Here is a 56,929-nt window from a genome sequence, read left to right as displayed (position 1 = left end):
CAAGAAGACCGGCTGGCTCGGGTATTACTGGGCACCGACCGCCATTCTCGGCAAATACGAGATGGCAAAACTGTCCTTCGGCGTGCCGCATGACAAGGCGGACTGGGATGCCTGCACGGCGGTTCCCGATTGTCCGAACCCCAAGGTCAACTCCTACCCCACCTCGCAGGCCTATACCGTCATTACCAAGCGTTTTTCCGAAAAGGCGGGCGTTGCGCTGGATTACGTGAAGGCACGCAAGTGGGGCAATGCGATGGTGAATTCGATCCTGGCCTGGCAGGATGCCAACCAGGGCACCAACGAGGATGCCGCGCGCTATTTCCTCAAAAACAACCCCGACGTCTGGACGCCGTGGGTGAACCCCGAGGCCGCGACAAAGGTAAAGGCTGCCCTTTGAGGCGGTCCCAGCTTGATGGCAAAGCTGTTCCTACCGCAACGTCATCCTCGGCCTTGTGCCGAGGATCTACCAAGACCCAATAAAATCAAAACGTTGTAGATGCTCGGGACAAGCCCGAGCATGACGGAAGCAAGTTCAAGGCCCTTTGTCAGCAGTCTGAGGCCGCCCTTGCGGCGACCCTTCCGGTAAAATTGACCTCCCATCCCCGACCTTCTCATGAGGAGGCCGGGACGGGAGCTGGGGTATGACAGGCGATACGACCGGCAAACGGCACGCCTTTAAAAATCGAAGGGGAAACGATGGCGACCTGTTCTGTGCTGCCGGACGCGCTTTGCAACTTTCCGGCCATCAGCGATCAGACGATCCGCATGGCCCGCAAGACGATCGATGACGGGTTCAAGGGGTTGGTGCGCGAATACGCAGACGTGATCGATGTGCTGGTGCAGCCGCTGCAATGGTTTCTCAACTATCTCGAGCGGCTGTTCACCACCTCGCCGTGGATCCTCGTGCTCGCCGTAATGGTGGCCATCGTTTATCTCGCCAGCCGCTCGAAGGCCATCACGCTTGGGACGGCGCTCGCCATGAGCGTCATCGGTCTTGTCGGGCTCTGGGAGGATACGATGGTAACGCTCGCCATCGTCACCGTCTCCACCCTCATCGCCATCCTCATCGGCCTGCCGATCGGCATCGTCATGGCGCGCTCGAACCGAGTGCAGGGTGTGGTCAATCCGGTGCTCGACGTGATGCAGACCATGCCGAGCTTCGTTTATCTCATTCCCGTCGTGGTGATCTTCGGCATCGGCAAGGTGCCGGGGCTGATTGCCGTGGTGATTTACGCCGTGCCGCCGATGATCCGGCTGACCAATCTCGGCATACGCCTGGTGGACCGTGACGTGCTGGAGGCGGCCGATGCCTTCGGCTCATCGCCCGGCCAGAAACTGTGGAACGTGCAGATCCCGCTGGCGCTTCCCACCATCATGGCCGGCATCAACCAGACCATCATGATGTCGCTTGCCATGGTTGTCGTCGCCTCGATGGTCGGCGTCGGCGGGCTCGGCAAGAACACGCTGCAGGCAATCAACAACCAGTTTTTTACCTTCGGTTTCCTCAACGGCTTTGCGCTTGTGGCCATCGCCATCATCTTCGACCGCGCAAGCCAGGCCTTTGGCAAGCGGCTGCAGAAACATTCGGAGGTGGTGCATGGCTAGTCACGGCATCGAGATCCGCGGGCTCTACAAGATTTTCGGGCCTGACGGCGCAGGCTATGTCGAGGCCGTGAAGGCCGGCATGACCAAGGCAGACCTGAACGAGAACCATGGCCATGTGCTGGGCCTGCAGGATATCAACATCTCCATGCCCGCCGGCGGCATTACCGTGGTGATGGGGCTTTCCGGCTCCGGCAAATCCACGCTCATCCGCCACATCAACCGTTTGATCGAGCCAACGGCGGGCGAAGTGATCTATGACGGCGCCGACATCTGCCGGATGACGGTCAGCCAGCTTCGCGAATTCCGCCGTCACAAGACCGCGATGGTGTTTCAGAAATTTGCCCTATTGCCGCACCGCACGGTGCTGGAAAACACCGTCTACGGCCTCGATATCCAGGGCATCCCGCGCACCGACAGCCTGAAAAAGGCACGGTACTGGATCGACCGCGTCGGGCTTTCCGGCTTCGAGAGCCATTATCCGAACCAGTTGTCCGGCGGCATGCAGCAGCGGGTGGGGCTTGCCCGGGCGCTCACCAACGATGCCGACATCCTCCTGATGGACGAAGCCTATTCGGCCCTTGATCCGCTCATCCGCGTCGACATGCAGGGCGTGTTGCTGGACCTGCAGGCGGAGTTGAAAAAGACCGTTGTCTTCATCACCCATGATCTCGACGAAGCCTTGAGGCTTGGAGACCGCATCGCCATCCTGCGCGACGGACAGGTGGTGCAACAGGGCACCGGGCAGGACATCGTGCTCAACCCCGCCGATCACTACATCGCCTCCTTCGTGCGCGAGGTCAATCGCGGCCGGATCATCCAGGCAAGAACTGTCATGACGCCGCTTGGTGATTTGGGGCTATCTTCAGAAAGCATCGCCGTGCCCGCTTCGATGACGCTGGAAACGGCAGCACGGCAGATGACGCTTGCCAATGTCACCCAAGCCCGTGTGGTCGATGACAGCGGGCTGCCCGTCGGCCGGCTGGATTTTTCCGCGCTCGTTTCCGCCATGGTCACGCCGACCCCGCATGAGGCAGCGGGGTGAGTTTTCGGGGATGGAAACCTAGCGTCCGGGGGCCGTTGAAAGAACATTAGACAGTCTGTATATGGCATCATCCGATGCATCGCAGACTGAGCAGGACATGTCCATGACCGAGATTTCCTCCATCGCAAACCGCGAGACGGTGGCTGACGCACTTGCCACCTTCTCGGCCGACAACCAGTCTTTCCTGCAGCTGGCGATGGAAAATCCGAAATGCGACGATGCCCTGCTCGACGGACTGCATCTTTATCTCAACCGTGCGTCAACCGCGCGGTTTCTGAACTCGCTGAAACTGCAGAAATGCGGGGAATGGATCGGCAATGCCGCACCCGCGCGCTTGCAGGTGCGGCTAACAGAAGCGTCCAAGTCCAGCCAGCATCCGGCCTTTGCGGCTTTCAGGCAAGGCCTTGTGCGCTCCGGCGGGCTGGAACGGGCCTATCCGCCGTCTCCCGTGTGAAGACGGCATCGGGGGGCCCGGCTTCCTTTTGAAGCTGCATCAGCCTCTCAGGCAAAGCACTCTTCGGTCATGCCGTGGACGCGCCGGAAGGCCGATTCGGCGCCAGCGATAACGCGCTCTTCCGCTTCAGGCGACAGGGAAATGCCGTCGAGTGCTGCGGTAAACGTGCGCCAATGCAGCCCGCGCCCGGTTGGTGAACCGGCCAGATGGCGGGCGCCAAATGTTTCGTCGAGGCCAAGCTTTGCGGCATATTTCAACAGGAAGGCGGCGCCGAGGTTGGAGCCTTCGATGACATAGAGCCAGCCCAGTGCCTCTGCCATATCAACCGGCTGTCCGGCGGCAAACACCGGCGGTTCTGTCGTCTGCGGAAGCTCGAGCCCGAGATCGGCGAGGTCCTGCGCGATCAGGCCGAGGCGGTTGCGACCGGCCAGATCCGGCAAAAGCGCATCGAGTTCCGGATTGGAAAACAGCGCGTCGAGATCCCGGTGGAACCGGTACTGCATGACAAGAAAACATCCGTAGCGCTGACGATCGGCGAAGGGGTCCGCGCGCATGATCCGCTGGTCCAGGCGCTCATGCGTCGAATGCGTTGCAGCCTTCAGCCGTTTCGTGCGGCTTTCTTCGGCATTCACCGGCCTCTCCAGAACTTCGGTTGCGCTCATCTTTGCTCGATCCTTCAATACTTGCCCCGCGGATCATCGTCGCCAATTGTAGCGTCCAGACCCCGAGTTCCCTGCCTGACGCACCTGATATCAGCTTGGATTTCGGGCGGCAATAAAGTTGAATTATTTTATCACCATTTAAATGCTGAAATTCGACGGGCGGGGAAATGCAAAAAAGGCCGGTCAGCGAGACCGGCCTTGTCGAACATGTCTGTATCGCTGCCTTAACGGGCGGCGCGTTCCACGCTACGGCCAGCGTCCTGCGTCGCATTCACGGTGTTTGCAGTATCCCGCCCCATGCCACGGATCGTATTGCCGCAGGACGAGAGGGACATCGTGGTGGCGAGCAGTGCGGCAATGACGGTGATGGTCTTGGCGGTCATGTGAAAGTCTCCGATGGGAATGAACAGGATCGTGTCCGGAAAGTGAGTTTCCGCCTCTGGAACGTATGAGACGCGAAAAGGTTCACTGCCTTCCACTGCTCTTTTTGTGTCCTGCCGTTTTTGCCTTGGGGACGGACAAACCCCGCGAGAAGAAGGACTTCCCCTTAACGTTTTTTTCTGCGCAACTGCGCAACTATCTGCGGCACGGGGAAAAGACTGCAGAGAACAGGGCGGGGATGCAGGACAGGCGCGACGCAAACGTGGTGGTGATGACGGCTGGCGGGCTCAATCCGCAGGTTATGGTCAATGTTCTGGCACGATCGTTTCCGGGACTGCAGGTCCTGCAGGAGGAGAGCGAGAGCAAGCGCGAGATTTTCCGCCGCCGGGCAAGGCGGCTCGGCCGGCTGACGGCCGTCGGGCAGCTTGCAACCATGGCCCTGTCGCGGTTCGGCAAGCAGATTGCCATGCGGCGAACCGAGGAAATCCTGGAGGAATACCGGCTCTGGGCAGGCGCCGATGCCTCGATCAAGACCACACATGTGTCTTCGCTCAACAGCCGTGAGGCGCAGGCGGAAATCCTGCGCATGAAGCCGGATGTGGTGTTTCTCATTTCATGCCGTGCCCTGTCGCGCGGCACCCTTGCTGCCATCTCCTGCCCCATCATCAACTTCCATGCCGGCATCAATCCCACCTATCGCGGGCAAATGGGCGGATACTGGGCGTTGGTGGAACGGGACAAGTCGAATTTCGGAGCGACAGTGCATCTGGTCGATGCCGGCCTCGATACAGGCGACACGCTCTACGAAGTGCGCCCGACGCCATCGCCGCGGGACACGATCTCCACCTATCCGCTGCTGTTGACGGCCGCCGGCACGCAGATGTCCATCCGCGCCATCGAGGATGCCCTGCGCGGCGATTTGCAGCCGCGCCGGCCGGTCGGGCGATCGGTCCTGCGTTACCCGCCGCCGATCTGGACCTATCTTTACCACGGACTGACACGCGGCATCTGGTAAACCCTGCCCTTCGCACGCTGCGCATCATCTGCGGCAGCCGGGAACAGGTTCGCGCAGGATTGATCTTCTAATAAAGGGATCAGTGGAATGCCGATCCACCAAAAAAGTCCTGCCTGTTCATGAAGAAAGAGAGGCGGGAGGCAGAAAGCCAGCATAATGCACTATGATTGGACAGGCGTCGAACAGCGCCGCCGCATGGTCCTGCGGTCCAGCTTTGCCATCTTTTCCGTCCTGGTCGTGGCCATACTGACCGTGTTGGGACTGATGTAACGATGGCGGATACCGCCTGATGACCGAATGGCGGGCGGCAGACGGCCGTTCAGGCGTTTCCGGCCGACCCGATCCGGATCCGCTCAAAGCCGTCTATCGCCCCGTCAGCGCAATTTCCGGGGACCGGCACATCCTGCCCTTCAGGCGGCGGCACGCTGCATTTCGCTATAGGCTTCGCGAATGCTTTCGGCGACGGCCTTGCCCGGCACCGACAGGTTCGGCGCGGTCACGAGCCGAATGTCAAACGTGATCAGTTCCGGCAATCCCTCCCGCAGTCCAAGCACCGTCATGTCTTCCGTGATGTAGGAGCGCGGGAAAGGTGCGATGGCAAGATCGGAGACAACGGCGGCACGCTGCGCCATCGTGTTGGCGCTGAGATAGGCGATACGATAGGGCCGCTTCATCGCTTCAAGCCGGCTGATCGCCTCCTGACGCCAGATGCAGCCATCCTCCCAGATCGAAATCGGCAAGGGATCGCGCAGATGCGCCGTGCCGCATTTTGCACCGGCCCAGACCAGGTTTTCGCGATAAACCACCTCGCCCTCCGTCGGAAACGGTTTGGTCGCGCAGTTGATCAGCGCCAGATCCAGCCGCTGCTCCTCCATGCGCCGGCGCAGGTGCAAACTCATGTCCACGGTGACATCAACCATGATGCCGGGAAAGGTCGCGCCGAAATCCTTCAGGATCGCCGGCAAAAGACGTTCGGCAATGTCATCGGCAGCACCCAGCCGCACCACGCCGGATAGTTCCGGCATGACGAAACGCGACACCGCTTCGTTCGACAATGCGATCATGCGGCGTGCATAAGACAGCAGCATCTCTCCATGCTGGGTGAGGCTGACGGAGCGGGCATCGCGCAAGAACAGCGTTGTGCGCAACTGCTCTTCCAGTTTCTTGATCTGCATGGATACGGCAGACGGCGTGCGCAGCACGGCTTCTGCCGCCGTCGAAAAATTCCCCGTTTCGGCAATGGCCACAAAGGTGCGCAGCACGTCATTGTCGAGCAGCGGCAGCGAAGGGCGAAAGGGTGCGTTCATCGATCCATCTTTCAATTTAACTGAACTTAAGCACCATATCATTTCGTTTGATTGATCGTCAACCATGCCGCATCTTTGCAACATCAGACGGCATGAAATCACAGAAATCGATCAGTGATATAAATTTCATTCGTTTGATTGATCGATAAACCCGGCGCATGGCTATCAGCGGCGACCGGGCAGTCGCAGACCCGAAGGAGAATGACAATGACCATGATACTCGACCACCGCACGCACCCGTCACAGAGGCGCTGGCGCCTTCCATCCCTCCCCCTCTCATCGCTCTGGGCGATGATCGCGCCACACGTTTCGGCCTGGCAGGCAGCACGCACCCGGCGCCAGACGGAACGCCTGCTGGAATCGCTGCCCTTCGATGCCCGCAAGGACATCGGCTGGCCCACAAGCGACGCCGCGGCGACGGAGCGCCGCTGAATGCAAATTTGCGACATTCACCGAAACCCGCGTTCGAAGAGCACCGGACGCGGGTTTTACATTTCGGCTTTGGAAGGGCGGTAAATAGCCCAAATTTGCGCCAGTTGGCCCCTCAGAAGGCAGCGATTGCACCATGTCGCAAAAATGGTAGAGCGCGGCATTGCTGTTTTATGAGTTGGGCGCGAATACAACTTTGAATGTCGCATGAAGGACATTCATGCACCATAATTTCACGCGAGGAATGTCGATCCGCCACGGAGCCCCCTCGCCGATGAACAAGCCTCAGGTCACGAAGCGCACGCTCGTCTTTTTTCTCGTTCCCCATTTTACAATGCTGCCCTTTGCCGCCGCGGTTGAAACGCTGCGCATTGCCAACCGCATGCTGGGCTACCCGGCCTATGAATGGCGCCTGGCGTCTACGGACGGCGAAAAGGTGCATTCTTCGAGCGGCATTGCGCTTGAGGTCAACAGTTCGCTGGCCGATGAGCGGCGCCATCTCGGCGGCGAACGGCGCCCGAACATGGTGTTGATCTGTTCCGGCGTTTATGTCGAGGAATTCAACAACAAGTCGGTCAACGCCTTCTTGCGCGAAACGTATAATCGCGGCGTAGCCGTCGGCAGTCTCTGTACGGGCGCCCATGTGCTGGCGCAGGCAGGGCTTCTGAACGGCAAGCGCTGCGCCATCCACTGGGAAAACCTGCCGGGCTTCGCCGAGGCCTTTCCGCAGGCGGAGGTTTATGCCGATCTCTATGAGGTCGACGGCAATCTCTATACCTGCGCCGGCGGCACTGCATCGCTCGACATGATGCTGAACCTGATCGGCCAGGATTTTGGCGAAACGCTGGTCAACCGCGTCTGCGAGCAGCAGTTGACCGACCGGGTGCGCAACCCGCACGACCGCCAGCGCCTGCCTCTGCGTGCCCGCCTTGGCGTACAGAACGCAAAAGTGCTGCAGATCATCGAACTGATGGAAAGCAGTCTCGCCGAGCCGCTGTCGCTGATCGAGATCGCCGACGATGTCGGCCTGTCGCGCCGGCAGATCGAGCGGCTGTTTCGACAGGAAATGGGCCGCTCACCGGCGCGTTATTACCTGGAAATCCGCCTCGACCGCGCCCGCCATCTGCTGGTCCAATCCTCGATGCCGGTGGTGGAAGTGGCCGTTGCCTGCGGTTTCGTCTCCGCCTCGCATTTTTCCAAGTGTTACCGCGAGGTCTATAACCGCTCGCCGCAGCAGGAGCGGGCCGAGCGCAAGCTGACGATGAGCACGCTGCGCATGGGTGCGGTCGCCTAAATCACGCTGATGTACGCCGCCGCTGGTCGCCACGATCAGCGGCGCGACAGGCTGTCAGAGTTCTCATCAAAAAGGGGCCCAGCCTGTCACGCTTGGCCCCTGCCCTTTCCCCGGCAGCCTTAAACGTCACGTCGTCTCGTGCGCATCCTTTGACGATACGCGTTCCATCGTATCGAGCACCTCTTCCGGCGTGACGTCCTTTTGCAATTCCTCGATTTCCTCTTTCTGCTCGACGACGATGCCAAGCTTTTCGGCCATTGCCGCGACAATGGAGAGGATCTGCGTGGTCTCGTGTTCCGCCAGAAGCGAAATCTGCAGGTTGAGGTCCGCCCGCTTGTCATCTGCCTTGGCCATCCTGTTCTGACTGATCATCACGAAGGTGGAAATAAAGATGGCTTCCACCGATGCCACCATGGCGAGGATCACAAGCGAGGGATCAAAGGCCGGTATGAATGGCAGAAAACCGGTATTCACAAGAATCCAGCCGCCGAATACGAGGGCATGGAGATAAACAAACGTCATCGATCCCGCAAAACAGGTAATGGCGCCTGCGGCCTTGTCCTCCAGGGAGGCCTGCGCCTCGTCCCGGATACGCCGCTCCAGGAGCGTGTCAATATTTCGGTCAAGACGACCTGATGGGGTCATGGGCTGTTGATTGGATTTGGGCATCCGGGTTCTCCGTCTCAGACGAGGAACTTGCCCGACGCGATCAAGTTGCGGGTGTCCGGGCGCTGCCCGCTAAAAACACCGAGTGTTGCCGGTATGCCGCCCCCGCCTCAATGGCCGGGCAAAGGTCAGCCAGCTGGTCTACGGCCATCAGCAAAAACGCCGCGTCCCTTTCGGAACGCGGCGCAGGCAGATCAAGGGCGGTGGACATCAGGCCGGAACGGCAGCCTTGGCGGAGGCTTCGCGCCGCTGATAGGCCTGCATGGACTTGATCTGCAAGAGCGTGTCCAGGTTCTGGTTGACGCGGCAATAAAACTCCTCGTCGATGAAGGGGCGCAGCATGAAGTCATTGCCGCCGGCCTTCAGGAAACGCGCCGACAGAAGGCGGTCCGTCGAGGAGGAGACGCCGATGACGCGCAACTCGTGCGAGCCGCGCACCGAGCGGATGCGGCGCGTCAGTTCGAAACCGTCGATATCGGGCATGTTGTAATCGGTAACGACGAGGCCGATATCGGCGTTCTTCTTCAGGAGGTCGATGGCCTTGGCGCCGCTTTCGGCAACGCTCACACGGAAATTATAGCGCTTGAGGCGCGTTGACAGGAGCGCGCGCGCCGTCGGGCTGTCATCGACGATCAGCACGTGATGGCGGTGGTTGGTGAGGAAGCGGCAGACCGATTCCACCAGCATTTCCACGGCAAAGACGTTGTCCTTCAGGATGTAGTCGACGATATCCTTGGCCAGCAGCTTTTCGCGCGTCTGTTCCTGGAACGTGCCGGTAAAAACGATGGTCGGGATATTGAGGTCGAGCAGATATTCCAGCGCTTCACCATTTTCGGCGCCCGGCAGGTTGATGTTGGAGATCGCCAGCGTCACCGGCTCGTCCGACAACTCGTTTGCCATCATCAGATCTTCGTGCGTGCGGCAGATCTCTGCGTCAATACCAACGATTTCCTTCAGCCGCTGACGGATCATGGAGGTGAAGACGTTTGAGTCTTCCGCCACGATGATACGAGCCTCCGGAAACTGTTCGCCAGAGTATTGCATTCCGGAAATCCCGAGGTACGTCATGATCCGCCTTCTTTATATTCGTGATGCATTGAATATAAAAAAGCAGACTTGCAGAACCCTTAAGCGAATCGGGGACAAGTAGCACAATCAAGCGAAAAAGGCGGCCCCAGGGAGCCGCCTTCAAAACATGGTCAATCAATCCTTGATTGCGCCGATCAGCCGGCGCGGATCGCCGCATTATCAGGGTCGAACGGGCTTTCCGGCACCACCACCGCATCAAACAGCGTGCCGAGGATCTTGATCTTCAGCTTGGTGCCTGCGGCCGCATGGTCCGGCCGCACCATGGCAAGCGCCACGGACTTTCCGATACGCCAACCGTACGCACCGCTGGTGGCGCGCCCGACGAGGTCGCCGACCTCATTGTAGATCGCTTCAGAGCCACGGGCATCGACGTCCGTATTGCCCTCGACGATAAGCGTGACGAGGTTGGAGCGCAGACCCGCGTCACGCGCCGCCAGCATGGCATCGCGGCCGATGAACTGCTTTTCCGGACGGATGAAACGATCAAGGCCCGATTCGTAGGCGTTGTATTCGATCGACAGTTCGCGACCCATGTTGCGATAGGATTTTTCGACCGCCATCGACACCATGGCCCGGATACCGAAGGGCTTGATGCCAAACTCGGCGCCAGCTTCCATCAGCTGATCGAAGATGGTGGCCTGCATCTCGATCGGGTGATGCAGCTCCCAGCCGAGTTCGCCGATGAAGTTGACGCGCAGCGCATGGGCCGTTGCCACGCCCACCGCGATCTTCTTGCCCGTCAACCAAGGGAAATCCTTGTTGTCGAGACTGGTGCGGGTGAGTTTCTTCAAAAGCTGACGCGATTTCGGGCCGGCAAGAACCAGCACGCCGTATTTCTGCGTGATCGGCTGCAGGGTGACGGAGCCATCCTTCGGCGCCAGACGCTGCAACAGGTCGTGGTCATGGGCTTCGAGGAAACCGGCAGACACCATGTAGAACCGATCCGGCGCCCACTCATAGACGGTAAACTCCGCCTTCACGCCGCCAGCCGGTGTCGGCATGTGGCAGAGCGCGATGCGGCCGCGCTTCTTGGGGATCACGTTGGCGAAAATCGATTCGAGGAAAGCACGCGCGCCGGGGCCGGACACTTCCATCTTGGCGAAGGCCGACATGTCGAGCACGCCGACATTCTCGTTTACGTTCTTCACCTCGTTGCCGACATGCTCAAAATAGTTCGAGCGGCGGAACGACCATTTTTCCACGATACGGCCGTCTTCCGTCGGCGGCGCATGGTTGTGGCTGGTGAGGACATCGGCACCGACGCCGAGCTGATCGGCGGGCACTTCATATCCTTCCGGCGCAAACCAGTTGGCGCGCTCCCAGCCATAGACCGAACCGAACACGCCGCCCATCTTCTTCAGGCGATCATAGACCGGCGTCACCTTCAAGGGACGCGCGGCAGAGCGCTCCTCATCCGGGTAATGCATGGTGAAGACGTTGGCATAGGCTTCCTCGTTCTTGGCAATGAGGTAACCTTCGGTCGCGTAGGGGCCGAAACGACGGGGATCGACACCCATCATGTCGACGGTGGGCTCGCCATCGACGATCCATTCCGCCAGCTGCCAGCCGGCGCCGCCGGCCGCCGTGATGCCGAAGGAATGGCCCTCGTTCAGCCAGAAATTCTTCAAGCCCGGCGCAGGCCCAACGATGGGGTTACCATCGGGCGTATAGGCGATGGCGCCGTTATAGACCTTCTTGATGCCAACCTCACCAAAAGCCGGCACGCGGGCGATCGCCGCTTCGATATGCGGCATCAAGCGATCCAGCTCTTCCTGGAACAGCTCGTATTCGCTTTCGGCCGAGGGACCATCGACATAACAGACGGGCGCGCCGACCTCGTAAGGCCCGAGGATGAGGCCGCCGGCCTCCTCGCGCATGTACCAGGCGCTGTCGGATTCGCGCAGAACGCCCATTTCCGGCAGGCCCTGACGGCGACGCTCCAGGATCGCCGGATGTGGTTCGGTGACGATATACTGGTGCTCGACGGGAATGACCGGCACATCGAGGCCGACCATTTCGCCGGTCTTGCGGGCAAAGTTGCCGGTGCAGGAAATGATGTGCTCGGCGGTGATCTCGCCCTTGTCGGTCGTTACCTTCCAGAGCCCGTCCGCCTGCTGCTCGATGGCGGTGACGGTGGTGTTGCGGTAGATGGTGGCGCCAAAATCGCGCGCGCCCTTGGCCAGCGCCTGCGTCAGGTCCGCCGGCTGGATATAACCGTCATCGGGATGCTGGATGGCGCCGAGAATGCCGTCGGTCTCGCAGAGCGGCCAGATCTCCTTGACCTCTTCCGGCGTCAGCATGTTGACCTTGACGCCGATGGTTTCGGCGATGCCGGCATAATACATGTATTCGTCCCAGCGGTCTTTGGTGCGCGCGAGACGGATGTTGGACACCTTTGAAAAACCGACATTCATGCCGGTTTCCACTTGCAGCTCCTCGTAAAAGCGCACCGAATATTTGTGCAGCTGGCCGACCGAGTAGGACAGGTTGAACAGCGGCAGAAGGCCCGCCGCATGCCAGGTGGAACCTGACGTCAGCTCCTTGCGCTCGATGAGCACGGCATCGTTCCAGCCCTTTTTTGCCAGATGGTAGAGCGTGGAAACACCCACTACCCCGCCACCGATCACGACCGCCCGTGCATGTGTCTTCATCTGAGCATCCCCTCTGACCAGACGGGTGCCCGATGAACGGCACCCGCGCATAATTTCCGCGCCGACTATGCAATCACCAGCCGCCAGCCAAACGCCTGTTTACGACATGCGCCAAGCTTGCCGCGACGAGGGCAAAATTGACGGCTGCCAAATGCAGACGCGCCTTGGTCACGGTTCAGGCAGGCTCGGGAGATGCCCCCTCGCCTTCGCCATCCTTGTCTGTCTGCGACGCCTTCTCCTGAGGCTTCGGAGCCGAAGGCTCGAGACGCGTCAGCACGGTGCCGCGGATGTTCACATCCTGATGCGGATAGGGCATCTCGATGCCTTCCTCGCGGAACCGCTTCAGGATCTCGGCACGCAGATTGTTGCGCACGGTCAGGCCATCGTTCATGTCCGCCAGGTGAAAGCGCAGCTCAAAATCGAGCGACGAGGCCCCAAACCGCAGGAATTCCACATGCGGCTCGGGATTGCGCAGAACCTCTGGCACGGCATGCGCCAGCTCCAGCAGCAGCGCGATCACCCGCTTCGGATCCGAATCATACCCGACGCTAACAGGCACTTCCGAGCGCTGGATGCGGTTGCGATGCGTCCAGTTACCGACCGCGGCATTGATGAGATCGGAATTCGGCACGATGATCGACTGCTTGCGGAAGGTTTCGATCTCGGTTGCACGCACAGAGATACGCTTGACGATGCCCTCCGTTGTGCCCGTCACAACATGGTCACCCACTTTGAACGGCCGTTCCACCAGAAGGATGAGGCCGGAAACGAAATTGGACACGATGTTCTGCAGACCAAAACCGATACCGACGGAGAGCGCACTGGCAACCAGCGCAAGGCTCGAAAGATCGATGCCGGCCGCCGAAATGCCGATGACAGCCGCAAGGCCGATGCCGAGGTAACCGATGCCGGTCTTGACCGAATTGCGCACGCCGGCATCCACCTGGCTGCGGGCCATGACATTTCGGTCTATCCAGCGCTGCGCCCAATGGGTGCCGAGATACCCCAGCAGGAACAGCAGCACGCCGCCGAGGATACCGATGAGCGAGATATTGATGCTGCCGATGGAGATCTGCGTGAACAGACGATAGGCGGCGCTCTGGATGTCCTGGATCTGAAAACCCCAGGTGAGCAGGATCAGCGGCACGCCGAACAGAAGCGCCACCGCATAGATGCCAAGCCCAGCCGCAAGCCCGATCTGATCCAGCGCCACTTCACCGAGCTTGAAGCGCTCGGCAAAATGACGACCGACCACGGTATTGGCAAAACTACCCTGCTTGCCGACAGCCTTGCCCGATAGAAGCCCGATATACATGGTGACGATCATGGCACCGGTGAGCACGATCTGCGTGGAGGCAAACCGCGCCAGCCCGACATAACCGGTGAGCACCGCAAAGATCAGCCCAAGCCCCATCGCCCGCATCAGGAGCGGAACGCCGCGCGGCCAGGGCCGCCCCGCTTCCTCCGGGTCCTTGCTGTCTGCAAGTTCCGGGCGCAGGAACGACATGCCGATGAGGATCAGGCCGACCAGTACGGAGGCGACCAGGCTCTTGACGATGGTCAGCACCACCGGCGAATTCAAGGCTTCGCCGATGGCGCTCAGCACGTAATCAAGCCCGTTGATAACGGCCATGCCGAGCACGAGCCAATAGAGCCATCGCCCGCCCCGGTTCGACACATGGGCAAGGCGCCAGTTCGGATGCTCGGGCGCAAACAACAGCCCGCACAGCCGCGCCACGAAGAACACCAGCCAGACGAAACCGAAGAAGGAAGCGATCATCGGCGCCACATCCGAGCGCAGCACATTAAAGCTGACAAGGAAAAAGAACGTGGCAATGAGGAAGGCGGTCAGCGACGCCGTCTGCACGATCAGCGACCAGAAGGCAAAGGACAGCCGCGTGATATAGGGTGGATTTTCCACCGAAAGGTCGCGGTTGATCATCCGCCCGAACAGCCGGTAGCCGCCGGCCAGAAACAGCAGCGCCGCACAGATCGACAGGAAGATCGCCGACAGAAGCTGCAGCTTCTTAAACTTCCAGGCAAAGCTGATCCAGCCGGACATGGCGCCGTTGAACGCGCGCACCTCGGCGGTGAAGGCTTGGGCCGCGTCAGTGAACACGGCCGCCGACAGATCGGTATATTTGAGCAGCCTTTCGGAAAACAGCCGGCGACGCTGCTCGGTGATCTTGGCTGACAGCGACCGCGCGGCGGCCACCACCTGTCCGGCTTCGGCCGAAACGGCATTCAACTCGTTGCGCTCGGTCATCAGCCGTTTGCGCTCTTCGGTGACGACAAGCGCTTCTGGCGGCTGGCCCTCCTGCGGCGGTTCGCCAAGCTGGGTGACCCTTGTCTGGATCTGCTCCAGCCGCTGGCGGGTCTTCACCATCGTCTCGTCCACATGCGTGGCGAGATCATCGGCCTGTACCTTGAATTCGGCGAGGCGAAAATCCTCGACATCGGCGTCTGCCGTCTGCGCTGTTATCGTTTCCAGCGACTTGCGCGCATTGGCAAGAACCGCCTCGGTGTCAACGGTCAGCGCATCGTTGCCGGGAAGCGTAGCGCCCGGAGCGGCATTGGCTGCCGGTTCGGGGGCGGAGGATGTCGGGGCGGCCTGCGGATCCTGCGCGCGCGAAAAGCCGGCGCTGAGGCTGGTCGCGGCCAAAGCGAGACCTGTGACAAGCAGCGCCAGGCGCACAAAGCCGATGGACCGGTCGAAAGGCAATTTCATCACGTCGGGAACCCCAGGCAGGTGAAGCTTCAGTCCATAAGTTCAGTTGTTCCCGAAGGAAAGTGGATTGACGCAAAGAGTTGCCGCTTCGACACCGGCGAAGGGGCAGAACTAAGGCATGCCGAGACAGCGGCCTAGCGTAAAGCCGGGGCATGCCGGCGCTTCAACCGAATTTACCTCTGCTGGAACATTCGGCACGGATCGGCGTTGACGGCCCGACACCTATGAAACGAGAGGGTAAGGTCATGGAAAACGCAGGTATCGGCTGGATCGCAGCCATCATCATCGGCGGCATCGCCGGCTGGCTGGCAGAGCAGTTCATGAAGAGCAACATGGGTGTTCTCATGAACATCATCCTGGGCATCGTCGGCGCCATCGTCGCCAACGCCATCCTCAGTGTCTTCGGCGTCGTGCTGGGCGGCTGGATCGGTTATCTGATCGCAGGCTTTATCGGCGCCTGCATCCTGATTGCCGTCGCGCGCATGATCAGGCGCTAACACCTTTGCACAGGTGAACCGAAAAACCGGGTGCCCAGGCATCCGGTTTTTTTGTGCCTTCAAGAAAATCAGGCTAGCTGCATCGAATGCGAATTAATCCCGAGGTGACGGGCGAGCACCTCGACCACCAGATTATGATCGTCCCGCTGGGGAAGACCGGACACGGTGACCGTGCCGATACAGCCGACTCCGTTGACGAAAATGGGAAAGCAGCCGCCGTGGGCCGCATAGTCGGCGCTTGAAAGCCCCCACTTTTCTTCCATTGTGGCATTCTGTGCTTTCAGCTCTAGCCCGAGCCCATAGCTTGAGCGCAGGAACCGCTCGACCAGATTGCGCTTGCGGCGGATCCAATGCTCGAAATCCGGCCGTGCTTCCGGAAGAGCTGAGAAAAACGCTTGCATGCCGTTGATGCGAATATCGATGGATAAAACCAGACCTCGCTCGTCGGCACGCCGGCGCAGATTCTCGCCGACAGACCAGGCGCTGGTGAGATCGAAGCGATCAAACCGCAGCAGCCTCTCCTGTTCGCCAACCTTTGCAATATCGTCCTCGATAGCCATCGGTATTCCTCCCCTTGTCGCTCCCGTCCCGGGTAGCGAACCGCACTGCTACAGTAGCCCATAAAGCCGACCCGCAACCAGTTCGACAACCAGATTTAGCCCATCTTCACCGACTGCCTTCCGCAGGCGCTGGCCATCGATTGCGTCCGTCTGGGGAGTAAAAAATTTTCTCCGGCCAAAAGCCCGGCTTTGCAGGCGCTTTGGAACAAAACCCTGCGATCTCGGAAGGGGCTGTTGAAAAGAAACGAAAGTTTTTTTGAAAGGGCGCTAGACAAGCTGAAACATCCCCTTTATACGCCCTCTCACACCAGCGGCGCCGCTGAAACGCAGGGCCGCACGGATGGGTGATTAGCTCAGTTGGTAGAGCAGCTGACTCTTAATCAGCGGGTCGTAGGTTCGAGCCCTACATCACCCACCAGTCTTTTTCAAAGGTATTTTGAAGCTGCTGCGGTTCCTAAAGGAACCCGGCGGCTTCATTGCTTTTTGCCGGATTTTTCTTAGCCTTCCTTCAGCACCGATTCGAATCAATTGCGGCAGAGGCGTCTTCTTAAGGCGCATAAAAAAAGTGGCGCGAACGCCACTTTTTTGGAAGTCATCGGGAAAGCAGTGGCCGTGCGCCGCTCAGGCGCGAGCGTCGAGCGCCTGCTGTTCTTCCTCAGCAAACAGATGCTGCAATTCCATCTGCACGGCGTTCATGAACAAAGCCGCCTGATGGGAAATTTCTTCGCTCGAAGCGCCCTGCTGCATCAGCCCCTTGGCAAGAGCCGCCATCTCGGCACGCCAGAAGCGGTTGGCGTCCTCGCCATGGATATCGAGCAGTGCCTGCGCACAACGCTTGATGTCTGCCCTACGTCGATCGGCGGGGAAATGTGCAAGCGCCATGATGTCTCCTAATACGCACGCAATCGAATCAAATCACTAAGGTTGAACAATCGCTGGAAGTGGTTCCCAAATCCTAAACAGGATGGTGAGAAGGCCGATCTATTCCAGTTTCGGCGCAAAAAGGCGGCCTCATCCGCACCAGGGTTTGGCTGCGTCGGAAACGCCGTGCACAAGACCTTCGCGCACCAGCTGCTGGCCGATGGACTGGCCGTTGCGCATGACGACCCTCAGCCTACGGCCGCGCCCGTCTCCATCGGCGTTCGGCCAATCAACCAGATCGAAACCGCCCTGATTGAGGAGATCGCGGAGCCGAACCTTGGCGGCAAATCCCTTTTGCCGTTCGCTGTCGCAGCGGGCATTTTCGGTTTTTGGCGCAACGATGTCGGCAAGCCGGATTTCCTGCTTGTGAAACCAGAAGACGCCGCCATCGGCCACGCAATTGTCGAGGCCGGACGTGCCGCAGAAATAGAACGTGTTGCGGTAACCCCGCCCGACCAGCGTCTCGCCCATCTGTTTGTCGGCGCCAGCACCGGCTAGCGGCAAAGCGGGCTGTCGTGCCAGCACTTCCTCCACCGTTGCCGCCTCACGCCCACGCCCGACGGGAAGCGGCGGCACCGGCACCGTCGCCTGTGGCCTTGCGGGAGAGGAAGCCGTGCCCTGGCGCGCGACGGAAACCTGTCTGGAGGCGGGCGGTGGGGTCGACAGACTTGGAAAGTTACTCGCGACGAAGCGGCGCAGTTCCTTGGAATTATCGTAGGCGACAATACTGCCGAGCACCACGACAAGCGCCAGGAGCCAGAACCACAGGCGACCGCCCGTTGTCTTTCTGGTAGTTTTTCGCCGGCGTTTTGGCCGGCTGGATGCTGCTTTTGCCATGTCTGTCCCATCCTGATGCGGGCCATCATCATCATGGGTGGTTTCCAAAGAGTTTTCATGACGGCGTTAAGACGAAATTTACCGCAAGCGCCGGCGCAAATCCTGCGGCGTACGATGCGCTGCAGGTGCGGGAGAGGCCAAGGGAACCCGGGCCGCGGCCGGAAGTTAAGCCGGCATGCCTTCCACGCGAAGGCACACCCCATGGGAGGAAGACATGGAAAAAGCACATTGGCAGAACCCCGTCAGGATTGGCCGCGAGGTCATCACCGGCCCGCATGAGGCCATCCGCTTCATGGATTTTCGCTGGCCAGCCATCAAGGGCATGTGTTTTGCAAAAGCGCATCTCTCGTGTCTGGCAGCGCTTGACGGCCGGGAGGCGCCGGATGCCGCGCGTCAGCGTTTCGAAGCGGCGGTGGAAGAAGCAAAGCTGCACTGAGGTGCGCGCCGGCCTTGTTCCCTGATCCGAGCAAGCGGAGCCATGGGTGGAACAGGGAACAAGGCCGGCATGCCTGCGTTAGGTCCTTTGAAACCTCACGTCAGGCGGCCCCATGTCTTTGCTTCGATCTTCGATTTCCACCCCCGCATCCACGCTTTCGCCCACGTCCGGGCCAACGGGCAAGGCACCGCGCATCTATTATGTGCATCCGCTTGAATTGAGGGGGATCGAGGCCTGGAAGGCCCTTTTCGCACATGCCAAAAATCTTGGTTTCGACACGGTGCTGATCGCACCTCTCGGGGTTCGCGCGGCAGGCGCCAGCGTTTTCATCACGGCGGATTTCGACCGTCTCGACCCAGACCTGGGGCTTGGGGACGATGTGGCGGCAGGTCTTCGGCTGCTGGTTGAAAGCGCACAGGATGAGGGCCTTGCGCTGATGCTCGATCTGGTCATGGATCGCGAGGCGATGCCGCTTGAGGACGATCAGCGTGTGCTTGCCGATCCCCGTATCCATCCGCTGGCGGCCAGCAGCCGGCCGGTGGCGCTCCGTGACGAGCAGATGCTGGACGATCATGTGGCGCGCTGGAACGCACGCATCGAACTGATGCTGGAGGCCGGCATTTCCGGCTTTCGCTGCCTCGGTATCGATCATCTGCCTGTAGAAGCATGGTCACGCCTCATCACCTCGGCAAGAATGCTGAAGCCGGACACAAAATTCCTCGCCTGGACGCCGGGCACCGGCTTCGAATTTCGCCGTAACCTTGCAGATCTCGGCGCTGACGGTTTCGATGGCTGCTTTTCATCGCTGGCCTGGTGGGATCTTGAGGAACGCTGGTTTCTTGAGGAATACGAGATCCATCGCCGCTTCCCGTTCCAGATCGCTTTTCCGGAAGTGCCCTTCGGCAAGCGCATCGCCCATGGCATGGACAGCACCGAGATCCGCATCCGGCGCGCGCGCCAAGCCCTGCAGCTGGCTGGCGCGCTGGCCGAGGGCCTGATGGTGCCGATGGGATTTGAGGTTGGCGCAACGGCACCGCTCGATCCAACGCACGGCCATGGTACCGGCCTGCGGGGCCTTGCGGACGGTGGTGTCTATGACCTCTCCGCCGATATCCGCGCCCTCAACGACCAGCAGAAGGACGCGCGCCTGGCTTCGGGCGGACGCCCGCTGCGGCTGATTGCAGCCACCCAGACGCCGGCCATTGGCCTGATGATGCCCGATGCCGAGGATATGCGCAGTGCCGCCGGCGTGCGGCTTGTCGTCGTCAACCGAGACCTCAGACGCTCGGCCCCTGCCCCCCTCAACGCCGTGCGCGAGGCGGCCTCCGCCTTCCTGCCGCTCACCGACACCGTCACCCGTTCTCCGCTTGCGCTGACGGGGCCGCTGCGCCTCAAACCTGGCGAGTTACGCCTGTTCGACGGCACTGTCTCGCCGGCCATCGTTGATGCCGTTGCCGTGCCCGACGTGATGGAAGCCGCAGGCTCGCCGCGCCTTGCCATTGAAAAAATCACCCCGAGCGTCGATGACGGGCGTTTCCCGGTCAAACGCGTCGTGGGCTCCACCGTCGAGGTGGAAGCGGACGTGTTTGGCGATGGACATGACCCGATCAGCGCCAGCCTTTTTTATCGCGCCGCCGACGAGGCGACGTGGAACGAAGTGCCGATGCGCCATGTGGTGAACGACCGCTGGCGTGCGGAATTTCCGCTGCGGCGCATGGGACGCTACGAATTTGCCGTGGAAAGCTGGCGCAATCCCTTTGCCATCTTCCGCTATGAGCTATCGAAAAAACATGAGGCTCGGCTGGATCTGACGCTGGAAACCATCGAGGGCATCACGCTCATCGAGGAGGCGAAAAAAAGTGCGTCGGGCGATCTCGTTACCCGATTGACCTCTCTTCACGACAGGTTGCAGGCCCTTGGCCCGGCCGAGAAGGTAGAGACGCTTCTCTCCGCCGACACATTCCGGCTCATGGCCGAGGCAGACCGACGCCCGCACCGGGTGCGCTCGGCTCCCATGCCCGTTGATGCAGAACGCCGCGAAGCAGCCTTTGCCAGCTGGTTCCAGATCTTTCCGCGTTCGCAAAGTGGCGATCCGGACCGCCATGGCACATTCGATGATGTGATTGCCCGGCTGCCCGCCATCCGCGACATGGGCTTTGATGTTCTCTATTTTCCGCCGATCCACCCGATCGGCTCGACCAACCGCAAGGGCCGCAATAACAGCCTGACCGCCGCCCCCAACGATCCCGGCAGCCCCTACGGTATTGGTTCGCCCGACGGCGGCCATGATGCGATCCATCCTGAGCTTGGCACGTTCGAGGATTTCCGCCGTCTCGTTTCGGCAGCGGCGGACCATGGCCTTGAAATCGCACTCGACCTTGCCATCCAGGCCTCGCCGGATCACCCCTGGCTGAAGGAACATCCCGGCTGGTTCGACTGGCGCCCCGACGGCACCGTGCGTTACGCGGAAAATCCGCCGAAGAAATACGAGGACATCGTCAACGTCGATTTTTATGCCAAGGACGCCGTGCCCTCGCTCTGGACAGAACTGCGCGATGTGGTGCAGCTCTGGGTCGACAATGGCGTCAAACTGTTTCGCGTCGATAACCCACACACCAAGCCGTTCCCCTTCTGGGAGTGGTTGATTGCAGACATTCGCGGCCGCCACCCGGATGTGGTGTTCCTGTCGGAAGCCTTCACCCGGCCGAAGGTGATGTACCGCCTCGCCAAGGTCGGCTTCTCGCAGTCCTACACCTACTTCACCTGGCGCAACTCGAAGTCTGAGCTGGAAAGCTACATGCGCGAGCTGACGACGGAAGAACCGCGCGAGTTCTTCCGTCCGCATTTCTTCGTCAACACGCATGACATCAACCCGGACTTTTTGCAGAACGCGCCGCGCTCTGCGTACCTGATCCGCGCGGCACTGGCTGCCACGCTGTCAGGCCTCTGGGGCGTCTATAACGGCTTTGAGCTTTGCGAGGGCCGCCCCGATGCCAAGCGCAAGGAATATGCGGACTCGGAGAAATACGAGATCCGCGCCTGGGATTATGATCGACCCGGCAACATCAAAGGCGAGATCACGCTGCTGAACCGCATCCGCCGGGAAAATCCCGCGCTTCATTCGCATCTGGGGCTTCGCCAGCTCATCGCCTTCAACGACAATGTGATGTTTTTCGAGAAGGCGAGCCCGGGTCGCGAGAACGTCCTGCTGATCGGGGTGAGCCTCGATCCGCATCATGCGCAGGAAGCAGATGTAGAGATACCTCTCTGGTCATGGAACCTCCCGGACCATGGCGCGCTTAACATGGACGACCTGATCACGGGTCAAAAATTCACGCTGACGGGAAAATGGCAAAGGCTGCGGCTTGAGCCCGGCATGCCGTTTTCTGTCTGGCGCGTCCGATAAGGGAGGACTTTTATGGATATGATGCAGAACCAGCAGGCCGAACAGGACCTGTTGTGGTACAAGGATTCCATCATCTATCAGCTGCATGTGAAGTCCTTCTTCGATGCAAACGGCGATGGCATCGGCGATTTCGCAGGCCTTACGCAGAAGATCGACCACATTGCTTCGCTCGGTGCGACAGCCATCTGGCTCTTGCCCTTCTTCCCCTCGCCACGTCGCGATGACGGATATGACATCGCAGATTACGGCGCTGTTAGCCCCGACTACGGCACGATGGAGGATTTTCGCGCCTTTGTGGATGCGGCCCACAGCCGGGGCATTCGCGTCATCATCGAGCTTGTGATCAACCACACGTCCGACCAGCACCCCTGGTTCCAGCGCGCGCGCAATGCGCCCGCCGGTTCGCCGGAGCGGGACTTTTACGTCTGGTCTGATACGGATCAGAAATTCCCGGAAACCCGCATCATTTTCCTCGACACGGAAAAGTCCAACTGGACCTGGGATCCGGTTGCCGGCTCCTATTACTGGCACCGCTTCTATTCCCACCAGCCGGACCTTAATTTTGATAATCCGCAGGTGCTGGACGAGCTTTTGTCCGTCATGCGTTTCTGGCTGGAAACAGGCATCGACGGTTTCCGTCTCGACGCCATTCCCTACCTGATCGAGCGCGAAGGCACGAACAACGAGAACCTGCCCGAAACGCACGACATCCTGAAGAAGATCCGTGCCGCCCTTGACGCCACCCATCCGGGCAAGGTGTTGCTGGCCGAGGCCAACCAGTGGCCGGAGGATACGTCGGAATATTTCGGCGATGGCGACGAGTGCAACATGGCGTTCCACTTCCCGCTGATGCCACGCATGTATATGGCGATTGCCAAGGAAGATCGTTTCCCGATCACCGACATCATGCGCCAGACGCCGGAAATCCCCGAAAACTGCCAGTGGGCGATTTTCCTGCGAAACCATGACGAGTTGACGCTCGAAATGGTGACCGACGAGGAGCGCGATTACCTTTGGAGCATTTATGCCTCAGACCGGCGCGCCCGCATCAATCTCGGCATCCGCCGCCGTCTTGCGCCCCTGATGGAGCGCGACCGCCGCCGCGTCGAGCTGATGAATGGCCTGCTTCTCTCCATGCCCGGCACACCCGTTCTCTATTACGGGGATGAAATCGGCATGGGTGACAACATCTATCTCGGTGACCGCGATGGCGTTCGCACGCCCATGCAGTGGTCTAACGACCGCAATGGCGGTTTTTCCCGCGCCGACCCCGCCCGCCTCGTGCTGCCGCCGGTCATGGACCCGCTTTATGGCTTTGAGGCACTGAATGTCGAGGCCCAGAGCGTCGACAACCATTCGCTGCTCAACTGGACGCGCCGCATGCTGGCGCTTCGCGGCAAACACCCGGCCTTCGGGCGCGGCTCGCTGCGCTTCCTCACCCCCGGCAACCGCAAGATCCTCGCGTATTTGCGCGAATACCAGGGCGAGACGGTGCTCTGCGTCGCCAACCTTTCGCGCCTGCCGCAGGCAGTTGAGCTTGATCTCTCCGAGTTCAAGGGCCGCGTGCCGATCGAGCTGACGGGCATGTCGCCGTTCCCTCCGATCGGTGAGCTGACCTATCTGCTGACGCTGCCGCCCTTCTCCTTCTATTGGTTCCAACTGGTGGCGGAAGCCGATGGCCCGGCCTGGCGCACGGAACCGCCGGAGCAGTTGGCGGACATGGCGACGCTCGTCATGCGCCGCGACCTCACGGAGCTGATCGATTCGCCAAAACTTGCCGAAACCCTGTCGCGCGAGATCCTGCCGGCCTATCTCGACAAGCGCCGCTGGTTCGGCTCCAAGGGCGAGGTGATGAAGAAGGCAACGCTGGTTGCCGCGACCCCGATGGGCATCACCCACAACATTCTGCTCGGTGAGCTGGAAGTGGAGCTGGAAGATCACACGGAAACCTATCTCCTGCCGCTGACGGCTGCCTGGGACGATACGCTGCCGCCGGCGCTTGCCCAGCAGCTGGCGCTTGCCCGCATTCGCCAGGGACGCCGCGTCGGCTTCCTGACGGATGGCTTTGCTCTGGAGGGTATGGCCCGCGGCGTGATCCGTGGCCTTTGCGAACGCTCGGTCCTCTCCGGCCGCGGCGGAACGCTGGAATTCCTCGGCACGCACCAGCTGGACGGCATGAGCATTGCCGAGGATGTGCCCGTGCGCTGGCTGTCCGCGGAGCAGTCGAACAGCTCGCTGATCATCGCAGACCTCGCGATGGTGAAGCTCATCCGCCACATCTTTCCGGGCATCCACCCGGAAGTCGAGATGACGCGTTACCTGACGGATGTCGGTTACCAGAACACCGCACCGCTTCTGGGCGAGGTGGTGCGCACCGCACCGGAGGGCGAGCGCTTCACGCTGATGATCGTACAGGGCGCCGTGCGCAATCAGGGTGATGCCTGGATCTGGATGCTCGGCAACCTGCGCCGTGTGCTGGATGATATCGGCCTGTCCGATCACGATCCGGATGCCGTCAGCGACCTGATGCGGCCATTGGTCGATTTTGCCGGTACGATCGGCAAGCGATTGGGCGAACTGCATGTGGCGCTTGCCGCAGATACCGACAACGAGGATTTCAAGCCACTTCCGGCCCTCTCGGAAAATGTCGAACTGTGGCGCAAGGCTGCCGTCAGCCAGATCGAAGCCACACTTTCGATCCTTGGCGAGGCAAACAGCGATCTGGATGCGGAAACCATAGCCATGGTGGCGCCGCTTCTTGCCCGCCGTGACGATCTGCTTCGTATCGCAGGCGAGCTTGCCCAGTCAGCCGAGGGCGCGCTGATGATCCGCAACCATGGTGATTTCCACCTGGGCCAGATCCTGGTGGCCGAAGCCGATGCCTATATCATCGACTTCGAGGGCGAGCCCTCAAAGACGCTTGCCGAACGCCGGGCAAAGACCATTCCGCTCCGGGATGTGGCCGGCCTTCTGCGTTCGCTGAGTTATCTTGCCGCCACTGCGGAACTGGATACGGAAGCGGTTTCGGAAACGGACCATCCGGAACGAACCGCCATGATCCGCACCTTTGCCGATCAGGCCGAGCAGTCCTTCCTCGACGCCTATTTTGCAGAGACCGAACAGTCCGACGCCCTGCGCGTCGATCCGGTAGACCGCCAGCGCATGCTCGATCTCTACCTTCTACAGAAGGCCGCCTACGAGATCGGCTACGAAGCCCGTAACCGGCCGAAATGGCTGCCGATCCCGCTATCCGGCTTTTCTGCCATCGTTAAAAGGCTCTCGGAGACACAGAAATGAACATCGAACGCTCCGAACTCATGACCGGCATTTCCCCTGACGCCTTGACGGCGTTGGTGGAAGGCCGCCACGGCGATCCTTTTTCCATCCTCGGCCCGCACCCCTCCCAGGGCGTCACCATTATCCGCGCCTTCCTGCCGGGGGCTGAAAATGTTGAAATCATCGCGGCAGACAGCAACGCGGTGCTCTCGCGAATGCACACCGTCCATGCGGCGGGTGTGTTTGCGGCCGCCGTGGAAAGCGGCGGACGCTATCGTTACCGCATCACCTGGCCGGATGCCGTGCAGGAGACGGAAGACCCCTATTCCTTCGACCTGCTGCTCGGCGATCTCGACCTTCACCTGATCGGCCAAGGGACACATTACGATCTGGGCCGGACGCTCGGTGCCCGCGCCATGGACGTGGATGGCGTGCCCGGCGTGCGTTTTGCCGTCTGGGCGCCCAATGCACGGCGTGTCTCGGCGGTGGGGGATTTCAACGCCTGGGACGGACGGCGCCACCCGATGCGGCTTCGCCCGCAGGCTGGCATCTGGGAAATCTTTGTGCCGCGCCTTGGCCCCGGCGATCGCTACAAATTCGAGATCGTCGACCAGAACGGAACCGTACTGGCGCAGAAGGCAGATCCGGTGGCGCGAGCCAGCGAGGCAGCCCCTGCCACCGCCTCCATCGTTGCCTCCAGCACGCCGTTCCGCTGGACCGACGAGGACTGGATGCGCAAGGATACGCAAGTGCGTTCCGGCGAAACCGCCATGTCCGTCTACGAGGTGCATCTCGGCTCATGGCTCAGGATTGCCGAAGAGAACAATCGTTCGCTCGACTGGGTGGAACTCAGCCAGCGGCTGGTGCCCTACGCGGCAAAGCTCGGCTTTACCCATATCGAACTGATGCCGATCATGGAGCACCCGTTCGGAGGCTCCTGGGGTTACCAGCCACTTGGCCTGTTTGCGCCGACCGGACGTTACGGCACGCCGGAGGATTTTGCTTATTTCATTGACCGCTGCCATGCAGCCGGCATCGGCGTCATCCTTGACTGGGTGCCGGCGCATTTCCCGACCGATGTCTGGGGCCTTGCGCGCTTTGATGGAACCGCGCTCTACGAGCATGAAGACCTGCGCGAAGGGTTCCACAAGGACTGGAACACGCTCATCTACAATCTCGGCCGCAACGAGGTGAAGGGGTTCCTTATCGCGTCGGCGCTCGAATGGCTCGAGCATTTCCATATCGACGCGCTGCGCGTCGATGCGGTCGCCTCGATGCTCTACCGGGATTATTCCCGCAATGCCGGCGAATGGATCCCCAACAAACATGGCGGCCGCGAAAACCTTGAATCGGTGGAATTCTTCAAGCACCTGAACAGCATCGTCCACCAGCGCTGCGCCCACGCCTTCACGGTCGCCGAGGAATCGACCGCCTGGCCGGGCGTCACGAAGCCGGTGGAAGACGGCGGCCTTGGCTTCGACTTCAAGTGGAACATGGGCTGGATGAACGACACGCTCCACTACATGGAAGAGGAGCCGATCTATCGGAAATACCATCACGGCATGATGACCTTCGGCATGGTCTACGCCTATACCGAACGTTTCATGCTGCCGCTGTCGCATGACGAAGTCGTACACGGCAAGGGCTCGCTTGTCGGCAAGATGCCCGGCGATGTCTGGCAGAAAATGGCCAACCTTCGTGCCTATTACGGCTTCATGTGGGCTCATCCCGGCAAGAAGCTGCTGTTCATGGGCGGCGAAATTGCACAAGGCATCGAATGGAACCACGACGGCTCGCTCGTCTGGGATCTGCTCGATCGGCCCGACCACGCCGGCATGCAGCGCCTGATCGGGGATCTCAACCGGCTTTACGCGAACGAACCCGCTCTTCAATACGGAGACATTCATCCGGAAGGTTTTGAGTGGGTGATCGGTGACGACGCGGAAAATTCTGTGTTCGGCATGCTGCGCAAAAGCCGGGATGGAAGCTCGACGGTGCTTGCGATCTCCAACATGACGCCGGTGCCGCGGGAAGGTTACCGCGTCGGCGTGCCGCAGGCTGGCAAATGGAGCGAGGTGCTCAACACCGATGCCGGCGTTTATGGCGGTTCCAACCTTGGCAATGTCGAAGCCTGGAGCGAGGAACAGCCATCGCATGGCCAGCCGCAATCCATCCTTCTGACGCTGCCGCCCCTTGCGACCATCTACCTGCGTTGGCAACCATGACGCCGGCGACCTGAGCGGTCAGCAAGACATGAAAAAAGGGGAGGAAGCCGCACGCTTCCTCCCCTTTTTGCTTGGCCACACTGTGTCAGATGTCCTTTTCCAGCCATTCCGCCATAAAGGACAGGCTGCTCACGAAAACCGGCCGGCCGGTCTCATCGCGCACGTTGAGGAAGATCGACATGTGCCGGTCGCCCCGCATCTCGTCGCGTGCCATGTCAGCCAGAATTCGCCCGGCCTCCCGCACCACTTCATCTCGCGAGGATAGTTCCATCGGCACCGGCTCATGGTTGAAGCCGTCATTGTGTATATCGAACAGATAGCGGGCCATCATAACCACCGTGCATTGCACTGACACAATCGGTCGCTGCAAATAATGTTCCAGCAGAAGGCACAAACAGGCCACTCAGGCGTTGGAACTTTGACCTGCCCTACACCGACACCTGGAGACGGATCTTGATCGACGCACTGCTCTTGAACCTGGAGCAACGGGATATTCTCGATGAACGCGAGAAAACCAAGCTGAGAAGCCTTGTCACGCGGGATCGGCGGGTTGCGGCGCAGGAGGACGTCGTTAAGGAAGGCGATCAGCCGACGACAAGCTGCCTATTGCTGGAAGGCTTTGCCGCCCGTTACACGATCACCGGCGATGGCCAGAGGCAATTGACCTCTCTGCACGTTCCCGGTGAATTCATCGATCTGCATGCCTTTATGGTCAAGACGATGGACCATGGCATCGTGGCGTTATCGCCGTGCCGCATCGGGATTGCCGAGCATTCGGCCCTGAAGGAACTGACGGAAACGGAACCCCACCTGACGCGCCTCCTGTGGCTCGATACGCTGGTGCAGAGCGCCATCAGCCGCCAATGGCTGGTTGCCATGGGGAGAAGGACGCGGGCAGCGCATCTTGCCCACATCATCTGCGAGCTTTACCTGCGCCTGCAGGTTGTGAAGCGGGTGGACGCCAACAGCTTTCACTTCCCCTTGTCGCAGACGCAGATGGCCGATGTGATGGGCCTTTCACTCGTTCACATGAACCGGGTCATCCAGGAACTGCGCGGGGAAGAATTCCTCATTTGGTCGAAAGACCGCATCACGATTATCGACTGGGATCGGCTGCAACGGTTTGCCGGCTTCGACGCGATCTATCTCAGCTTGCAACGCCAACCACGCTGATTCAGCATCTGACTGATTCGGCAATGTTTTTTCGCAAATGCCATGGTTAAAAAATTATGAGCATTGGTCAATTTCACGCCTTGCTAGACCGAACCCGCGGCCCTAGGTAGCACGTGCTGGAAACAGGTGCAGACATGAATATTGAGTCTCTTCTCGAATGGCAGGAACGCGGATCAAAAGCCCGCATTCTCGGCGCAACGGCACAGGAAAACCCCTTCCTGCGCCCCATGGCAGCCCCCGCAGTCGCGGACTGTCTTGGGCGCGACGATGTGCAACTGATGTGTGATGCCTGGATGTTCGGCTGGTCCATCGAAGATGCCATGCGCAAGATCGATACCGGCTTTTACAGCGTCCTTCTCCAAGACGCGCATTTCTCGTCTGTCAGCAGCCGGGTTGCCTGACGACATCTGTGCACGTTCGCAACAGCCTTGGTGAAAACGTGACATCCCAGGGCCTGCCGGGCGGCGTTCGGCACGCAATGCACCATCCCCGCCTCTCCTTCCCGACGGCACCGCCTGCGAAGGCTCGCAAGGACGCTGACGCCACTCTGCCGGCCAAAGGCCGCAGATCGAGCGACCGGCTGGCCTGGAGCGCCAAGGCACCTAACACGCCTCAATCGACCAAGACCCTCATTCAAAACTCTGTGTAGCGTCAAAAATACCCGCAAGGGCCGCTTCCGGCTTCAATTGTCCGAGGGCGCAATTGGGCGTGGCGCACATCCATGCCGCCAGACGAGACGCCCCCTTCACCTGACGGCCCTGCCCCAAAGCAAAAACCCCCGGCGGTGACGCCAGGAGTTTTTGACAATGCGATTGGCTGGATCTGCCGAAGACGATTATTCAGCGTCGCCTTCAGCGGCCTTCTTCTTCGGAGCAGCCTTCTTCTTCGGTGCCGGGGCTTCTTCGCCTTCAGCGGCATCGGCTTCGGAAGCTTCGGCCTTGGCGGCCTTCTTCTTCGGAGCGGCCTTCTTCTTGTCAGCCTTTTCTTCGCCTTCGTTTTCGTCTTCGGCGAGAAGCTCTTCCTTCGTCACGGTCTTGTCCGTCACGTCGATTTCCGAGAGCAGCTGGTCAACGACCTTCTCTTCGAAGATCGGGGCGCGCAGCGAAGCGGAGGCACCGGGCGTGTTGCGGAAGAAATCGAGGATTTCCTTCTGCTGGCCAGGGAACTGCTGCAGCTGAGCGTAAAGCGCACGCTGCATTTCTTCTTCGGTCACTTCGACGCCGGCCTTTTCGCCGATTTCGGAGAGAACCAGGCCGAGGCGGACGCGGCGTTCGGCAAGCTTGCGATATTCGTCGCGGGCTTCTTCTTCCGTCGTGTCTTCGTCGGCAAAGGTTTTGCCGGATTGGGCAAGATCGGTGTTGATCTGGCGCCAGATGTTGTCGAACTCGGCGTTAACAAGGGTTTCCGGCGTGTCGAACTTGTACATCTCGTCGAGCTGGTCGAGGATCTGACGCTTGACCTTCTGGCGGGTGACGTTGCCGTACTGGCCTTCGATCTGGCCGCGCACGATTTCCTTCAGCTTGTCGAGCGATTCGACGCCAAGCGTGGTGGCCAGTTCGTCGTTCAGTTCAAGTGCTGCAGGACCGGCCACTTCCTTGACGGTGATGTCGAAGGTCGCGTCCTTGCCGGCAAGGTTTGCTGCCGGATATTCCGACGGGAAGGTGACGGTGATAACCTTGTCTTCGCCAGCCTTGACGCCGACCAGCTGGTCTTCGAAGCCCGGGATGAAACGGTTGGAACCGATGACCAGTTCGGCATCTTCAGCAGCGCCGCCATCAAAGGCAACGCCATCGACCTTGCCGAGGTAGTTCATCGTTACGCGGTCGCCGGTTTCGGCAGCAGCATCCTTGGCTTCAAAGGTGCGCGCGCTTTCGGCGATCTTCATGATCTGCTCGTTGACTTCCTCTTCCGGAACGTCAACCACTTCGCGCACGACCTTGATGCCGGCGGTCGGCTTCAGTTCGATGGCCGGGATGACTTCGTAGGAGAGCGTGAATTCGAAATCGACTTCGGCGTTGAGGATCTTGTCGGCTTCCGCCTCGTCCTCGGTCATGGCAACGGTCGGCTGCGTTGCCGACTTCTCGCCACGCTCGGAGAGGATGGCGCTCGGACGGTCGCGGACGATCTCGTTGACGAGTTCAGCCATGATCGACTTGCCGTACATCTTCTTCAGATGGCCGACCGGAACCTTGCCGGGACGGAAACCATTGATGCGCACCTTGTCCTTGGCTTCCGCCAGGCGCTCGTTCATGCGCTGTTCCATGTCCTTGGCCGGGATAACGACCTTGATTTCGCGCTTCAGCCCTTCAGCGAGCGTTTCGATAACCTGCATTGTCATACCTTCATATCATGCGGCGGTGCTCAGACAGCCGTGGTTTCGATGAGCACGACGCCGGAACCTGTCGCCGGTCGTGGCTTCGATGCAATCTCGTGCGCGCTGTGGCTCTGGGCCGACAGCTGGATCAGACCTGCGGCAGAATCTGCCGCGGAACTGGTGCGGGTAGAGAGACTTGAACTCCCACGCCTTGCGGCACCAGAACCTAAATCTGGCGTGTCTACCAATTTCACCATACCCGCGCCCCAAAACCGCGTGGAAATTCCTCGCGCAGAGGCCTTCCGGAGCGCGCGTCTCTATAACAACCGTTTTTTGTGCACGCAAAGGAAAAATGACAGTTGCCGCAGCCACGCACCGGAAACTCTGAAATGTTTCGATGGCGGCAGGATAACGCCATTGTTTACGCGTTCCTAATATTTATTCCCTATCATCACCAAGGACAAGAACAGCCATGCGACAGGCGAATGGCTCACCTGTCGATACTGCACTGCACAATGGCGCGGAAATGCGTATAGTCAAAACAACAGCACAGACATTCTGTGCAGCGACGTGGCGGTCGGCGGGCCTTCCCGCAAAAGGCCTCGGGGTTTCCCGATGACAAATTCGGCGGTTTGCACTCCTCCTCCCAGCGAACCCCGATAGACTGGCGAGATCCTCCTCCCGATCGCCAGTCATCCTCCCTGACGCCCACCGGTCCTCCCCCGGTGGGCGTTTTCGTTTCGGGCCTTGCCTCATTGAGGCGGCATGGAGCGGACAGATTAAGGCAACCGCTCATCTTTTCGCCACACCGCTTAACGGATTTTCACCAGCAATGCATTTGGCGCATGGGTGGCATACGGGATGAGCGCTGTTCTTATACGCAGTGCAGCATATAGTGGCATTCAATCGATTTGAGAGACGGATCGATCCCAAGCGATCCGCCTCTGCATCAACCCACGAAGGATATGACCCATGAACATCGCTCGCTCGCTCACCAACTGGCGCAAGTATCGTCAGACCGTTTCTGAACTCGGCCGCATGTCGGACCGCGAACTGACCGATCTCGGCATCGGCCGCTCGGAAATCCGTCGCGTTGCCCGCACCGCCGTTGGCATCTGAAGACAGTCCAGCGCGACCTTTACGGCCACGCTTTCCAAAACGCCTCCCATTCGGGGGGCGTTTTTTTGTGCCCTGCGGCCGGAGCCGACGCCGCTTTGGCAGCCGCTCATTTTTTGCCCAAAGATGCAAATTTGTTCATCACATTGCACAAACGCATGGCAGTCGCCTGCTTTTTGCACTGCACATTCTAATTATGCGGATGTATAAGACCCTCATCGCCGCTGACGGACGTGTCAACGGACAACAAAGTTTGAGGAAGATCCCATGAACCCGATTCGTCTCGCCAAGAGCTGGATCAGCTACCGCCGCACCATGAACGAACTGGGTGGCCTGTCCAACCAGGCCCTCAGCGACATCGGCCTGACCCGCTACGACATTCGTTCGATCGCTTCGCGCTCCTTCCGTTAATCGGAAAGGGTTGCCTTCGAACCGCCGACTGTATGAGGCAGTTGCGGAACAAAGGCTGAAGCACCACAGCAGAATGACGGCCCCCAGCCTCGGCTTCGGGGGCTTTTTGCTGTCTGCGGTTTTGCGCAGGTACCGACAGAACCGCAAAAGAAAACCCGCCGGTGAGGCGGGCGCTTTCTTCCATCCGAAGCTGAATGAAGCATGCAAGGGCAGCGAACCGCCCTTGCCGACAATCCTTAACCGTCCGACAGGGCGGTGCGGGAAACAAGCGTCAGGGTGTGGTCGGGCGTGACGCGATAGACTTCGCTGTAACGCGCGCCATTTTCATCGGACACCTGCTGCACGGTGCTGCCGATGGCGCCAATGCTGAGGCGACCTTCGCTGGCGTGATGCAGGTCCTGCGCGAAAGCAATTGTTCCAGCGCCCAACAGCGCGATAGTGCAAGCAACGATAATACGTTTCATGGCTCAAATCCTCTTCTACGGCGCGCCCGGAGCGATGACGGCCCGAACGCCGTTTCTGCGGCCTTATCGGTCACGCATCCTGAAGATGGGCTTCGTTTTTCGATCCGGCAACGGGCAAAGCTTGGACCGCATCGTCATCAATTCGTGAACGGCCTGGCAGATGGCGCTGCTGCACAGAAAAACGATTTTTTCTCAATCACTTGAAGGGAAGAAACGAAGCAGGAGCGCAGCAATTTCACCCTTCACAAGCGGTTGATCGCCCTTCCCGCCCGCGCCATAAATGGGTCTGCGACGGAAATTTCGATGGCGCTTGCATATTCGCGCACCAGCCGGTCGCAAAGTTCGGCGACAGTCGGGATATCATCGATGGCCGAAACGCCCTGCCCGGCCGACCACACCGTCTTCCAGGCTTTTGCCTCGGAGCCGAGATCCATCGGCCCATGCGCCACCAGATGATCCGGATCAAGCCCGGCCGCCACGATGCTCTGCTTGAGGAAGTTTGCGTTCACGCCGGAAATGGCATTGGTGTAGACGATGTCGCCCGCCTTCGCCTCCAGCGTCATGCGCTTCTGTTCGTCGCTGACAAGCGATTCGCGGGTCACCAGAAAGCGCGTGCCGAGATACGCAAGGTCTGCGCCCATCAGGCGGGCCGCGGCGATCTGCGCTCCGTTGCTGATGGCCCCCGACAACAGCAGCGTGCCGTCGAAGAAGGAGCGGATTTCCGGCAAAAGCGCAAAGGGGCTGAGCGTGCCCGCATGGCCGCCGGCGCCGGCGCAGACGGCAATGATGCCATCGACGCCGGCTTCAGCCGCCTTTTCCGCATGGCGCCGGCTGATGACATCGTGAAACACCAGTCCGCCATAGGATTGCACGGCCTTCACCACATCCGGCACGGCCCCCAGCGAGGTAATGACCAGCGGCACCTGATGATCGACCACCGCCTTCAGATCCGCCTCCAGCCGCGGGTTGGAGCGGTGAACGATGAGGTTGACCCCGAACGGAGCGGCATCCGGATAGGGCTGCAGGCGCGCCCGGATCTCGTCCATCCAGGCGACAAAACCTTGCGTGCTGCGCTGATTCAGGGCGGGAAAGGTGCCGAGAATGCCGGCGCGGCAGGTTTCCACCACCAGATCCGGCCCCGACGCCAGAAACATCGGCGCGGCCACCGCTGGCAGGCGCAAAGATGAGAGAGTTTTTGGCAATGGCATGATGTCCTCCCCAGGATGCAGTTCTTGATCAAACGCGCGCGCGCCGCGGCGGCCAACCAGCAAAGCCTAAGCCGTCAACCTTGGAACGCGCGAGTGCACGGGCCTTTCCCCGACGGGAGGTGACGGCCCGTGCCCTCGTCCCGGATATAAGACGCAGTTTACGTAAACGTCAAGGCAATGGCTGTGCCCGCGTCATCGCCGCAACGGAAACGGCGGGCGGATTGAGAACTGGCAAGGGAAGTGAGCGTTGGGGCTGGATCTTGGATCTTGGAGCTGGGCGTGAAGCGGGATTGGCAGCTTGAGCAGAGACAAGCCGCCGATGCAGTAACCGACGCAGCTTTTGGCACCCCTTCCTCAAATCAAAAGGCGCGGCCTGAACATCCGCGCCTTGCTGTTGTCTTTGCTATCTATCGAGACCACCGCCCTCCAAGGAAGCGATCAGTCGAAAGCGGTAAACCTCTCAGTGATGCCCTCGTGCAGCCGCCACCATATCGCGCAAAAGGTCTTCGCGGCGCACGCCCTGGCGATAAAGCTCCATGGTAATGGCAGCGAGCCGGTTGGTCTCCTCCTGGTCGTCATCAGGGCAGATTTCGGCTCGCAGCCGCTCGAACACCTGCTGGCACTTTGCCAGATCCTCAGAGTTCAAGGGGTCGTCGCTCGGCCTCTTCTCACTTCTGATCATTGGTACTCCTCATCATCGGCATTACGAATCACCGTTGGCGCCCATTGGGCGGGCAGCCTTACGCATCAACAACACGGCGATATTCTGTCTGGTTGGGGTGGTGGACGAACGACGGTGCCGCCTTGCGCAGTCCCCTGGTTCGTGATGTTCGCGATACGCTAGAGGGTGGGCCCGAGGCCACTGGCCGCAAAAAATCGCTCCCGTCGCGCAGGCCAACACGCGCCGCCCTGGCGGCTTACGACAACATCCACAGATGAAACATGCATGCCCCTACTCCCGTCGGCCCTCATAACGATCGGGCCGGCTTTCGGTTCCGCATCGAAACGTCAAAATCTGATCGTCATGCGAGATCGATCAGAGATGGAAGGTTCCGGACGCGACCTTCACAGCTTGCCCGCCAATGCGCGCCCGCGCAATTGAACTCTCCTTCACATCCATGTGCAGATGAATGAAGGACGGGCGCCCCATCTCGACGCCCTGTTCGATCAGCACCGGATGGTGGCCATCCGGAAGCGCGTCGAAATGATGGATGGCGCCGGCAAGGGCTGCGGCTGCCGCACCGGTTGCGGGATCTTCAGAAATTCCCATATCGGGGGAAAACATCCGCGCATGAAAACGGGCAGCATGATGCACGCCGCCGCGACAATAGGCATAGACGGAGGCAAGCCTGCCCTCGACCAGCGGGGCCGCGCGCTCCCACAACATGCCGTCGAACTCGATGCCTTCAACGGTCGCAAGATTGTGCAGCGGCACCATGAGGAACGGCACGCCGGCGCTCCACACCGACGGCACATGGTTCTCAAAACCGAGATCGCCGGGCTTGACGCCGAGCGCATCGGCAAGCCCCTGCCGGTCGAGACCGAGCTGGACGCGCTGGGGCATGCGCGGCAGATCGAATTCGGCAAAACTTGCCTCGCCGGAGATGAGCCGCACCGCGCAGCGCACGGGCCCGACATTTTCTTCCAGCACGCAGACGAGATCGAGATCCGGCCGCTCGTCCGCATGGTTTCGCTCGGCTATCGCGATGGCAGCGCCCACGGTCGGATGGCCGGCAAAGGGCAGTTCACGCGTCGGCGTAAAGATGCGTAGCTTGGCCGCATGGGCGGGGTTGCCGGCGGTCTGGACGAAGACGGTTTCCGACAGATTGGTTTCGCGCGCCAGCGCCTGCATCTCGCCATCCGTCATCGCATCGGCGCCGAACACAACCGCCAGAGGGTTTCCGGCAAGCCGGGTATCGGTGAACACGTCATAGACGGCGTAAGTGAGAGCCAAGGGAACCTCCTGTCCTTCGCAAACCGATGCAGCGCACCGGGAAGATGGGCGACAAACTGCCCGAGACAATACGGACCATCAACCGTTGAATTTTACCGTCCCGAGAAAATCGGGAAAAATACCGCCGACAGTTTCGTTTCCGTCAAAGCCGCCAGCCGCTGCGCAACACCACGCGCACCCGTTCTCCCGGCTTCAGAAGGCGGCGGCTGAAGGCGCGCAAGCCCTGTCCATCGCCCAGAAGCAACCGCAACGCATACCGTTCGCCCTCGAAGACGCACGTATCCACCACCGTATCGAGCCCCTCGTCGGAAATCACCACATCCTGCGGGCGCACCAGTATCTCGGCCTTAAGGCTTCCCGGTTGCGGATGAAAGCAGGCCTGTAGCGCCGCCCAGTCCATCTGGCGCGGCATCGGTTCGCGCCACGGCAGGGACAGGATCGCCCCCTGCCCGATCAAACCGCCGACCAACCGTCCTTGCGGCCGCGCATAGATTTCATCGGGCGATGCCAATTGCAGCAGCTTGCCGTCCGCCATCACCGCAACGTCTGTCGCCAGTGCCATGGCTTCCGCCTGATCATGCGTCACATAGATCATCGTGGCGCGCGAGCGGGCGTGAAACTCGCGAAAGGTTTCTTCCATCTCCTGGCGCAGGTGCCGGTCGAGATTGGCGAGCGGCTCGTCCAGCAGAACCACATCAGGCTCCGTGACGAGGCAGCGGGCCAGCGCCACACGCTGGCGCTGGCCGCCGGAGAGGTCGGCCGGACGACGGTCCGCATAGGTTTCGAGACGCACGGCAGCCAAAGCCTCGCGCACCTTGGCCGTGCGGCGCTCGCCGCTGATACCGCGCACCTTCAGCGGATAACCGACATTGTCAGCGACGCTCATATGCGGCCAGAGCGCGTAGGACTGGAAGACCATCGCCATGTTGCGCCGCTCCGGCGCCACCATGGAGGAAGCATCGGCCAGCACCCGTTCGCCGAGCAGGATCGCGCCATCCGTCGGCTGTTCGAAGCCGGCGATCATGCGCAGCACCGTCGTTTTGCCGCAGCCGGAGGGGCCGAGCAGCGCCAGAAACCCGCCTTCGCGGATGGTCAGCGACACATCGTCAACTGCGGCCCGCCCGGTGCCAAAATCCTTCGACAGGCGATTGAGGATCAGCTTCGCCATGGCACAACTCCCTTGGGCAGATGTTTGGCCAGAAGTTCGAGCAGCAGCATCATGGCGACCACAAGCGCGACGACCAGAACCGAAAGCGCAGAGGCGAGATTAAAGCTGCCGCTGTCATCGAGATTATAAATTGCAACACCCAGCGTCTGCGTGCCGGCAGACCAGAGCAGTGCCGAAACGGTCAGTTCGTTGCAGGCGATGAGGAACACAAGAATGACGGCGGCACCGGCGGCCGGCGCCACAAGCGGCACCAGAATATCGCGCATGCGCTGGTAAAAACCGGCGCCCGACAGGCGGGCCGCTTCTTCCAGTGAAGGATCGAGCTGGCGAAAGGCGCTGGCAATGGGGCGCAGGCTGACGGCAAGAAAACTGGAGAGATAGGCAAAGAACAGGATCCAGATCGTGCCGTAGATCGACACGCCGACAAGCGGCAGCGGGGCGGCAAAGAGAAGGATGCAGGCCACCGCCAGAACAATGCCCGGCAGCGCATAGGGAATATCGGCAAGGGCCGACACCAAGGCTGCCACACGCCGGCTGGCGCGGGCGACGAAATAGCCCATCAGCACCGTTACCAGCAGCAGGCCGAAGGCGGTTGCAAGCGACAGCACGATGGAATTGCGGAAGGCCGTGCGCGTCACCGACTGGCGCAGCAGCACTTCCTCATAGGCGTGCAGGGTAAATGTCTTCAGCGTCAGCGGCACGCCGTAAGCCGGCGACAGCGAACTTGCCACAAGCGCTGCGAAGGGCAGAACCAGAATGACCACCAGCACCAGCCAGAGCAGCGCCTCCGAGACCAGCCGCCACTTGCGCAGTTCAAACACCGCCGAGCGGCCGGACAGCCCGATGATGCGGTAATCCCTGCCCTTCAGCACCCGCTCCTCGACCAGCAGGCCCGCCACCGACAAAAGTGCGATGAACCCTGAAAGCAGCGAGATATCGCCAAAAGTGCTCGGACCAAAACTTGCAAACTTCGCATAGATCAGCGTTGGCAGCGTGTAGATCGAAGCGGGGATGCCGAGGATAGCGGGAATGCCGAAATTACCGACGCCTGACACGAAGGCCATGGCAGCACCTGCCGCAAAACCCGGAAGCGCTAAGGGCAGGATGATATGCGCCAGCACCTGCAAGGCCGAAGCGCCGGAAAGCCGTGCCGCCTCCACGCCATCGCGCGGCAGCGCCAAAAGGCCGGCCCTGAGCGCCAGATAGACCAGAGGCGCATTCTGCACCCCGAGCAGCAGCGCTATGCCGCCGATCGAATAGAGCGGCTGCGGCGTGCCGATCGGGGGCGCCATGCCGATCGCCTTCAGCAGCGTGCTGGACGGGCCGGTGAGCCCCAACCAGGAAAGCGCCGTCACCTGCGGCGGGATCATCATCGGCAGCATGAACAGGAAGCCCAGCAGCGTGCGGGCGCGGATATCAAACAGCGTCAGCAGCAGCGCAAAGCCGCCGCCGAGCAGCACCGCCACCAGCATGCCGAGGAAGGAGGTGGTGAGCGTATTCCACAGCGCCTGCCAGAGAGCAGGATCGGCAAGCAGCCCATCGCCGCCGCCGCGCACAAGCGACAGGATGCCGGTCACGGCAAGCCGGCCGAGCGGGAGCACACTCAACAGGAACAAGGTGGCAAGGACGAACGCAAACAGCCAGCGGGGCTGGCTGTTTGACGTGTTACGCAAAAGGGGCATTGGGAACCTGGAAATCAGCCGTTACCGCCAAAGATCTCGGAAAAGGTCTTGAGGTCCTTGTCTGTATTTTTAAGCGCGTCCGAGGCTTTCAGCGGCATGACCTTGATCGTGTCACGGGCCGGAAAGCCTGCGGGAACGGCCATGCCATTGCGCGCCGGGATATAACCGAGCTTCAGGAAACCATCCTGGCCCTTTTCCGACAGCACGTAATCGACAAACTTTTTCGCCGCATCCGCATGTTTGGTGGCGCTCATGATGGCAACCGGTTCGGTGACGGCCGAGACGCCTTCCGAGGGGAAAACGAATTCGATGGGCGCACCCTTGGCCTTCTCGCGGATCGGCATGTAATCGACGACGACGCCATAGGCCTTTTCGCCGGTCGCGACGGATTTCAGCACCGCCCCATTGCCGCCGGCGGCAGTCGCGCCATTGTCCTTCAGCGCGCGGTAATAATCCCAGCCCAGCGCCGGATTGGCAGTCAACGTCTGGGCGTGAATGAGGGCAGCACCCGAGGTCAGCGGGCTCGGCATGGCCACAAGCCCCTTGGCCTCCGGCTTTGCCAGATCCTTCCAGCTTGTCGGTTTCATCGCGGCCTGCGTGTTGTACATGATGCCGGTGGTGATGAGCTTGGTGGAATAATAATAGCCATCGGCATCGTAGAGCGAGGCATCATAAGCCTTGGCTTCCGGCGATACATACGCCATCAGCCGCTTGTCCTGCTTCAGGCGCTCGAGCGTCACCGTGTCGGCAATCAGCAGAACGTCAGCCACCGGATTTCCGGCCTCGATCTCGGCCATCAGCTTGGCCATGATCTTCGTCGTTCCGTCGCGCACCCATTCGACTTCGACGCCGGGATTTGCCGCCTTGAAACCATCCACGGTTGCCTGGGCATCCTCGTTCGGCTGGCTGGTATAGATGACGAGATCGGCGGCATTGGCGGAAACGGCCAGCGCACCAAAGGCAACAAGGGCGGAAACAGCAGAGACAAATCTCTTCATGGCAGCAATCCTTCTCTATGACGATTGCTGTCGCTAGACCACGTGTGTCTAACAGAGGTGTGACAAAGTCAGACCTCGCGCAAAAGACACAGGAGATCAGTCGATCAATTTCGCCAGCAGGACGGTTTGCTGCGTATCCCTGACGTGCTGCCAACCCTGCTTTTGATAGAACGGAACCGCGTCCGGCGCGGCGTAGACCTCCAGCCGCCTGATGCCCCGCGCACTGGCAAAAGTCTCCACCGCGCGCATCATCGTCCTGCCGAAACCTTGGCCCTGGAGTTGAGGGATGATCGCGACGAGCCGTACGATGCCGACACCCTCTGCATCATCTGAAACATCAAGGCGCGCTGTTCCCGTGGGAACGCCGTCAACGCTGAACAGCAGTGGGAAGTGTCCTTCCCTATGCTCGTCCGGATGCTCTTCGTCGTAGAAGTCAAAGCCCCGCAGCTCAAAAAGCACATGCCGGCGGATGCCGTGATAGGCTTTCCAACCCTCTTCGTCTTCCGCCTGTAATACGCGCATGGTCGTTGTCATGGGCAACACCGGACCGAAATGCCGTCACAGACGGGCAAGAAGCTCGGTCTTCTTGGCGGAAAACTCTTCGTCGGTCAGGATGCCGGCCTCACGAAGGCTTGCAAGTTTTTCGATGAGGCCGATGATTTCAGCGGCATCCTTGGGGCCTGTGGCGGCGACGGGTGCAGACGCCGGCTGAGCTTGCCAAGCGCTGTCGCCAGCCGGGGCCGGAGCGAACGGGGACGCAGGCTGCTGCTGGAGCGGCTGAACCGGCGGGGCGGCTGACGGCTGCACGACAGATGGCGACCACTCAACCTGCTGCTGAAGAGGCTCGGGGGGGTCGTCAGCGCGTCTCAGGCTCGACACCGAAAACGAGCCATACTGGCTGGAAAAGGTAAGCCCGGTATTGCTGCCCTGCTGCTGGCCGACGCCGGAGATAAAATGATCGCCGGTATCATAGAGAGTCACGACGCCCAGATCCTTGATTGCCAGGCGGCGGTGGGCGGGAAAGATCGCATAGGCGCTGTCGTTCTGCGCGCCGGCGCTTGAGGGCGAGCCGAGGTCCTGCGGCCACCAGACACTGGTACCAACGGCCTCTGCCGGCAGAGCGATACGGCCGGCTGCAAGTGCCTGCGACAGCGCGTTGCAAAGACTGTCGACGGTGTTCTTCAGGCCATAGTTGAACATGTCGCCGACCATGGTCATGCCGCCCATCATCCACTGGCCGCCGCCGCCGAGTTCACTGATATTGAACTGCGCCATGGTGCCCTGCCCGCGCTGAACCGCCATCAGCATGGCAAGAACCGCATCTTCGCTGAGGCCATACTGGCGGGCAAGATCCGCAATCACGCGACGCGTCTGGTCTGTCAGGCCCTGCATGCGATGATGTCTCCGCCAAATGCCTCGGCCGCCGATCCGGCCATGCTCCTGGCCTTCATGGCACAGCAGAGGCTGGAAAGCGACGGCAATCAGGAGATCATGGCGATCTTGCCGCATGATGACATGTTTGGCGAGAAGGCCGGCAGCACCAGACAATGGCAGGGGCGCAAGACACAGCCACCCTGTCGGCAAAAAAACGCCGCACCCCTGTAGCCAAGAGGGCGGCGCTTTCGAAAATGACAGACGGCTGAAATCAGGCGGCCTTGGCTTCGGCGTTGCGGATCAGGCGGCCGAGGCGCTGGATGCCTTCCTCGATCATCGTCTCGTTGGCGCAGGAGAAGGAGAGACGCAGCGTATTGGCGCCCGAGCGATCGGCAAAAAACGCCTGCCCCGGCACGAAGGCCACCTTTTCCGTTTCGATGGAGCGCGCCAGAAGTTCGGCGCCATCAAGTCCCGCCGGCAGCGTCACCCAGACGAACATGCCGCCTTCCGGCTTCGTCCAGCTGGTGCTGGCCGGCATGAAACGGGCAAGCGCCGAGAGCATGGCATCGCGCCGCGCGCTGTAGGCAGCCCCGATCTTTGCCACCTGAGCGTCGAAGATGCGCTCGGCAACATTGGCAATGGCGATCTGGTTGATGGTGGAGGAATGCAGGTCGGCTGCCTGCTTCATCAACACCAGCTTGCGGATGACCGACATGTTGGCGACGACAAATCCGACGCGCAGGCCCGGCGCCAGCGTTTTCGAAAAGCTGCCGGAATAGATGGTGCGGGTGTTTTCAATGCCGCCCTTGGCCGCGATATCGAGCGCCAGGATCGGCGGGATGGGCTCGCCATTGTAGCGCAGCGACTGGTAGGCACCGTCTTCGATGACGGCAATATCCAGCTCTTCGGCGAGTTCCAGAACCTTTCTACGACCTTCGAGATCCACCGTTTCGCCGGTGGGGTTAGAGAAATCCGCCGACAGATAGGCAAATTTCACCGCCCCGCCGAGGCTTGCCGCCGTTTCGCGGTAGGCATCGGGCGTGCGATTGCCGCCCGGCGTCAGCTGGTCATAGTTCGGTTCATAGGCGTTGAACGCCTGCAGCGCGCCAAGATAGGTCGGCCACGTCACGAGCGCCGTATCCTTCGGCGACAGGAACAGCTTGCCGAGATAATCCAGCGCCTGCTGCGATCCCGACGTGATGAAGACGTTATCCACCGTGCAGTCGATGCCGATCTTTTGCATCTCACCGACCAGCCATTCGCGCAGCGGCTTGTAGCCTTCGCTGACCGAATACTGCAGCGCTGCGTTCACCTGCGGGCTCGAAAAGATCTCCGCATAGGCATCCTTGAACGCCACATCCGGAAACAGCGCCGGGTCGGGAATGCCGCCGGCAAACGAAATGATGTCCGGCCGTTCCAGCAGTTTCAGCAGTTCGCGGATTTCGGACGCACGCATGCGCGAGGAGCGCGTCGCAAAGATATGATCCCAATCAAGCACGGATGTTTCCTCTTATTACGTTTCTTCTGGCATCTGCATTACACAAGTTCCGATAGGTCAGCAATACTGACTTATCGAATTTTGGTACGGTGATGGCAGTTTCGCCATGCCATTGCGGGTTTTTGAAGGTGCCGCCGCCAGAGTTCGACAAAATGCAAATCCCCCGGAGCCAACCGGATCCGAGGGATTAAAAACAATGCCGGAACCGAAGGTCCAGCCGGGACAACCGTCAGGCTCTCAGAAACGCAGCGACCATCCAGCCTTGACGCCATGGGCCGCATCTCCATCACCGAACTGGCCGTCATAACTGACCGAGATGGTGCTGCCCGGGGTTGGTGCGAAGGAAACGCCGAGGCCGACGACAGCACTGTCACGCGCAGGCTTTGCACCGGCGATATTGAAACCGTCGCCACCGGCCACGAACGCCATCTCGCTGTTGGCATTGCTGGCACCGAATGCATGGCGCCAACCGGCATGAGCATTGAGCGCGCCCTCCACCGTTCCCACCGTCGGTAGCGCCCAAGCCAGGCGCACACCGAGCGTCGAATACAGGGTATCGTCCGTCAGGTCATTGCTGGACAAAGCCGAGGCACCGCCCTGTTCGGTAAACCCGTCGCGATCGTAATGCACGAAGGTCAGATTTCCAAACGGCTGCCAGCGAACATCGCCCTGCGAGACAAGCGTGCTGACTTCACCGAATGCCTGAAGCGACTGCGCGTCATAATCGGCCGTCAGCCGATCGTTCACCGTGCCGAGTGCGACGGTGCGGGCGGTATCGATGGTCCGAAGCGTATAGGCGCCACCAAAACTGAAGCGAAGGGCATCAACCGTCGTGGCTGCCGAAAGGCCGAGGTAATAGCTGTCGGCCTCGGAAGATCCGGTATCGGCATTGCCACTGACGCGGTCGCGGCCGATGGCGGCTGCAAGCCCCACATCCCAGGTATCAGCAAAGGCGCCATTGACGCCGAACGCAAGGCCGCGGCCGGTATCGGTCGTGCCCGGTCCGAGATCGCGTCCGTCCCGCTCGCCACGCCGTCCGAAACCGCCCATCCAGACGCTGCCGTCCCCGGATGCCTTGCGAACTTCGCCCGAAGCCGGCGACAGCGGCCCCGAACCAGCCAGATTGGACATCATGAGATAGCTGAACAGCAGATCGGATTCAATATGCCCACCGACCTCAGCGGAATGGATGGCACCGGACAGCTGATCGAATGCCGAAGCGGTCGTTGCCCCCGTGCTCCAGAGGAGATCATTATAAAGCGTGGAAGAGGAACCGAGGCTGTCGATTGCACGGGCAACCGAGCGCGCATTGGCGTTTTCGGCGATCGCAGCAAAGTTTGCCCCGCCATTGCTCAGTTCATAGCCGAGCGTAACGCTTGATGTATTATAGTTGACGTCAAGATCGATGAAGGTCCAGGGGTCGCGAAGACTGGTAAAGGATCCGGTGACGGTACCGCTGCCGGTCAAGGTGATAAGCTCGTAGACCGTGGTCAAAGGATTGGCCACGCGCAGGTTCGCCACAGACAGGGTCGTATCCGCAGCAATGCTGACATCGCCGCTGACGACGATATTGTCGCTGAGGCCTGATGTGGTGAGATCCGCCACATAGGTGGAACCGCTGAGGAAATTCAGGTCGCCATAAACATACAGGGTGCCGGGCGAATGGCCAGGCGCAACGGAGCCGCCATCACCAATCGTCAGATCACCGACACTGCCGGTGCCGCTTAACTGCACACCAGTTCCGACAAGAAATTCCGCAGAGCGCAAGTCGCCATCCACGATCACATTGCCGCCCGTCAGCGAGACGAGGCCGGAGTAAAGGCTGGTGCCATCAAGGGTCAGCACGCCGGTCCCGGTTGCCGCAACCGTGTCAAAACCCTGGTATTGGGCGGTGTCGCCGATATCCGAGGCATCCAGCGTCGTGGCGTTTGCAAAGTCCAGCTGCAGGGTGGCATCGCCGGACGCCACGACATTGCCGGTAATGCTGGAGCCGTCCTTGAGGATCAGGCGGCTGGTATCGGCAGTGAACGAGACGGCATTGCCGCCGCTCGCGGTGATGGTGCCGCTGTTGGTCAGGGTTACCGAATCGCCGGTGAGGGCCACACCTGTCCCGGCTGTGGATGTGACGGTGCCGGTGTTATCGACAGAGACGTCGCCGAGATTCGTTCTGGCATACACGCCATTGGCGCCAGAAATGCCACCTGCATTCTCAACGGTTATATCGCCGGCAACGGCGGACATCTGCAGGCCGATCGTCGCCCCGATGATCTGGCCAGTCGCGGTGTTTTCGACAGTGAGCGTGCCATCATCGGTGTAGAGATCCGCCCCGAAATCAGCGCCCTGCAGCAACCCCGAGTTGGTGAGGCTGGCATTTCCGATTGTTGCCGCAAGAATTGTCCCTGCCCTGGCCGATGAGATGGCAGAGCCGGAGTTGATGATCTCGATATTGCCGACCGCCGCAGACCACGCGTAGAGCGCTCTTTGCGTCTGGGAGGTCAGTGCGCCGGAATTCTCGGCATAGATATTGCCGTTCCATTGCACCATGCGAATGCCTTCCTGATAGGCATCGATATCCCCGCTGTTGATGACGGAAACCAGCGTCTGTCCGGTCGAATTGTAGCCGCCGTCGGCATAGATGCCGCGTTCGCTGCTCGAGGACAAATCGCCTGTATTGGTAATGGAGACGCTGCCGTCATTCGTCGTTGCCGAAATCGCCGAACTGCCGGTGGAGGTGATCTCCGCTCCGCTGTTGATGGTGATGTCGCCACCCGTCTGCGCACGCACCCATAACCCGCCGAAGCCGCCCGTATTGACTATGGTGACGGTCGGATCAAGCGTGACATTGATGCTCTCAACCCGCATGACCGGCGCGACATTGATGCCGCCATAGTCCGGCGTGTTGATGCTGGTATTGCTGACGGAGAGCGTCAGTACTCCAAAGACATCCGTGTCGGCGTCGAGCGGAAAGAAGTCGATCTTGTTGTCGCTGCCTGAAATCGTCAGCCCATCGACGCTGAGCGACACATCGCCCTGATTCGGCTTCACAACAACACCGGTGTTGTCGCACTTGATTTCGGCCGCATCCCCCGTCACGGTGCATGCGGCAAAAGCCGGATCGGCCAGACCAACCATTCCCAGAACCGTTGTTGCTCCCAGGAGCCCGGCAAAGGCCGTATGGCCCAGCAAACAGTTCCTGCGGCGCTGCAACCTGAAATTCCCCCTCATGTCTCCGCCCCTCCCTTTGAGTCTTTGTGCTGATTTGAAATCACCATACAAATATCGGTAGGTCGCGCATTACCAGAAACGCGTCATGTTTTGTTTTTTCGGGAAATCTCAGTAGCTGTCACCTCAGCGCAACTAGAAATATGACGTTTACCCAATTTCTGGGATATCCTGCCATCGCGAAAGCCTCTGATGCTTCGATCGATACTGTCAATTCTGCCCCGATGATCGGGGAACACAGGACAATATCAGCGGGATCTCTTTTCGATACTGCACCGCAGCACAAAAATCCAAAACGATACCATGCCGACACTGCGACACCCGCATCGACTACATCCGCTCCGCCTGGAGCTTCCCCTTCGACTAACTGCACGACTTTCGTGTGCCCATCGGTGAACGCACGAAGGCCGGACGTTTTCACGTCCGGCCCCGAAGTCACGCAAAGATGTGGTGTGGCCCTGCCGCAAGGCAAGGCGCGGCGTACAAAGCTTAGTTGACGGCCTTGTCGACCAGCTTGTTCTTGCCGATCCAGGGCATCATGGCGCGAAGCTTCGTGCCGACTTCCTCGATCTGGTGGCTGTCGTTCAAGCGGCGGATGCCCTTGAAGCGGGCGCCGCCGGCGCGGTATTCCTGCATCCAGTCGGAGGTGAACTTGCCGGTCTGGATGTCGGTGAGGACGCGCTTCATTTCGGCCTTGGTTTCTGCCGTGATGATGCGCGGGCCGGTGACGTATTCGCCCCACTCGGCCGTGTTGGAGATCGAGTAGTTCATGTTGGCGATGCCGCCTTCATAGATCAGGTCAACGATGAGCTTTACTTCGTGCAGGCACTCGAAATAGGCCATTTCCGGCGCATAACCGCCTTCGACCAGGGTTTCGAAGCCGGCGCGGATCAGTTCGACGAGACCGCCGCAGAGAACGACCTGCTCACCGAAGAGGTCGGTTTCGCACTCTTCCTTGAAGGAGGTTTCGATGATGCCCGAACGGCCGCCGCCAACGCCGCAGGCGTAGGAGAGTGCCAGTTCCAGCGCATTGCCCGAACCGTTCTGGTGAACGGCCACGAGGCAAGGCACGCCGCCGCCCTTCTGGTATTCGCCGCGAACCGTGTGGCCCGGGCCCTTCGGCGCGATCATGACGACGTCGACCGAAGCCTTCGGCTCGATGAGGCCGAAGTGAACGTTGAGGCCGTGGGCAAACGCGATGGCTGCGCCGTCGCGGATGTTGCCAGCGATGTCAGCCTTGTAGATGTCGGCCTGCAGTTCGTCAGGGGTCGCCATCATCAGAAGGTCTGCCCAGGCAGCAGCTTCGGCAACCGTCATCACCTTGAAGCCATCAGCTTCAGCCTTCTTGATGGTCGGCGAGCCGGCCTTCAGCGCGATGACGACGCCAGTTGCGCCCGAATCCTTCAGGTTCAGCGCGTGCGCGCGACCCTGAGAACCGTAGCCGACGATGACGACGTTCTTGGACTTGATGAGGTTGAGATCAGCATCCCGATCGTAATAGACGCGCATTGTAGTGTCCTTCCCTATGCGGTGTTGTTGTGCGGTTAAGTCATCAGCCGAACGCGCCGGTCAGGCATGTTCGGTATCCGGTGCCACGCCGTAAAGCTGCAGGAAGGCGTCCACCGCCCGTGCTGCCTGGCGTGCATTGTCCTTGAGCCCCGGTTCGCCGAGCAGCATGCGCACATGCAGGTCCGAAACAACGAGGCCATAAAGTGTGTGATAGGCGCTGTCGGCATCGGCAAAACGCAACAGCCCTGCCCGGCGTCCAGCTTCCATCAGGCCGATAGCGCGCCGGTCGATCTGGCGCCGGCCGTGCTCGATCAGAAGACGACCGAGCTTGGAGCCCTCGCGGCTTGCCTGACCAATGGCCAGACGGTTGAGCGCCAGCGACACGTCGCCCGACAGAACCTCCAGAAGATCGCGGCCAAAGGTTTCGAGATTCTCGCGCAGGAGATCGACCGTCAGGCGGGCCGCCCCGCGCTCGAAGGTGCGCACCTTGGCGGCCTGAAATGCAATCATCGCGGCCAGCAGGCCGTCGCGATCGCCGAACCATTTGTAGAGGCTTTCCTTGGAGCAATTGGCCGCGCGCGCGAGGCCCGATGTGGTCAACGCCTTTTCGCCGCCTTCCACGAGAAGCTTCAACGCCTGTTCCAGAACAGCGTTCTGGCGCGGTGAAAACTCCGGGATTTCTGGCAGTTCAGCGGACACGATCAGACCCTCCAACAAGTACCGTACGGTACGGTTCTGGGTTCTAGCGTGCAGCCGCATCAAGGTCAAGAGGCCGATGCAAGGGCTCTTTAAAAAATCTGCGGAAGGGTTCGGTGACCGAGAATACGCAGCAAACGGGGCCACCGCGTCCATAACTTCCAGCGTCAGCCGGCGAGATCCGAAGCATCGAAGCGGCGGCGGGCATCGCGCACGGCGGAATGGTTCTGGGCGGCCCAGTTCATCATTTTCGACAGCGGATCAAACATCGATCGGCCAAGCTGGGTCATGGCATATTCGACACTTGGGGGCTTCGTCGGATAAACGGTGCGATCAATATAGCCGTCGCGCTGCAGGTCGCGCAGCGTCTGGGTCAACATGCGCTGGGAAATATCGGGCACCAGGCGGCGCAACTCCCCAAACCGGTAAGGCTTTTCCGAAAGCGCCAGCAAAAGCAGGCTCGACCATTTTCCGGAAATCTGGCTCATCACGTCGCGCACCGGGCAGTTGGTGGCGTCCCACCGCGAAATCTGGCTTTCCGCATCCGATGGCAGCAGGTTGGCCGGCGTTCTCTGGTCCATGCGAGGTGGTTCCCTTCAGGTAACGATCACCCGGAAAAATGCCTTCTTTACACCAGCGCGTCAATTCCTATTCTATAGCTACTCTCAATTTGAGAGCAACAATTGCGGTGGCTAAACCGTCACCAAGGGGCAAGGAATATCCCATGACGAAAATCCTCGTAACCGGCGCATCGGGTCATCTCGGCGGCGCCGTCATCGCTCACCTTCTGAAGGATGGCAAGGTTGCCGCCTCAGACATCATTGCAGCCAGCCGCAGCCCGGCCAAGCTTTCCGCCCTCGCCGATCAGGGCGTCGAAACGCGGGCGGCGGATTTTGACGATGCGGCAAGCCTCGAAGCCGCCTTTGCCGGCGTCGACCGCGTGCTGCTGATCTCCACCGACGAACTGGCCTCGCCCGGCAAGCGGCTGGCGCAGCACAAGGCAGCCGTTGATGCCGCCGCAAAGGCTGGCGTCGGCCACATCCTCTACACCTCGATGCCGAACCCGGACAAATCACTGGTGTCCTTCGCACCCGATCATCTCGGCACCGAAGAGGCGATCAAGGCCAGCGGCCTCGCCTACACGATCATCCGCAATTCCTGGTACATCGACAATTATTTCATGGGCATGCCGCACAATCTGCAGGCGGGAATGTGGTTCACCTCCACCGGCGAAGGCCGCGTGCCCAACATCTCCCGCGATGACTGCGCAGCCGCTGCGGCCGCTGCCGTTGCCAACCCGCCGGCCGGCAATGTGACGCTGACACTGACCGGCGCCGAACTTTTGAACGCCGAAGAGATCGCCGCTGCCGTTTCCAAGGCCGCCGGCAAACCGCTGAAAGTGGTGCAGGTGACTGATGAGCAGCTGGCCGAAGGCGTCGCCGGTGCCGGCATGCCGCCTTTCGTGGTGGATCTCGTGGTCTCCACGGACGCCAATATCCGTGCCGGCAATTTCGAAGTGCTGACGGATGTGTTTGAAACGCTAACCGGGCGCAAGCCGCAGTCGGTTGCTGATTTCTTCGAGGAGAACAAGGCAGCACTCGGCTGAGTGCCGACCCCATTTTTCCGGTCGTCAATCCGAACGCCGGCGAACCTTCGCCGGCGTTTTTACGCGACGCCGGAGAAATTACTTGACTCCGTCAACTAATAATTGACTGAATGCTCAAAAGAGGTTCAGCCATGATCGATCTTCTCGACAGCATCCGTGATTTCAACCGCTTCTACACACACCAGCTCGGCATTCTCGGCCGCGACTACCTCGGCGCCGGTTATACGCTGGCGGAAGCGCGCATTTTGCATGATATCGGCGCGACCCCTGGCATTTGCGCAAGCACGCTGACCCGGACACTTTCGCTCGATCCCGCCTATCTCAGCCGAATTCTCAAGGCGTTTCGGGCCAGCGGACTGGTTGCAGCCGAGCAGGACCCAAACGACAAGCGCAGCCAGACCCTCACGCTCACACCGGCGGGCGACACTGAGCGGGCGCGGCTTGCCGATCTGTCGTGCCAGCAGATCGCGCTGGCCCTTGAGAGACTTCCCGGCGATGGCCGCCAGCTGCTTGCCGATGCCATCGCCGTTGTTCGCGACAGTTTCGGCGGCAGCCAGCCATCGGCACCGGTGAATTTCAGGGATCACCGGCCGGGAGACATGGGCTGGGTGATTGCCGCACAGGCGCAATTCTACACAAGTACCTTTGGCTGGAACGACCAGTTCGAGGCCCTTGTGGCCGAGGTCGCCGGCCGTTTCCTGAAAAACTTCAATCCGAAGCGCGAAAAAGCCTGGATTGCCGAGCGCCAGGGCCAGCGGCTCGGCTCGATCTTCATCACGGATGGGGGAGCGGATGTGGCAAAGCTGCGCCTTCTTTATGTGGATCCTGCCGCCCGCGGGCTTGGCCTTGGCAAGGCGCTGGTCAGCGAAGCCATCGGGTTTTCACGCCGCAGCGGTTACCGCACGCTCTCGCTCTGGACCAATGATAACCTGGCAACAGCGCTTGCCATCTACCAGAAGGCCGGGTTCCGGCTGGTCTCTGAAGAACGGCACACGATGTTCGGGCCTGAACTCAACGGCCAGACATGGGTGCTCGATCTCTGATCGCGATCTCAGATGGTTTCGCCGCAGGCGCGGCGGAAGCGGCGAACCGTTTCTGCCATGCCATATTCCAGCGCATCTGCCGTCAGGCCATGGCCGATGGAGACTTCGGCAAGATGGGGAATGCGGGCGGCAAGGGCCGGAAGGTTGGCAACCGTCAGGTCATGGCCGGCATTCACGCCAAGACCTTCGGCATGGGCTGCATCGGCCGTGCGTCCCAAGAGGTCGAGCATCTCACGCGCCTTTTCCGGCTGATCGTAACAGCCGCCGTAAGGGCCGGTATAAAGCTCGATGCGGTCGGCACCCGTCGCCTTGGCCAGCTTCACCGCCTCGACATCACCATCGCCATCGGCAAACAGCGACACTCGCATGCCCGATGCCTTGAGGCGGGCGATGATCGGCTTCAGCATCTCGCCCTGACGGCGGAAATCAAACCCGTGATCGGAGGTCGCCTGGGCCGGATCATCCGGCACCAGCGTGACCTGTTCCGGCTGCGTCTTCTCGCACAGCGCGAGAAAATCCTCCGAAGGATAACCTTCTATGTTGAACTCGGCCTTTGGAAACACATCGTCGATCAGCGCGCGCAACACCGGCAGATCGGAAAAACGGATGTGGCGCTGGTCGGGACGCGGATGCACCGTCAGCCCATAGGCGCCGGCTTGAAGCGCCACATGGCCGAGATGCTCGACGCTTGGCCACGGAAGATCGCGACGATTGCGCAGCATGGCAACGGCATTCAGATTGACGGAAAGCTTCGCGGGCATCGCATCGGTCCTCGGCAGGCAATGCCTGCATGTCTAAAGCAAAGGCTGGCGCATCGGCAACGGAATAATCCGCCCGTTTCCACGCAAAATACTGACGGATCTATCAATTCTTGTGGCCACAGAATCGCAGTTTCGCATCCGGAATAAACTGTTAACTTTAGAATTGCATAAAATAGGTGCAGCAGCCGCCGCACTTTGCACTTTCGGCAGGCAGTAGGCGGGCAGCAGGCATATGGGCTGGCGGAGCCTGTGTGCCCTGCATGAAGGAGGAGACAGCCATGCGGGTACAGACATCGAGTGAGACCATGGGGCGTCCGGCCCCGGCTTTCCTGCCCCGGATCGGACAGCACGTTTGCAATGACGGACAGCCCATCGGCATTTCAGACATGGCCGAGCTGTTTGGCGTTACCCACCGGACCTTACATTTTTACGAGGAAAAGGGCCTGATCACTGCCGAGCGGCTCGGCATGATGCGGGTCTACGATCAGCGAATGATCCGCAAGATGGCGGTGATCAACGCCTGCCGCGAGGTGGGCATGCCACTCTCTGCCATTCAGGACCTGATGCAGGATCTTTCCGATGCGGCAAGCCAGCTGGAGGCGGATGCGATTTTCTGCCGGGTGCTCGATAGCCGCAAGCGCGAACTGACCTCCGATATTTCCTCGATCCACCGGCAGATCCAGCAGATCCGCTCGCTGGTCAGCGAGATCGATATTGCGCCGGAGGTGACATCGGGCGTGCATGTGGAGCCGCTGGTGTTTTCAGACCGGGACCGGCGCTGCCTCGTGCTGATGACCGAAGGTTTTAAAGGCGGAGATCTCGCGCGGCAGCTGAACCTGACGGAAGAGGAACTGGCCGTTCTGGAGGAAAGCCTGATCGTGCGGCTTGGCGTGTCCAACCGTTTTCAGGCTGCCGCCAAGGCCATCGTTCTCGGCCTTCTGCCGCACTGAGCGGACTTACCGTACGATGGTAATGGTTTCGGCAGCGCGGGTGATGGCCGTATAGAGCCAGCGCTCGCGGCTGTCGCGAAAGGCCCAGCTTTCGTCGAACAGCACGACATTGTTCCACTGCGAGCCTTGCGCCTTATGGACGGTCAGCGCGTAGCCGAAATCGAACTCGTCGTAGCGTTTGCGGGTCGTCCAGGGGATCTCGCCCTCTTCCTCGAAGGCCTGTTTCAAAAGCTTGATCTTGGAGGCGCCGCGGTTCATGTCGTCGTCTTCCGGGCGGATCATCAGGTTGATGCCGGGCTTGACCGTCTCGCGCGATGAACTCATCACCTGCCAGAGCGAGCCGTTGAGCAGGCCCTTGGTCGGATCATTGCGCAGGCACACCAGCTTGTCGCCGGATTGCGGATAAGGCTGGTTAAAACCCTTCAGCTCGCGAAGTCGTTGGTTATAGCGCCGGCGCGTCTTGTTGGTGCCGACCAGAACCTGATCAGCCTCCAGAACCAATGTCTGGTTGACATCGTTACGCGAAATCACCTGGGCCGTGCCATAGTCGCCATGCATGATCTCGCGCCCCTCGCGCACCTGCATGGCCAGCTGGATGATCGGGTTGTCCCGCGCCTGGCGATGGATGTCGGTCAGCAGGTAATCCGGCTCCTGCTCGGTAAAGAAACCACCGCCGGAGACGGGTGGCAACTGGCCGGGATCGCCAAGCACCAGGATCGGCGTGCCAAAACTCATCAGGTCCTTGCCCAGTTGCTCATCCACCATCGAGCATTCGTCGATGACGATGAGAGCGGCCTTGGCAAGCGGGCTCTGGCGGTTGATGGAAAACATCGGCGAAACGGAGGTTTTTCCCGTCTCCTCGTTTTCCACCGCCTCCTCGCCGCGCGGGCGATAGATCAGCGAATGGATGGTGCGGGCGTTGGTCGCGCCGCGCGAGCGCAGCACTTGCGCTGCCTTGCCGGTAAAGGCTGCAAACAGCACCTCGCCATCGACATTTTCGGCAAAATGTTTTGCAAGCGTGGTCTTGCCCGTACCGGCATAACCGAACAGACGGAAAACCGGGCTGCGGCCTTCCTTCAGCCACTTCGAAACGGCCTTCAGGGCCTCGTCCTGTTGAGGTGCAAACTGCATGCCTCTTCCTTCACGGATTCGGAACAGAATAGCAACCTGAAACAGGAAAGCAGAGGCTGCAAACGCATGCTTTCACGAAGCCGATCATTCTTTACGCAGGGGATCATTGGCAAGCTCGATCGGTTGCCCGTGCGGCGTTGCCTCTGCTGCCCTTTGCCAGCTGTGTTGCAGGGCGAGAACCGTGTCCCGATCCGCAACGCCTTTTTCGGCAAGCAGATGCGACAGGGCAGCAACCCAGGCGTCGAAATAATCCGAACCGTCTTGCGCCCGCTCCGGCCGGTGAACCTCGCGCGACAGGTTTTCGGCCCATTCGCTCCAGGAAAATATGCCGCGCTCATGCAGATGCACGGTCAACGCAAACGCCTGCGCCTGCCATGGCTCGGCAAAGGCCGGCGCGCCCTCGGGAGAGAGGGGAAGGCCGGGCGATTGAGCAAGCGGCGAAAGGGGTTCACACTGGCTCAAGATAGCTCTCCCACGCATCGATGGACACGGTGAGCGTCGGATCGCTCCCCTCGCCCCAGATCTCCGGACCATCAAACACGACCGTATAGACCCATTGCGGATTTTCGCCGCGGCCATGGGCGTTGTCGTCGGGAAAAACGAATGCGCCCTGCACGGCCTCGATTGCGCCGGTCTTTGACCTTGCATAACGCGGCAATCTGGTATGGCCGAGCGGGTTGATGTTTTTCGTGCGCACCGTCTGGCCAACAACAAAGCGGGGAGCCGAACCAACCGGACGGTCGCAGGGGGCGCCCTTTGCCAGCACCGCCGGCACCATATCTGCCGTCAGCACGCGCTTCGGCTCAGCACTCGGCGTGAGGGCCTTTGCCATAAGAATCTCGTCTGCGGTCACAAAGCCATGACGCTCCAGAAGAACCTCCAGCGCGCGGATCCAGATTTCATAATAGCTCGCCGAGAGATAGGCGGCAGGCGCGATGTTTTCCCGCGCATGCCGGCTTTCATCGATCGTCCAGGCGCCAAACGCGCCGCAGGAGAGCGTGATGCCCAGCGCCCGCTTTTCCCACTCGCCATGAAAATACGGTTCGTCCTTTTCCGGCGCGACAGGCCCGAACCCCATCTGGCCGCCGAGATCATGCGGGCCGTTCATGCCGCCACCTCCACTGTCGGTCGGGCAAGGCCGGTGCCGATCATGCTGTCGCGCGTGACGAGGTCGGCCAACAGCTCCTCGCTCCAGCCTTCGGTGCCCTCGGGACGTTCGGGCACCACGAGATAACGCAGTTCCGCCGTCGAATCCCAGACGCGGATTTTTTGCGCCTGCGGCAGCACCACGCCGAATTCCAGGAGCACGCCGCGCGGATCGATGACCGCCTTGGCGCGATAGGCCGGCGCCTTGTACCAGACGGGCGGCAGGCCAAGCACGGCCCAGGGGTAACAGGAGCAGAGCGTACAGACGACGAGATTGTGCATCTCCTTGGAGTTGAACACCGCACGCATGTGCTCGCCCTGACGTCCGGTAAAGCCAAGGCTTGCAATGGCCGCCGTCGCATCTGCCGCAAGCCACTGCGCAAAGGCAGCGTCAACCCAAGCCTTCGCCACCACACGCGCGCCGTTGCGCGGCCCGATCTTCGTCTCGTAAGTATCCACGATTGCATCGAGCGCCTGCGGATCGATCAGGCCCTTCTGCGTCAGCACCGTTTCGAGAGCCCGCACCCGCGCCTGCATGTCGCTGTAGTGGTTGTCGTGGTGGTGATCATGGTGATCATGATCGTGATGGTGGTCGCTGCTCATCGCTGTGGTGCCTCTCGCATCCGTCTAGCGGCGACCATGGAACAGATCGACGCAACCAATCAAGGCCTTCGATAGGCAATCAACGACGTCGCGCCACCGCGCCACACGCCAAGGAGCGGGGGGCGCCCACCGAAAGCGGATCCATGGACGCGAGATAGGCAGTCTCTGCCGCAGCTTGCCGTCATTTCAGCATGGGCAGAAGGCTGATCACGAGCAGCACCGCCATGGTGATGTTGAACCATTTCAACCGCACCGGAACGGCGAGCCAATTGCGCAACACGGAGCCGAAACCGGCCCACAGCGAAACGCTCGGCAGATTGACAAGGGCAAAGACAATTCCGATCAGCCAGACGCTGCGCAGATAGTTTTCCGGGTCTGCATAGATCGCCATGGCGGTGACGGCCATCACCCAGGCCTTCGGGTTCACCCACTGAAACGCGGCAGCGCCGAAAAATGTCATCGGCCGCCCGCCGCTGCGGCCTTCAGCCAGCACCCGCGAGGAACCGATCTTCCAGGCGATATAAAGAAGATAAAGCCCACCGGCGATTTTCAGCGCGAGGTACAGCTGCGGCAACGCGTGAAGCAAGGCGCCAAGCCCAAACCCTACCCCCAGCAGCAGACTGAAGAAGCCGGCACCAATGCCCAGCATGTGCGGAATGGTGCGGCGGAAACCGAAATTCACGCCCGAAGCAAACAGCATCATGTTGTTCGGCCCCGGCGTGATGGAGGTTGTCAGGCCGAACAGAACCAGGGCGAAAAGCGCGTCGAATGTCATGGCGTTTCCTTTTCTCACCCTCAGGCGAGACTGTCTTAAAAGATCCAATAGCGGCTTGTGATGCAGATACCATCTGATTTGATGGATGGTGGTTGACCGGCCTTCTCGACAGCCTATCTGCCGGTTTCATACTGTCTGTTTTAGCGCCGCACGCCGCGACGAACGGCCCCCATTTTCAAAGGAGATTGCCATGCACCAGGATATGCCAACAGTGACGCTGAAGTCCGGCCGCACGGTGCCGGCCCTTGGCATCGGAACCTGGAAGATGGGCGATGACACGCACCACCGCGCCTCGGAAATCAAAAGCCTGCAGGCCGCCATCGATCTCGGCATGACGCTGATCGATACCGCCGAAATGTATGGCGAGGGCGCCTCGGAAGAGCTTGTCGGCGAAGCGATTGTCGGGCGCCGCGACGCGGTATTTCTCGTCAGCAAGGTCTATCCGCACAATGCCAGCCGACAGGGCGTGATCGATGCCTGCGCGCGCAGCCTGCACCGTCTCGGGACGGAGAAACTCGACCTCTATCTTCTGCATTGGCGCGGCCAGCATCCGCTCGCGGACACCGTTGCCGGCCTTCAGGTTTTGAAAGCGGAAGGTCGTATCGGCGCATGGGGCGTTTCCAATTTCGACGTCGACGACATGGAG

General features: G+C 60.5%; 52 protein-coding genes and 2 tRNA genes (2 of these 54 cut by a window edge). 21 read left to right on the top strand and 33 right to left on the bottom strand.

Annotation, left to right across the window (positions count from 1 at the left end; translation table 11 throughout):
• The 4 genes from AC4CWF_RS07995 to AC4CWF_RS07980 form a co-directional block, all read left to right on the top strand.
• Positions 1-397, top strand: the 3' portion of a protein-coding gene (locus AC4CWF_RS07995) for an ABC transporter substrate-binding protein (protein WP_491284708.1). 602 nt of this gene lie to the left of the window's left edge; the window shows 397 of its 999 coding nt (coding positions 603-999); its start codon lies beyond the left edge, outside the window; its stop codon occupies positions 395-397.
• A gap of 299 nt (positions 398-696) precedes the next feature.
• A complete protein-coding gene (locus tag AC4CWF_RS07990) occupies positions 697-1,605 on the top strand; it encodes an ABC transporter permease (RefSeq protein ID WP_491284706.1) in 909 nt (302 codons plus the stop codon).
• On the top strand, positions 1,598-2,647 hold the full coding sequence (locus tag AC4CWF_RS07985; RefSeq protein WP_491284704.1) for a quaternary amine ABC transporter ATP-binding protein: 1,050 nt from the start codon (positions 1,598-1,600) through the stop codon (positions 2,645-2,647). Before AC4CWF_RS07990 ends, AC4CWF_RS07985 begins: the two co-directional genes overlap by 8 nt.
• A gap of 103 nt (positions 2,648-2,750) precedes the next feature.
• Positions 2,751-3,101: a hypothetical protein gene (locus AC4CWF_RS07980; protein WP_491284702.1), complete on the top strand. Its 351-nt coding sequence runs from the start codon at positions 2,751-2,753 to the stop codon at positions 3,099-3,101.
• Positions 3,102-3,148: 47 nt separating this feature from the next.
• On the opposite strand, the gene AC4CWF_RS07975 is transcribed toward AC4CWF_RS07980, so the two are convergent.
• Both AC4CWF_RS07975 and AC4CWF_RS07970 read right to left on the bottom strand, forming a co-directional pair.
• Positions 3,149-3,763, bottom strand: a complete 615-nt coding sequence (locus tag AC4CWF_RS07975; RefSeq protein ID WP_491284700.1) for a biliverdin-producing heme oxygenase — start codon at positions 3,761-3,763, stop codon at positions 3,149-3,151.
• 224 nt (positions 3,764-3,987) lie between these two features.
• Positions 3,988-4,146, bottom strand: coding sequence for an entericidin domain-containing protein (locus AC4CWF_RS07970; RefSeq protein WP_491284698.1), 159 nt, complete (start codon positions 4,144-4,146; stop codon positions 3,988-3,990).
• 236 nt (positions 4,147-4,382) lie between these two features.
• Between AC4CWF_RS07970 and AC4CWF_RS07965 the strand changes: the two genes are divergently transcribed.
• Positions 4,383-5,159, top strand: a complete 777-nt coding sequence (locus AC4CWF_RS07965; protein ID WP_491284696.1) for a formyl transferase — start codon at positions 4,383-4,385, stop codon at positions 5,157-5,159.
• 410 nt (positions 5,160-5,569) lie between these two features.
• Here AC4CWF_RS07965 and AC4CWF_RS07960 read toward each other — a convergent pair whose 3' ends face one another.
• The gene (locus AC4CWF_RS07960; RefSeq protein ID WP_491285285.1) at positions 5,570-6,508 is read right to left on the bottom strand and encodes a LysR family transcriptional regulator; all 939 of its coding nucleotides are present in this window, start codon (positions 6,506-6,508) and stop codon (positions 5,570-5,572) included.
• Positions 6,509-6,673: 165 nt separating this feature from the next.
• Between AC4CWF_RS07960 and AC4CWF_RS07955 the strand changes: the two genes are divergently transcribed.
• Positions 6,674-6,898, top strand: a complete 225-nt coding sequence (locus AC4CWF_RS07955; protein WP_491284694.1) for a hypothetical protein — start codon at positions 6,674-6,676, stop codon at positions 6,896-6,898.
• A gap of 271 nt (positions 6,899-7,169) precedes the next feature.
• Entirely contained in the window at positions 7,170-8,189 is a 1,020-nt protein-coding gene (locus AC4CWF_RS07950; RefSeq protein ID WP_491284693.1) for a GlxA family transcriptional regulator, read from the top strand.
• A 126-nt stretch (positions 8,190-8,315) separates the two neighbouring features.
• Here AC4CWF_RS07950 and AC4CWF_RS07945 read toward each other — a convergent pair whose 3' ends face one another.
• The 4 genes from AC4CWF_RS07945 to AC4CWF_RS07930 all read right to left on the bottom strand — a co-directional run bounded on the left by AC4CWF_RS07945 (position 8,316) and on the right by AC4CWF_RS07930 (position 15,323).
• Positions 8,316-8,858, bottom strand: a complete 543-nt coding sequence (locus AC4CWF_RS07945) for a DUF1003 domain-containing protein (protein WP_491284691.1) — start codon at positions 8,856-8,858, stop codon at positions 8,316-8,318.
• Between the two features lie 207 nt (positions 8,859-9,065).
• Positions 9,066-9,923 carry a response regulator gene (locus AC4CWF_RS07940; RefSeq protein ID WP_491284689.1) on the bottom strand — a complete coding sequence of 286 codons (858 nt, stop codon included), beginning with the start codon at positions 9,921-9,923 and terminating at the stop codon, positions 9,066-9,068.
• A gap of 155 nt (positions 9,924-10,078) precedes the next feature.
• Positions 10,079-12,595, bottom strand: a complete 2,517-nt coding sequence (locus AC4CWF_RS07935; protein WP_491284687.1) for a GcvT family protein — start codon at positions 12,593-12,595, stop codon at positions 10,079-10,081.
• Between the two features lie 175 nt (positions 12,596-12,770).
• Entirely contained in the window at positions 12,771-15,323 is a 2,553-nt protein-coding gene (locus AC4CWF_RS07930; protein ID WP_491285282.1) for a mechanosensitive ion channel domain-containing protein, read from the bottom strand.
• Between the two features lie 245 nt (positions 15,324-15,568).
• Between AC4CWF_RS07930 and AC4CWF_RS07925 the strand changes: the two genes are divergently transcribed.
• Positions 15,569-15,820: a GlsB/YeaQ/YmgE family stress response membrane protein gene (locus tag AC4CWF_RS07925; RefSeq protein ID WP_491284685.1), complete on the top strand. Its 252-nt coding sequence runs from the start codon at positions 15,569-15,571 to the stop codon at positions 15,818-15,820.
• A 68-nt stretch (positions 15,821-15,888) separates the two neighbouring features.
• Here AC4CWF_RS07925 and AC4CWF_RS07920 read toward each other — a convergent pair whose 3' ends face one another.
• On the bottom strand, positions 15,889-16,380 hold the full coding sequence (locus AC4CWF_RS07920; protein WP_491284683.1) for a heme-degrading domain-containing protein: 492 nt from the start codon (positions 16,378-16,380) through the stop codon (positions 15,889-15,891).
• Positions 16,381-16,722: 342 nt separating this feature from the next.
• Between AC4CWF_RS07920 and AC4CWF_RS07915 the strand changes: the two genes are divergently transcribed.
• A tRNA-Lys gene (locus AC4CWF_RS07915) sits at positions 16,723-16,798 on the top strand.
• Between the two features lie 203 nt (positions 16,799-17,001).
• Here AC4CWF_RS07915 and AC4CWF_RS07910 read toward each other — a convergent pair.
• Positions 17,002-17,262, bottom strand: a complete 261-nt coding sequence (locus AC4CWF_RS07910; protein WP_491284681.1) for a DUF6074 family protein — start codon at positions 17,260-17,262, stop codon at positions 17,002-17,004.
• 129 nt (positions 17,263-17,391) lie between these two features.
• A complete protein-coding gene (locus AC4CWF_RS07905; RefSeq protein WP_491284679.1) occupies positions 17,392-18,138 on the bottom strand; it encodes a nuclease in 747 nt (248 codons plus the stop codon).
• Positions 18,139-18,352: 214 nt separating this feature from the next.
• Here AC4CWF_RS07905 and AC4CWF_RS07900 point away from each other — a divergent pair, with 214 nt between their 5' ends.
• The 4 genes from AC4CWF_RS07900 (at position 18,353) to glgB (ending at position 27,481) form a co-directional block, all read left to right on the top strand.
• Positions 18,353-18,574 carry a DUF982 domain-containing protein gene (locus AC4CWF_RS07900; RefSeq protein WP_491284677.1) on the top strand — a complete coding sequence of 74 codons (222 nt, stop codon included), beginning with the start codon at positions 18,353-18,355 and terminating at the stop codon, positions 18,572-18,574.
• 112 nt (positions 18,575-18,686) lie between these two features.
• Positions 18,687-21,980: an alpha-1,4-glucan--maltose-1-phosphate maltosyltransferase gene (locus tag AC4CWF_RS07895; RefSeq protein ID WP_491284675.1), complete on the top strand. Its 3,294-nt coding sequence runs from the start codon at positions 18,687-18,689 to the stop codon at positions 21,978-21,980.
• A gap of 12 nt (positions 21,981-21,992) precedes the next feature.
• On the top strand, positions 21,993-25,277 hold the full coding sequence (gene treS, locus AC4CWF_RS07890; RefSeq protein ID WP_491284673.1) for a maltose alpha-D-glucosyltransferase: 3,285 nt from the start codon (positions 21,993-21,995) through the stop codon (positions 25,275-25,277).
• Positions 25,274-27,481, top strand: a complete 2,208-nt coding sequence (gene glgB, locus AC4CWF_RS07885) for a 1,4-alpha-glucan branching protein GlgB (RefSeq protein WP_491284669.1) — start codon at positions 25,274-25,276, stop codon at positions 27,479-27,481. Before treS ends, glgB begins: the two co-directional genes overlap by 4 nt.
• A gap of 85 nt (positions 27,482-27,566) precedes the next feature.
• On the opposite strand, the gene AC4CWF_RS07880 is transcribed toward glgB, so the two are convergent.
• Positions 27,567-27,812, bottom strand: a complete 246-nt coding sequence (locus tag AC4CWF_RS07880) for a DUF6894 family protein (RefSeq protein WP_491284667.1) — start codon at positions 27,810-27,812, stop codon at positions 27,567-27,569.
• A gap of 122 nt (positions 27,813-27,934) precedes the next feature.
• Here AC4CWF_RS07880 and AC4CWF_RS07875 point away from each other — a divergent pair, with 122 nt between their 5' ends.
• Both AC4CWF_RS07875 and AC4CWF_RS07870 read left to right on the top strand, forming a co-directional pair.
• The gene (locus tag AC4CWF_RS07875; RefSeq protein ID WP_491284665.1) at positions 27,935-28,654 is read left to right on the top strand and encodes a Crp/Fnr family transcriptional regulator; all 720 of its coding nucleotides are present in this window, start codon (positions 27,935-27,937) and stop codon (positions 28,652-28,654) included.
• Between the two features lie 134 nt (positions 28,655-28,788).
• Entirely contained in the window at positions 28,789-29,055 is a 267-nt protein-coding gene (locus AC4CWF_RS07870) for a CrpP-related protein (protein WP_491284663.1), read from the top strand.
• A gap of 434 nt (positions 29,056-29,489) precedes the next feature.
• On the opposite strand, the gene tig is transcribed toward AC4CWF_RS07870, so the two are convergent.
• A complete protein-coding gene (tig, locus tag AC4CWF_RS07865) occupies positions 29,490-30,986 on the bottom strand; it encodes a trigger factor (protein WP_491285280.1) in 1,497 nt (498 codons plus the stop codon).
• 160 nt (positions 30,987-31,146) lie between these two features.
• Positions 31,147-31,231, bottom strand: a tRNA-Leu gene (locus AC4CWF_RS07860).
• Positions 31,232-31,940: 709 nt separating this feature from the next.
• On the opposite strand from AC4CWF_RS07860, the gene AC4CWF_RS07855 reads away from it, so the two are divergent.
• Complete coding sequence (locus AC4CWF_RS07855; RefSeq protein ID WP_491284661.1) at positions 31,941-32,087, top strand: DUF1127 domain-containing protein; 147 nt, start codon at positions 31,941-31,943, stop codon at positions 32,085-32,087.
• A gap of 264 nt (positions 32,088-32,351) precedes the next feature.
• Positions 32,352-32,495, top strand: coding sequence for a DUF1127 domain-containing protein (locus AC4CWF_RS07850; protein ID WP_491284660.1), 144 nt, complete (start codon positions 32,352-32,354; stop codon positions 32,493-32,495).
• 236 nt (positions 32,496-32,731) lie between these two features.
• Here the strand turns inward: AC4CWF_RS07850 and AC4CWF_RS07845 are convergent, their stop codons facing one another.
• The 14 genes from AC4CWF_RS07845 to AC4CWF_RS07780 form a co-directional block, all read right to left on the bottom strand.
• Positions 32,732-32,959: a hypothetical protein gene (locus tag AC4CWF_RS07845; RefSeq protein ID WP_491284658.1), complete on the bottom strand. Its 228-nt coding sequence runs from the start codon at positions 32,957-32,959 to the stop codon at positions 32,732-32,734.
• A gap of 242 nt (positions 32,960-33,201) precedes the next feature.
• A complete protein-coding gene (locus tag AC4CWF_RS07840; protein ID WP_491284655.1) occupies positions 33,202-34,167 on the bottom strand; it encodes an NAD(P)H-dependent flavin oxidoreductase in 966 nt (321 codons plus the stop codon).
• Positions 34,168-34,627: 460 nt separating this feature from the next.
• Positions 34,628-34,849 (bottom strand): hypothetical protein, encoded by a 222-nt coding sequence (locus tag AC4CWF_RS07835; protein ID WP_491284653.1) that lies wholly within the window; start codon positions 34,847-34,849, stop codon positions 34,628-34,630.
• Between the two features lie 354 nt (positions 34,850-35,203).
• Positions 35,204-36,121: a PhzF family phenazine biosynthesis protein gene (locus AC4CWF_RS07830; protein ID WP_491284651.1), complete on the bottom strand. Its 918-nt coding sequence runs from the start codon at positions 36,119-36,121 to the stop codon at positions 35,204-35,206.
• Positions 36,122-36,263: 142 nt separating this feature from the next.
• Positions 36,264-37,289, bottom strand: coding sequence for an ABC transporter ATP-binding protein (locus AC4CWF_RS07825; protein ID WP_491284649.1), 1,026 nt, complete (start codon positions 37,287-37,289; stop codon positions 36,264-36,266).
• A complete protein-coding gene (locus AC4CWF_RS07820; RefSeq protein WP_491284647.1) occupies positions 37,277-38,971 on the bottom strand; it encodes an ABC transporter permease in 1,695 nt (564 codons plus the stop codon). The genes AC4CWF_RS07825 and AC4CWF_RS07820 overlap by 13 nt, the downstream gene beginning before the upstream one ends.
• Positions 38,972-38,985: 14 nt before the next feature.
• Positions 38,986-39,969, bottom strand: coding sequence for an ABC transporter substrate-binding protein (locus AC4CWF_RS07815; RefSeq protein ID WP_491284645.1), 984 nt, complete (start codon positions 39,967-39,969; stop codon positions 38,986-38,988).
• A gap of 96 nt (positions 39,970-40,065) precedes the next feature.
• Positions 40,066-40,503, bottom strand: a complete 438-nt coding sequence (locus AC4CWF_RS07810; protein ID WP_491284643.1) for a GNAT family N-acetyltransferase — start codon at positions 40,501-40,503, stop codon at positions 40,066-40,068.
• Positions 40,504-40,527: 24 nt separating this feature from the next.
• Positions 40,528-41,361: an SHOCT domain-containing protein gene (locus tag AC4CWF_RS07805; RefSeq protein WP_491284641.1), complete on the bottom strand. Its 834-nt coding sequence runs from the start codon at positions 41,359-41,361 to the stop codon at positions 40,528-40,530.
• 253 nt (positions 41,362-41,614) lie between these two features.
• On the bottom strand, positions 41,615-42,841 hold the full coding sequence (locus AC4CWF_RS07800) for an aminotransferase-like domain-containing protein (protein ID WP_491284639.1): 1,227 nt from the start codon (positions 42,839-42,841) through the stop codon (positions 41,615-41,617).
• A gap of 237 nt (positions 42,842-43,078) precedes the next feature.
• Positions 43,079-45,973 (bottom strand): autotransporter outer membrane beta-barrel domain-containing protein, encoded by a 2,895-nt coding sequence (locus AC4CWF_RS07795; protein ID WP_491284637.1) that lies wholly within the window; start codon positions 45,971-45,973, stop codon positions 43,079-43,081.
• A gap of 579 nt (positions 45,974-46,552) precedes the next feature.
• Positions 46,553-47,572 carry a ketol-acid reductoisomerase gene (gene ilvC, locus AC4CWF_RS07790; protein ID WP_491284636.1) on the bottom strand — a complete coding sequence of 340 codons (1,020 nt, stop codon included), beginning with the start codon at positions 47,570-47,572 and terminating at the stop codon, positions 46,553-46,555.
• Between the two features lie 60 nt (positions 47,573-47,632).
• Positions 47,633-48,271 (bottom strand): TetR/AcrR family transcriptional regulator C-terminal domain-containing protein, encoded by a 639-nt coding sequence (locus tag AC4CWF_RS07785; protein WP_491284635.1) that lies wholly within the window; start codon positions 48,269-48,271, stop codon positions 47,633-47,635.
• Positions 48,272-48,435: 164 nt separating this feature from the next.
• Complete coding sequence (locus AC4CWF_RS07780; RefSeq protein WP_491284633.1) at positions 48,436-48,849, bottom strand: winged helix-turn-helix transcriptional regulator; 414 nt, start codon at positions 48,847-48,849, stop codon at positions 48,436-48,438.
• Positions 48,850-48,992: 143 nt separating this feature from the next.
• On the opposite strand from AC4CWF_RS07780, the gene AC4CWF_RS07775 reads away from it, so the two are divergent.
• Both AC4CWF_RS07775 and AC4CWF_RS07770 read left to right on the top strand, forming a co-directional pair.
• Positions 48,993-49,874, top strand: coding sequence for an SDR family oxidoreductase (locus AC4CWF_RS07775; RefSeq protein ID WP_491284632.1), 882 nt, complete (start codon positions 48,993-48,995; stop codon positions 49,872-49,874).
• Between the two features lie 131 nt (positions 49,875-50,005).
• Positions 50,006-50,917 (top strand): bifunctional helix-turn-helix transcriptional regulator/GNAT family N-acetyltransferase, encoded by a 912-nt coding sequence (locus AC4CWF_RS07770; RefSeq protein ID WP_491284630.1) that lies wholly within the window; start codon positions 50,006-50,008, stop codon positions 50,915-50,917.
• Between the two features lie 8 nt (positions 50,918-50,925).
• On the opposite strand, the gene AC4CWF_RS07765 is transcribed toward AC4CWF_RS07770, so the two are convergent.
• Positions 50,926-51,678, bottom strand: a complete 753-nt coding sequence (locus AC4CWF_RS07765) for a pyridoxine 5'-phosphate synthase (protein WP_491284628.1) — start codon at positions 51,676-51,678, stop codon at positions 50,926-50,928.
• A 278-nt stretch (positions 51,679-51,956) separates the two neighbouring features.
• Here AC4CWF_RS07765 and AC4CWF_RS07760 point away from each other — a divergent pair, with 278 nt between their 5' ends.
• Entirely contained in the window at positions 51,957-52,628 is a 672-nt protein-coding gene (locus AC4CWF_RS07760) for a MerR family transcriptional regulator (protein WP_491284626.1), read from the top strand.
• 6 nt (positions 52,629-52,634) lie between these two features.
• Here the strand turns inward: AC4CWF_RS07760 and AC4CWF_RS07755 are convergent, their stop codons facing one another.
• From AC4CWF_RS07755 to AC4CWF_RS07735, 5 genes are all read right to left on the bottom strand, one after another.
• A complete protein-coding gene (locus tag AC4CWF_RS07755) occupies positions 52,635-53,759 on the bottom strand; it encodes an ATP-dependent DNA helicase (RefSeq protein WP_491284624.1) in 1,125 nt (374 codons plus the stop codon).
• Positions 53,760-53,843: 84 nt separating this feature from the next.
• A complete protein-coding gene (locus AC4CWF_RS07750) occupies positions 53,844-54,221 on the bottom strand; it encodes a nitrile hydratase accessory protein (protein ID WP_491284622.1) in 378 nt (125 codons plus the stop codon).
• Positions 54,208-54,867, bottom strand: a complete 660-nt coding sequence (nthB, locus tag AC4CWF_RS07745; RefSeq protein WP_491284620.1) for a nitrile hydratase subunit beta — start codon at positions 54,865-54,867, stop codon at positions 54,208-54,210. Before nthB ends, AC4CWF_RS07750 begins: the two co-directional genes overlap by 14 nt.
• A complete protein-coding gene (gene nthA, locus AC4CWF_RS07740; RefSeq protein WP_491284618.1) occupies positions 54,864-55,508 on the bottom strand; it encodes a nitrile hydratase subunit alpha in 645 nt (214 codons plus the stop codon). The genes nthB and nthA overlap by 4 nt, the downstream gene beginning before the upstream one ends.
• 181 nt (positions 55,509-55,689) lie before the next feature.
• Positions 55,690-56,283, bottom strand: coding sequence for a LysE family translocator (locus AC4CWF_RS07735; RefSeq protein ID WP_491284616.1), 594 nt, complete (start codon positions 56,281-56,283; stop codon positions 55,690-55,692).
• Positions 56,284-56,473: 190 nt separating this feature from the next.
• On the opposite strand from AC4CWF_RS07735, the gene AC4CWF_RS07730 reads away from it, so the two are divergent.
• A protein-coding gene (locus AC4CWF_RS07730; RefSeq protein ID WP_491284614.1) for an aldo/keto reductase crosses the window boundary here: on the top strand, positions 56,474-56,929 show its 5' portion. The gene runs 390 nt beyond the window's last position; the window shows 456 of its 846 coding nt (coding positions 1-456); it begins with the start codon at positions 56,474-56,476; its stop codon lies beyond the right edge, outside the window.

This window comes from Neorhizobium sp. PAMB6630 (assembly GCF_058242775.1).
The sequence above is the reverse complement of the archived record's forward strand: the minus strand, read 5'-3'. Positions and strand labels throughout refer to the sequence as shown.

Bases quoted from the DNA above. Each gene is read 5' to 3' on its own strand.
- AC4CWF_RS07990 (WP_491284706.1), top strand. From the start codon at position 697: ATGGCGACCTGTTCTGTGCTGCCGGACGCGCTTTGCAACTTTCCGGCC.
- AC4CWF_RS07985 (WP_491284704.1), top strand. From the start codon at position 1,598: ATGGCTAGTCACGGCATCGAGATCCGCGGGCTCTACAAGATTTTCGGG.
- AC4CWF_RS07980 (WP_491284702.1), top strand. From the start codon at position 2,751: ATGACCGAGATTTCCTCCATCGCAAACCGCGAGACGGTGGCTGACGCA.
- AC4CWF_RS07975 (WP_491284700.1), bottom strand. From the start codon at position 3,763: ATGAGCGCAACCGAAGTTCTGGAGAGGCCGGTGAATGCCGAAGAAAGC.
- AC4CWF_RS07970 (WP_491284698.1), bottom strand. From the start codon at position 4,146: ATGACCGCCAAGACCATCACCGTCATTGCCGCACTGCTCGCCACCACG.
- AC4CWF_RS07965 (WP_491284696.1), top strand. From the start codon at position 4,383: ATGCAGGACAGGCGCGACGCAAACGTGGTGGTGATGACGGCTGGCGGG.
- AC4CWF_RS07960 (WP_491285285.1), bottom strand. From the start codon at position 6,508: ATGATATGGTGCTTAAGTTCAGTTAAATTGAAAGATGGATCGATGAAC.
- AC4CWF_RS07955 (WP_491284694.1), top strand. From the start codon at position 6,674: ATGACCATGATACTCGACCACCGCACGCACCCGTCACAGAGGCGCTGG.
- AC4CWF_RS07950 (WP_491284693.1), top strand. From the start codon at position 7,170: ATGAACAAGCCTCAGGTCACGAAGCGCACGCTCGTCTTTTTTCTCGTT.
- AC4CWF_RS07945 (WP_491284691.1), bottom strand. From the start codon at position 8,858: ATGCCCAAATCCAATCAACAGCCCATGACCCCATCAGGTCGTCTTGAC.
- AC4CWF_RS07940 (WP_491284689.1), bottom strand. From the start codon at position 9,923: ATGACGTACCTCGGGATTTCCGGAATGCAATACTCTGGCGAACAGTTT.
- AC4CWF_RS07935 (WP_491284687.1), bottom strand. From the start codon at position 12,595: ATGAAGACACATGCACGGGCGGTCGTGATCGGTGGCGGGGTAGTGGGT.
- AC4CWF_RS07930 (WP_491285282.1), bottom strand. From the start codon at position 15,323: ATGAAATTGCCTTTCGACCGGTCCATCGGCTTTGTGCGCCTGGCGCTG.
- AC4CWF_RS07925 (WP_491284685.1), top strand. From the start codon at position 15,569: ATGGAAAACGCAGGTATCGGCTGGATCGCAGCCATCATCATCGGCGGC.
- AC4CWF_RS07920 (WP_491284683.1), bottom strand. From the start codon at position 16,380: ATGGCTATCGAGGACGATATTGCAAAGGTTGGCGAACAGGAGAGGCTG.
- AC4CWF_RS07910 (WP_491284681.1), bottom strand. From the start codon at position 17,262: ATGGCGCTTGCACATTTCCCCGCCGATCGACGTAGGGCAGACATCAAG.
- AC4CWF_RS07905 (WP_491284679.1), bottom strand. From the start codon at position 18,138: ATGGCAAAAGCAGCATCCAGCCGGCCAAAACGCCGGCGAAAAACTACC.
- AC4CWF_RS07900 (WP_491284677.1), top strand. From the start codon at position 18,353: ATGGAAAAAGCACATTGGCAGAACCCCGTCAGGATTGGCCGCGAGGTC.
- AC4CWF_RS07895 (WP_491284675.1), top strand. From the start codon at position 18,687: ATGTCTTTGCTTCGATCTTCGATTTCCACCCCCGCATCCACGCTTTCG.
- treS (WP_491284673.1), top strand. From the start codon at position 21,993: ATGGATATGATGCAGAACCAGCAGGCCGAACAGGACCTGTTGTGGTAC.
- glgB (WP_491284669.1), top strand. From the start codon at position 25,274: ATGAACATCGAACGCTCCGAACTCATGACCGGCATTTCCCCTGACGCC.
- AC4CWF_RS07880 (WP_491284667.1), bottom strand. From the start codon at position 27,812: ATGATGGCCCGCTATCTGTTCGATATACACAATGACGGCTTCAACCAT.
- AC4CWF_RS07870 (WP_491284663.1), top strand. From the start codon at position 28,789: ATGAATATTGAGTCTCTTCTCGAATGGCAGGAACGCGGATCAAAAGCC.
- tig (WP_491285280.1), bottom strand. From the start codon at position 30,986: ATGCAGGTTATCGAAACGCTCGCTGAAGGGCTGAAGCGCGAAATCAAG.
- AC4CWF_RS07855 (WP_491284661.1), top strand. From the start codon at position 31,941: ATGAACATCGCTCGCTCGCTCACCAACTGGCGCAAGTATCGTCAGACC.
- AC4CWF_RS07850 (WP_491284660.1), top strand. From the start codon at position 32,352: ATGAACCCGATTCGTCTCGCCAAGAGCTGGATCAGCTACCGCCGCACC.
- AC4CWF_RS07845 (WP_491284658.1), bottom strand. From the start codon at position 32,959: ATGAAACGTATTATCGTTGCTTGCACTATCGCGCTGTTGGGCGCTGGA.
- AC4CWF_RS07840 (WP_491284655.1), bottom strand. From the start codon at position 34,167: ATGCCATTGCCAAAAACTCTCTCATCTTTGCGCCTGCCAGCGGTGGCC.
- AC4CWF_RS07835 (WP_491284653.1), bottom strand. From the start codon at position 34,849: ATGATCAGAAGTGAGAAGAGGCCGAGCGACGACCCCTTGAACTCTGAG.
- AC4CWF_RS07825 (WP_491284649.1), bottom strand. From the start codon at position 37,289: ATGGCGAAGCTGATCCTCAATCGCCTGTCGAAGGATTTTGGCACCGGG.
- AC4CWF_RS07820 (WP_491284647.1), bottom strand. From the start codon at position 38,971: ATGCCCCTTTTGCGTAACACGTCAAACAGCCAGCCCCGCTGGCTGTTT.
- AC4CWF_RS07815 (WP_491284645.1), bottom strand. From the start codon at position 39,969: ATGAAGAGATTTGTCTCTGCTGTTTCCGCCCTTGTTGCCTTTGGTGCG.
- AC4CWF_RS07810 (WP_491284643.1), bottom strand. From the start codon at position 40,503: ATGACAACGACCATGCGCGTATTACAGGCGGAAGACGAAGAGGGTTGG.
- AC4CWF_RS07805 (WP_491284641.1), bottom strand. From the start codon at position 41,361: ATGCAGGGCCTGACAGACCAGACGCGTCGCGTGATTGCGGATCTTGCC.
- AC4CWF_RS07795 (WP_491284637.1), bottom strand. From the start codon at position 45,973: ATGGTTGGTCTGGCCGATCCGGCTTTTGCCGCATGCACCGTGACGGGG.
- ilvC (WP_491284636.1), bottom strand. From the start codon at position 47,572: ATGCGCGTCTATTACGATCGGGATGCTGATCTCAACCTCATCAAGTCC.
- AC4CWF_RS07780 (WP_491284633.1), bottom strand. From the start codon at position 48,849: ATGGACCAGAGAACGCCGGCCAACCTGCTGCCATCGGATGCGGAAAGC.
- AC4CWF_RS07775 (WP_491284632.1), top strand. From the start codon at position 48,993: ATGACGAAAATCCTCGTAACCGGCGCATCGGGTCATCTCGGCGGCGCC.
- AC4CWF_RS07770 (WP_491284630.1), top strand. From the start codon at position 50,006: ATGATCGATCTTCTCGACAGCATCCGTGATTTCAACCGCTTCTACACA.
- AC4CWF_RS07765 (WP_491284628.1), bottom strand. From the start codon at position 51,678: ATGCCCGCGAAGCTTTCCGTCAATCTGAATGCCGTTGCCATGCTGCGC.
- AC4CWF_RS07760 (WP_491284626.1), top strand. From the start codon at position 51,957: ATGCGGGTACAGACATCGAGTGAGACCATGGGGCGTCCGGCCCCGGCT.
- AC4CWF_RS07755 (WP_491284624.1), bottom strand. From the start codon at position 53,759: ATGCAGTTTGCACCTCAACAGGACGAGGCCCTGAAGGCCGTTTCGAAG.
- nthB (WP_491284620.1), bottom strand. From the start codon at position 54,867: ATGAACGGCCCGCATGATCTCGGCGGCCAGATGGGGTTCGGGCCTGTC.
- nthA (WP_491284618.1), bottom strand. From the start codon at position 55,508: ATGAGCAGCGACCACCATCACGATCATGATCACCATGATCACCACCAC.
- AC4CWF_RS07735 (WP_491284616.1), bottom strand. From the start codon at position 56,283: ATGACATTCGACGCGCTTTTCGCCCTGGTTCTGTTCGGCCTGACAACC.